Source organism: Algoriphagus boseongensis, assembly GCF_004362805.1.
Classification (GTDB): Bacteria; Bacteroidota; Bacteroidia; order Cytophagales; family Cyclobacteriaceae; genus Algoriphagus; species Algoriphagus boseongensis.
The window spans coordinates 403,701-461,371 of record NZ_SNYF01000007.1; the positions used below are offsets into that span (position 1 = coordinate 403,701).

At 42.1% G+C, this 57,671-nt stretch carries 49 protein-coding genes and 2 tRNA genes (2 of these 51 cut by a window edge); 33 read left to right on the forward strand and 18 right to left on the reverse strand.

The window, feature by feature from the left end:
- The 9 genes from ric to DFQ04_RS13215 form a co-directional block, all read left to right on the forward strand.
- Positions 1–350, forward strand: the 3' portion of a protein-coding gene (gene ric, locus DFQ04_RS13175; protein ID WP_208110536.1) for an iron-sulfur cluster repair di-iron protein. The gene continues 370 nt to the left of window position 1, outside the view; 350 of the gene's 720 nt are visible here — the last part of the coding sequence; the start codon falls outside the window, past its left edge; the stop codon is at positions 348–350.
- Between the two features lie 3 nt (positions 351–353).
- Positions 354–2,156 (forward strand): c-type cytochrome, encoded by a 1,803-nt coding sequence (locus DFQ04_RS18450; protein WP_243739689.1) that lies wholly within the window; start codon positions 354–356, stop codon positions 2,154–2,156.
- 23 nt (positions 2,157–2,179) lie between these two features.
- Positions 2,180–4,138 carry a Sec-dependent nitrous-oxide reductase gene (gene nosZ / locus DFQ04_RS13185; RefSeq protein WP_133556587.1) on the forward strand — a complete coding sequence of 653 codons (1,959 nt, stop codon included), beginning with the start codon at positions 2,180–2,182 and terminating at the stop codon, positions 4,136–4,138.
- 55 nt (positions 4,139–4,193) lie between these two features.
- A complete protein-coding gene (locus DFQ04_RS13190) occupies positions 4,194–4,775 on the forward strand; it encodes a hypothetical protein (RefSeq protein ID WP_133556589.1) in 582 nt (193 codons plus the stop codon).
- A gap of 28 nt (positions 4,776–4,803) precedes the next feature.
- Positions 4,804–5,238, forward strand: a complete 435-nt coding sequence (locus DFQ04_RS13195; RefSeq protein WP_133556590.1) for a nitrous oxide reductase accessory protein NosL — start codon at positions 4,804–4,806, stop codon at positions 5,236–5,238.
- A 14-nt stretch (positions 5,239–5,252) separates the two neighbouring features.
- Entirely contained in the window at positions 5,253–6,491 is a 1,239-nt protein-coding gene (locus tag DFQ04_RS13200; protein WP_133556592.1) for a nitrous oxide reductase family maturation protein NosD, read from the forward strand.
- Positions 6,478–7,221 carry an ABC transporter ATP-binding protein gene (locus DFQ04_RS13205; RefSeq protein ID WP_133556594.1) on the forward strand — a complete coding sequence of 248 codons (744 nt, stop codon included), beginning with the start codon at positions 6,478–6,480 and terminating at the stop codon, positions 7,219–7,221. The genes DFQ04_RS13200 and DFQ04_RS13205 overlap by 14 nt, the downstream gene beginning before the upstream one ends.
- Positions 7,214–7,981: an ABC transporter permease subunit gene (locus tag DFQ04_RS13210; protein ID WP_133556596.1), complete on the forward strand. Its 768-nt coding sequence runs from the start codon at positions 7,214–7,216 to the stop codon at positions 7,979–7,981. Before DFQ04_RS13205 ends, DFQ04_RS13210 begins: the two co-directional genes overlap by 8 nt.
- An 88-nt stretch (positions 7,982–8,069) precedes the next feature.
- Complete coding sequence (locus tag DFQ04_RS13215; RefSeq protein ID WP_133556597.1) at positions 8,070–9,530, forward strand: CotH kinase family protein; 1,461 nt, start codon at positions 8,070–8,072, stop codon at positions 9,528–9,530.
- On the opposite strand, the gene DFQ04_RS13220 is transcribed toward DFQ04_RS13215, so the two are convergent.
- Positions 9,517–10,395, reverse strand: a complete 879-nt coding sequence (locus DFQ04_RS13220) for a PIG-L deacetylase family protein (protein WP_133556599.1) — start codon at positions 10,393–10,395, stop codon at positions 9,517–9,519. The two genes, DFQ04_RS13215 and DFQ04_RS13220, sit on opposite strands and share 14 nt — an antisense overlap.
- Positions 10,396–10,579: 184 nt before the next feature.
- Here DFQ04_RS13220 and DFQ04_RS13225 point away from each other — a divergent pair, with 184 nt between their 5' ends.
- Positions 10,580–12,148 carry an L-serine ammonia-lyase, iron-sulfur-dependent, subunit alpha gene (locus DFQ04_RS13225; protein ID WP_133556601.1) on the forward strand — a complete coding sequence of 523 codons (1,569 nt, stop codon included), beginning with the start codon at positions 10,580–10,582 and terminating at the stop codon, positions 12,146–12,148.
- A 55-nt stretch (positions 12,149–12,203) separates the two neighbouring features.
- Here DFQ04_RS13225 and DFQ04_RS13230 read toward each other — a convergent pair whose 3' ends face one another.
- The gene (locus DFQ04_RS13230) at positions 12,204–14,918 is read right to left on the reverse strand and encodes a DUF6797 domain-containing protein (protein WP_133556603.1); all 2,715 of its coding nucleotides are present in this window, start codon (positions 14,916–14,918) and stop codon (positions 12,204–12,206) included.
- Positions 14,919–15,133: 215 nt separating this feature from the next.
- Between DFQ04_RS13230 and DFQ04_RS13235 the strand changes: the two genes are divergently transcribed.
- A complete protein-coding gene (locus DFQ04_RS13235; RefSeq protein ID WP_133556604.1) occupies positions 15,134–18,409 on the forward strand; it encodes a glycosyl hydrolase in 3,276 nt (1,091 codons plus the stop codon).
- A gap of 39 nt (positions 18,410–18,448) precedes the next feature.
- Here the strand turns inward: DFQ04_RS13235 and DFQ04_RS13240 are convergent, their stop codons facing one another.
- A complete protein-coding gene (locus DFQ04_RS13240) occupies positions 18,449–19,207 on the reverse strand; it encodes a helix-turn-helix domain-containing protein (protein WP_133556606.1) in 759 nt (252 codons plus the stop codon).
- 166 nt (positions 19,208–19,373) lie between these two features.
- Here DFQ04_RS13240 and DFQ04_RS13245 point away from each other — a divergent pair, with 166 nt between their 5' ends.
- Positions 19,374–19,916 (forward strand): SRPBCC family protein, encoded by a 543-nt coding sequence (locus DFQ04_RS13245; RefSeq protein WP_133556608.1) that lies wholly within the window; start codon positions 19,374–19,376, stop codon positions 19,914–19,916.
- Here the strand turns inward: DFQ04_RS13245 and DFQ04_RS13250 are convergent, their stop codons facing one another.
- The 3 genes from DFQ04_RS13250 to DFQ04_RS13260 all read right to left on the reverse strand — a co-directional run bounded on the left by DFQ04_RS13250 (position 19,917) and on the right by DFQ04_RS13260 (position 21,733).
- Positions 19,917–20,765 (reverse strand): N-acetylmuramoyl-L-alanine amidase-like domain-containing protein, encoded by an 849-nt coding sequence (locus tag DFQ04_RS13250; RefSeq protein WP_133556609.1) that lies wholly within the window; start codon positions 20,763–20,765, stop codon positions 19,917–19,919.
- Positions 20,766–20,960: 195 nt separating this feature from the next.
- Entirely contained in the window at positions 20,961–21,401 is a 441-nt protein-coding gene (locus tag DFQ04_RS13255) for a hypothetical protein (RefSeq protein ID WP_133556611.1), read from the reverse strand.
- 258 nt (positions 21,402–21,659) lie between these two features.
- A tRNA-Asn gene (locus DFQ04_RS13260) sits at positions 21,660–21,733 on the reverse strand.
- Between the two features lie 313 nt (positions 21,734–22,046).
- Between DFQ04_RS13260 and DFQ04_RS13265 the strand changes: the two genes are divergently transcribed.
- The gene (locus DFQ04_RS13265; protein ID WP_133556613.1) at positions 22,047–22,505 is read left to right on the forward strand and encodes a (2Fe-2S)-binding protein; all 459 of its coding nucleotides are present in this window, start codon (positions 22,047–22,049) and stop codon (positions 22,503–22,505) included.
- Between the two features lie 11 nt (positions 22,506–22,516).
- Positions 22,517–24,799 (forward strand): xanthine dehydrogenase family protein molybdopterin-binding subunit, encoded by a 2,283-nt coding sequence (locus tag DFQ04_RS13270; protein ID WP_133556615.1) that lies wholly within the window; start codon positions 22,517–22,519, stop codon positions 24,797–24,799.
- A gap of 68 nt (positions 24,800–24,867) precedes the next feature.
- On the opposite strand, the gene DFQ04_RS13275 is transcribed toward DFQ04_RS13270, so the two are convergent.
- The gene (locus tag DFQ04_RS13275) at positions 24,868–25,290 is read right to left on the reverse strand and encodes a hypothetical protein (RefSeq protein ID WP_133556618.1); all 423 of its coding nucleotides are present in this window, start codon (positions 25,288–25,290) and stop codon (positions 24,868–24,870) included.
- A gap of 93 nt (positions 25,291–25,383) precedes the next feature.
- Here DFQ04_RS13275 and DFQ04_RS13280 point away from each other — a divergent pair, with 93 nt between their 5' ends.
- Positions 25,384–26,265 carry a hypothetical protein gene (locus DFQ04_RS13280; RefSeq protein WP_133556620.1) on the forward strand — a complete coding sequence of 294 codons (882 nt, stop codon included), beginning with the start codon at positions 25,384–25,386 and terminating at the stop codon, positions 26,263–26,265.
- A gap of 3 nt (positions 26,266–26,268) precedes the next feature.
- Positions 26,269–27,201 carry a citrulline utilization hydrolase CtlX gene (ctlX, locus tag DFQ04_RS13285; protein WP_166637309.1) on the forward strand — a complete coding sequence of 311 codons (933 nt, stop codon included), beginning with the start codon at positions 26,269–26,271 and terminating at the stop codon, positions 27,199–27,201.
- A 60-nt stretch (positions 27,202–27,261) separates the two neighbouring features.
- On the opposite strand, the gene purB is transcribed toward ctlX, so the two are convergent.
- Positions 27,262–28,605: an adenylosuccinate lyase gene (purB, locus tag DFQ04_RS13290; protein ID WP_133556622.1), complete on the reverse strand. Its 1,344-nt coding sequence runs from the start codon at positions 28,603–28,605 to the stop codon at positions 27,262–27,264.
- Positions 28,606–28,820: 215 nt separating this feature from the next.
- Here purB and DFQ04_RS13295 point away from each other — a divergent pair, with 215 nt between their 5' ends.
- Together DFQ04_RS13295 and DFQ04_RS13300 are read left to right on the forward strand one after the other, a co-directional pair.
- Positions 28,821–29,924, forward strand: coding sequence for a ferredoxin--NADP reductase (locus DFQ04_RS13295; protein WP_133556623.1), 1,104 nt, complete (start codon positions 28,821–28,823; stop codon positions 29,922–29,924).
- 67 nt (positions 29,925–29,991) lie between these two features.
- Positions 29,992–30,423: a hypothetical protein gene (locus DFQ04_RS13300; RefSeq protein WP_133556625.1), complete on the forward strand. Its 432-nt coding sequence runs from the start codon at positions 29,992–29,994 to the stop codon at positions 30,421–30,423.
- 34 nt (positions 30,424–30,457) lie between these two features.
- On the opposite strand, the gene DFQ04_RS13305 is transcribed toward DFQ04_RS13300, so the two are convergent.
- The 7 genes from DFQ04_RS13305 to polX all read right to left on the reverse strand — a co-directional run bounded on the left by DFQ04_RS13305 (position 30,458) and on the right by polX (position 36,865).
- The gene (locus DFQ04_RS13305) at positions 30,458–31,384 is read right to left on the reverse strand and encodes a DUF4097 family beta strand repeat-containing protein (RefSeq protein WP_133556627.1); all 927 of its coding nucleotides are present in this window, start codon (positions 31,382–31,384) and stop codon (positions 30,458–30,460) included.
- Positions 31,385–31,398: 14 nt separating this feature from the next.
- Positions 31,399–32,214, reverse strand: coding sequence for an outer membrane beta-barrel protein (locus DFQ04_RS13310; RefSeq protein WP_133556629.1), 816 nt, complete (start codon positions 32,212–32,214; stop codon positions 31,399–31,401).
- A 52-nt stretch (positions 32,215–32,266) separates the two neighbouring features.
- Positions 32,267–33,313, reverse strand: a complete 1,047-nt coding sequence (locus tag DFQ04_RS13315; RefSeq protein ID WP_133556631.1) for an outer membrane beta-barrel protein — start codon at positions 33,311–33,313, stop codon at positions 32,267–32,269.
- Positions 33,314–33,361: 48 nt separating this feature from the next.
- Positions 33,362–34,153: a hypothetical protein gene (locus DFQ04_RS13320; protein WP_133556633.1), complete on the reverse strand. Its 792-nt coding sequence runs from the start codon at positions 34,151–34,153 to the stop codon at positions 33,362–33,364.
- Positions 34,146–34,715 carry an RNA polymerase sigma factor gene (locus DFQ04_RS13325; RefSeq protein WP_133556635.1) on the reverse strand — a complete coding sequence of 190 codons (570 nt, stop codon included), beginning with the start codon at positions 34,713–34,715 and terminating at the stop codon, positions 34,146–34,148. Before DFQ04_RS13325 ends, DFQ04_RS13320 begins: the two co-directional genes overlap by 8 nt.
- 127 nt (positions 34,716–34,842) lie before the next feature.
- A complete protein-coding gene (locus tag DFQ04_RS13330; RefSeq protein ID WP_133556637.1) occupies positions 34,843–35,130 on the reverse strand; it encodes a hypothetical protein in 288 nt (95 codons plus the stop codon).
- A gap of 79 nt (positions 35,131–35,209) precedes the next feature.
- Positions 35,210–36,865: a DNA polymerase/3'-5' exonuclease PolX gene (gene polX, locus DFQ04_RS13335; protein WP_243739692.1), complete on the reverse strand. Its 1,656-nt coding sequence runs from the start codon at positions 36,863–36,865 to the stop codon at positions 35,210–35,212.
- A 249-nt stretch (positions 36,866–37,114) separates the two neighbouring features.
- Between polX and DFQ04_RS13340 the strand changes: the two genes are divergently transcribed.
- Genes DFQ04_RS13340 through DFQ04_RS13355 form a run of 4 tightly spaced genes read left to right on the forward strand, consistent with a single transcriptional unit; the run spans position 37,115 to position 40,641 of the window.
- Complete coding sequence (locus DFQ04_RS13340; RefSeq protein WP_133556641.1) at positions 37,115–37,513, forward strand: EVE domain-containing protein; 399 nt, start codon at positions 37,115–37,117, stop codon at positions 37,511–37,513.
- Positions 37,510–39,129 (forward strand): transcriptional regulator, encoded by a 1,620-nt coding sequence (locus DFQ04_RS13345; protein ID WP_133556643.1) that lies wholly within the window; start codon positions 37,510–37,512, stop codon positions 39,127–39,129. The genes DFQ04_RS13340 and DFQ04_RS13345 overlap by 4 nt, the downstream gene beginning before the upstream one ends.
- Before the next feature lie 34 nt (positions 39,130–39,163).
- Entirely contained in the window at positions 39,164–39,712 is a 549-nt protein-coding gene (gene pyrR, locus DFQ04_RS13350; protein ID WP_133556645.1) for a bifunctional pyr operon transcriptional regulator/uracil phosphoribosyltransferase PyrR, read from the forward strand.
- Between the two features lie 2 nt (positions 39,713–39,714).
- Positions 39,715–40,641: an aspartate carbamoyltransferase catalytic subunit gene (locus DFQ04_RS13355; RefSeq protein ID WP_133556647.1), complete on the forward strand. Its 927-nt coding sequence runs from the start codon at positions 39,715–39,717 to the stop codon at positions 40,639–40,641.
- A 72-nt stretch (positions 40,642–40,713) separates the two neighbouring features.
- Here the strand turns inward: DFQ04_RS13355 and DFQ04_RS13360 are convergent, their stop codons facing one another.
- Positions 40,714–41,316, reverse strand: a complete 603-nt coding sequence (locus tag DFQ04_RS13360; protein ID WP_133556650.1) for an outer membrane beta-barrel protein — start codon at positions 41,314–41,316, stop codon at positions 40,714–40,716.
- A gap of 182 nt (positions 41,317–41,498) precedes the next feature.
- Here DFQ04_RS13360 and DFQ04_RS13365 point away from each other — a divergent pair, with 182 nt between their 5' ends.
- From DFQ04_RS13365 to DFQ04_RS13380, 4 genes are all read left to right on the forward strand, one after another.
- A complete protein-coding gene (locus DFQ04_RS13365) occupies positions 41,499–42,218 on the forward strand; it encodes an ABC transporter ATP-binding protein (RefSeq protein ID WP_133556652.1) in 720 nt (239 codons plus the stop codon).
- Positions 42,211–43,839: a putative ABC exporter domain-containing protein gene (locus DFQ04_RS13370; protein ID WP_133556654.1), complete on the forward strand. Its 1,629-nt coding sequence runs from the start codon at positions 42,211–42,213 to the stop codon at positions 43,837–43,839. The genes DFQ04_RS13365 and DFQ04_RS13370 overlap by 8 nt, the downstream gene beginning before the upstream one ends.
- Before the next feature lie 132 nt (positions 43,840–43,971).
- Positions 43,972–45,339, forward strand: coding sequence for a cystathionine beta-synthase (locus DFQ04_RS13375; RefSeq protein ID WP_133556656.1), 1,368 nt, complete (start codon positions 43,972–43,974; stop codon positions 45,337–45,339).
- A gap of 6 nt (positions 45,340–45,345) precedes the next feature.
- Positions 45,346–46,002: a hypothetical protein gene (locus tag DFQ04_RS13380; RefSeq protein ID WP_133556658.1), complete on the forward strand. Its 657-nt coding sequence runs from the start codon at positions 45,346–45,348 to the stop codon at positions 46,000–46,002.
- On the opposite strand, the gene DFQ04_RS13385 is transcribed toward DFQ04_RS13380, so the two are convergent.
- The gene (locus DFQ04_RS13385; RefSeq protein WP_317129603.1) at positions 45,980–46,708 is read right to left on the reverse strand and encodes a lysophospholipid acyltransferase family protein; all 729 of its coding nucleotides are present in this window, start codon (positions 46,706–46,708) and stop codon (positions 45,980–45,982) included. The genes DFQ04_RS13380 and DFQ04_RS13385 overlap by 23 nt on opposite strands.
- A gap of 317 nt (positions 46,709–47,025) precedes the next feature.
- Here DFQ04_RS13385 and rpsA point away from each other — a divergent pair, with 317 nt between their 5' ends.
- On the forward strand, positions 47,026–48,795 hold the full coding sequence (gene rpsA / locus DFQ04_RS13390; RefSeq protein WP_133556660.1) for a 30S ribosomal protein S1: 1,770 nt from the start codon (positions 47,026–47,028) through the stop codon (positions 48,793–48,795).
- Between the two features lie 277 nt (positions 48,796–49,072).
- Here rpsA and DFQ04_RS13395 read toward each other — a convergent pair.
- A tRNA-Cys gene (locus DFQ04_RS13395) sits at positions 49,073–49,146 on the reverse strand.
- Positions 49,147–49,511: 365 nt separating this feature from the next.
- Between DFQ04_RS13395 and DFQ04_RS13400 the strand changes: the two genes are divergently transcribed.
- The 6 genes in view from DFQ04_RS13400 to DFQ04_RS13425 are tightly spaced (at most 39 nt apart) and all read left to right on the forward strand, a layout consistent with a single transcriptional unit that may run on beyond the window.
- Positions 49,512–50,774, forward strand: coding sequence for a c-type cytochrome (locus tag DFQ04_RS13400; RefSeq protein WP_133556662.1), 1,263 nt, complete (start codon positions 49,512–49,514; stop codon positions 50,772–50,774).
- Positions 50,775–50,813: 39 nt separating this feature from the next.
- Positions 50,814–53,897, forward strand: a complete 3,084-nt coding sequence (locus DFQ04_RS13405; protein ID WP_133556664.1) for a TAT-variant-translocated molybdopterin oxidoreductase — start codon at positions 50,814–50,816, stop codon at positions 53,895–53,897.
- An 18-nt stretch (positions 53,898–53,915) separates the two neighbouring features.
- Positions 53,916–55,280 (forward strand): NrfD/PsrC family molybdoenzyme membrane anchor subunit, encoded by a 1,365-nt coding sequence (gene nrfD, locus DFQ04_RS13410; protein WP_133556666.1) that lies wholly within the window; start codon positions 53,916–53,918, stop codon positions 55,278–55,280.
- 2 nt (positions 55,281–55,282) lie between these two features.
- Positions 55,283–55,813: a DUF3341 domain-containing protein gene (locus DFQ04_RS13415; protein WP_133556668.1), complete on the forward strand. Its 531-nt coding sequence runs from the start codon at positions 55,283–55,285 to the stop codon at positions 55,811–55,813.
- A gap of 13 nt (positions 55,814–55,826) precedes the next feature.
- Positions 55,827–56,519 (forward strand): c-type cytochrome, encoded by a 693-nt coding sequence (locus DFQ04_RS13420; protein ID WP_133556670.1) that lies wholly within the window; start codon positions 55,827–55,829, stop codon positions 56,517–56,519.
- Between the two features lie 2 nt (positions 56,520–56,521).
- Positions 56,522–57,671 carry the 5' portion of a quinol:cytochrome C oxidoreductase gene (locus tag DFQ04_RS13425; RefSeq protein ID WP_133556671.1) on the forward strand. It continues 146 nt past the right edge of the window, so the window shows 1,150 of its 1,296 coding nt (coding positions 1–1,150); the start codon lies at positions 56,522–56,524; its stop codon lies beyond the right edge, outside the window.

The window sequence follows — 57,671 nt, forward strand, 5'->3', positions numbered from 1 at the left end:
CTGATGCACTGACCTCCCATATGAAAAAGGAGGAGTTTATTCTTTTTCCTTACGTCAAAGCCATGGAGTCAGCGAGGAAAAACCATTTCCCACTTTCTCCTGCGCACTTTGGAAGTATCGAAAATCCAATCGCAATGATGGAAGAGGAGCATGATACCGAGGGTGAGCGCTTCAGAAATATATCCGCACTGAGCAATAATTACACGCCTCCTGCTGATGCTTGTCAGACTTATAAGGTCGCTTTTGCGATGCTTCAGGAATTTGAGAATGACTTACACACTCATATACACCTGGAAAACAACATCCTTTTTCCTGAGGCCAAAGAAGTTTTTAGCAGCCTGAATGCCTGATCCATGATCACTCAAAATCCAATATTGTCCACATTCTCTTTTTCCTCCGTGGTTCAATTCCGCCAGAATTGGATAAGATGGGCGTTTGGATTTTTCTTTCTGGCTGTTTGTCTGGGATTGGTAATGAGGTCATTTCACGTGGTTGAGATTCCTTACTTCGAATACCGAAATATCCTTCACACGCATTCCCATCTCGCTTTGCTGGGTTGGGGACATTTGATGCTTTTAGGAGGGATAGTCTTTGGCTTGGTGAAGGAAAAAGACCAAGTCAAAGATTATAAGTGGCTTTTCTTGGGAACGATTCTATCGCTATTGGGAATGCTGTTTTCTTTCCCTTTCCAGGGATATGGAGTGATCAGCATCAGTTTTTCCACGCTTCATGTGTTGCTTTCCTATGGTTTTGCATACAAGCTTCTAAAGGTAATCAGGTCCATAGAAAAGACCCCTGCCACTCGTCTGATTCGTCTTGCGATTTGGTTTATGGTGATTTCCACATTTGGACTTTGGTCACTAGGGCCAATATCTGCGACGCTCGGCAGGATGCACGAGCTCTACTTCATGACGATTCAGTGGTTTCTTCACTTCCAGCTGAATGGTTGGTTTGTGTTGGGAGTACTCGGATTGATCCTTCTCTTCTTCGAGGAAAAAGGATTTAAAATCACTTGGACGGCCTATCAAGAATGGATCCTTTCGATCTCTGTGATCCTGACATTCATGCTTGCTGTGACTTGGGCCGAACCGAGACCAATCTTCTTTCAAATCAATGGATTAGCTGTGATTATTCAGCTGATCGCCTATTCCTGGATTTTGAAGTCAGTTTTCATATTGCTCAATTCAAATCAACTCAAGGGCTTTGCCCAACTGCTTTTGATTTTGGCTTTGGCAAGTCTGGTTGCGAAAGCGATTCTTCAGGGACTTCTGGTTTTTCCATCCATAGCGGTGATTTCCTATTCGATCCGCATGTATGTGATCGGATTTCTTCACCTGGTTTTATTGGGAGCGATGACCATGGGAGTTTCGGCAGTGGCGATCGCCCGAGGCTGGATCAGTGAACAGCCGATAAGCCGACTTGGGTGGATTCTAATGATTTCAGGCTTTGTGATCACCGAGTTTTTACTCTTTCTGCAGGGTACATTGATTTGGCTGAAGATGGGCTTTTTGCCCGAATACAACTTTTGGCTTTTCCTCGCTTCCTGCCTCTTTCCGCTCAGTCTTGCCTTCCTTTTTGCAGGCTTAAGATCAAATGAATTTTCCAACCAATCTATATCAAATTCTAAAACCCGATTACAAAAACGAATCAATCCTGAGACTATGAGAAAAACTATGATTTGGTCAATGGGTGTCCTGGGGATACTCCTGACTTCATGTGGGGGAGGAAGTGGCGAAAGCTCGAACTCCACTGCTACTGAAATCGCTCCAAAAGAAGAAGTAAAGGCCGATCCCAAAGGAATCGGAGAATTCAAAACAGTCGAAATCGGTGAAGGAATCGACGAAACATTGGCTGCCTCCGGCAAAGCCATTGTGGACATGAAATGTACTGCTTGCCACCAGTTGAATGACAAGAGGCTGGTAGGTCCGGGATTTCAAGGTGTCACCAATAGGAGAAGACCTGAATGGATCATGAACATGATCACCAACGTAGATGTGATGCTTGATCAAGATCCTGCAGCGCAAAAGCTTCTGGAGGAATGTCTCACTCGCATGCCTAATCAGAATATTACTCTAGATGATGCGAGAGGTATTCTGGAATTTATGAGAAAAAATGATGAAGAAAAGGCAGGTCAGCGCGATGCTGCCACCAAATAACCCAGTTTAAACCCCCAAATCTAATGAAAACAAACAATTGGCTACTTGCTGCTGGGCTTTTTGCCGCAGCAATAGCACCTGGATGTAAACCCAAAGGCGCCCAAACCGCCATCACTGGGGATGCCGCATCCAAAGTCTATGTGGCTCCGGGCCAGCATGATGAGTTTTACAACATCGTCTCAGGCGGATTCAACGGACAAATGTCCGTGGTCGGTCTGCCTTCCGGGCGAGTTTTAAAAATCCTCCCAGTCTTCTCGGTAAACCCAGAAAATGGGTATGGATTTTCTGAAGAATCTAAACCTATGCTCAATACCTCAAACGGTTTTGTGCCTTGGGACGATTTGCACCATATCGCAATTTCCACTACCAATGCAGAGCATGATGCTAGATGGGCCTTTGGCAATGCGAACAATACTCCAAGAATTGCCAGGGTAGATTTGAATACCTTCAAAACAGTAGAAATCATCGAAATTCCGAATTCGGCAGGAAACCACTCGTCTCCCTTTATTACTCAAAATACAGAGTACGTGGTAGCAGGTACCCGATTTTCGGTGCCTGTGGGCGAGAATAGAGATGTGCCTATCGATACCTACAAGGATAACTTCAAAGGCCATATTTCTTTCATCGGCGTCAATCCAGAATCTGGAGAAATGGACATATCATTCCAAATCGAAGCTCCGCCATTTAACTTTGACTTAGCCAGAGCTGGGAAAAATAAGTCTCATGGATGGTTCTTCTTTTCTACCTACAATACTGAGATGGCTCATACTCTTTTGGAAGTGAATGCTTCCCAAAAGGATAAGGACTACATCATGGCTATTAACTGGAAGAAGGCAGAGGAATATGTCAAAGCCGGAAAAGGCACCAAAAAGAAAGTGCGCTATGCCCATAACAAATGGAATGAAGAAACCCACTCTGCCACCTCTACGATCAAGGAAGAAGTGCTCGTACTGGATCCCAAAGAGCTCAAGGATATGGTCTACTTTATTCCTTGTCCCAAATCTCCTCACGGTACAGATACAGATCCTACCGGAGAATACATTGTAGGAAGTGGAAAGCTCGCGGCAATAATTCCGGTGTTCTCCTTTACCAAAATGCTCAAAGCCATTGAAAACAAGGATTTTGAAGGAGAATTAAGCGGCATGCCCGTTTTGAAATATGAATCTGTACTCCATGGAGAAGTAGAGAAGCCAGGATTGGGACCTCTGCACACTGAATTTGACGGTAAAGGGTTCGCCTATACTTCCATGTTTGTTTCTTCAGAGGTGGTAAAATGGAATATCGAAACGCTGGAAGTGGTGGATCGTGTTCCGACCTATTATTCTGTTGGGCACTTGAGTATCCCTGGCGGTCCTACAGGCAAGCCTCATGGGAAATACATGATTGCTTACAATAAGATCACCAAAGATCGGTATTTGCCTACCGGCCCTGAGCTGACCCAGTCTGCACAGCTTTACGACATCTCAGGAGACAAAATGCAGCTGCTCCTGGACTTCCCAACTATTGGTGAGCCGCACTATGCAGAAGCCTTCCCTGCCAGTCTGATCAAAGATCGTCAGGTGAAATTCTATCCTTTGGAGAAAAATGCCAGCCCCTATGTCTTGAAAGGAATCAAAGATGCCCGTGTGGAGCGCAAAGGAAACCAAGTCCATGTTTACATGACTTCCATTCGATCCAATTTCAGACCGGACAATATTGAAGGAGTATTTGTAGGAGATGAGGTGTATTTCCACGTGACCAATCTGGAGCAAGACTGGGATGTGCCGCATGGCTTTGCTGTCAAGGGTGCCAATACCGCAGAACTGCTCATCATGCCAGGTGAGACCTCAACCCTGAAGTGGGTTCCTGAGAAAGAAGGAGTTTATCCATTCTATTGTACAGACTTCTGCTCTGCATTGCACCAAGAAATGCAAGGCTACATGCGGGTATCTGCTCGTGGATCCAATGTACCTCTGAAGTACTCTACTGGAGAATCCGATTAATGCCCATCACCGTCGGTCTTGAAGCCAAGGCCGGCGGTACTTATCCCTATTTGCTATGAAAAAGCTCAGTACCCTCAATCGACTATTGATTCTAATCGCCGCATTGACGCTCATTCCAGCCTATTTTACACCGCTCTGGCAAATCAGCCTTTGGGCTCCTCAATATCCCGAAGGGCTGAATATGAAGATCTGGATTGATCACCTCAGTGGCAATGTGGATCAAATCAACGGAGTTAATCATTACATCGGTATGAAACATATCGGAGATGAGATGTTTCCGGAATTTGAGTATTTGGTCTATGTGATTGCTGGGATGATCGCTTTTGGAGTCCTTGCTTTTGGAATTGGAAGACGATGGGCTCTTTATAGTTTCTTCGGCTTGATTACCCTTTTCGGAATGCTAGTATTGGCAGATATGTACCGCTGGGGATATGAATATGGTCACCACCTAGATCCCACTGCGGCCATTAAAGTCGAAGGGATGAGTTACCAGCCTCCCTTAATCGGGTACAAAGAATTACTGAATTTTCTGGCTTATTCGGGACCAGATACTGGAAGCTGGATTTTGATCGGGGGATCAGCCCTGCTGATTTTTGCGATCCTTCGGGACCGAAGGGAAAAACCCACCATGATCTAAATTTCTTCACAGATAACCCAATTATCCTATGAAACGAATCTTTCTCTTGCTCGCTATTCTCAGTGCTGTTGCCTCCTGTACTGTGGAGCCTAGGCCCATTCTCTATGGAGAGGATGGATGTCATCATTGCAAAATGACCTTGGTAGATCCAAAGTATGGAACTGAGCTGGTCACCCAAAAAGGGAAAGTATTGGTCTTTGATGACCTCAATTGCATGCTCAATTACATGAATTCTCCGGAAGGAATGGAGCAGGAATACAAACATTTACTGGTGGTAGATTACCTCCAAGAAGGGGTGCTTCTAGAAGCTAAGGATGCCTTTTATCTCAAATCAGAGGTGTTTAAATCTCCTATGGTCAGCCAGATCGCCGCATTTAAGGATTATGATCAGCTGAAAAAAATTAAGCAAGAATCTGGTGGCATTTACCTCGCTTGGGGTGAGTTGGTCACCCAGTTCAAATGAAACCCAATCCTCTAATGAAAACCCAGCTTTGTATTCTAATTAGTCTTATCGGGATGTTAAGTTCCAATTGGCTATGGGCCAAAGAGGTAGTATTAAACCCAAAAGATCCCATTCAGGCTACTATTGATCGGGCCAAAGATGGTGATACCTTGGTGTTTTTGCCGGGAACTTACAAGCTCAACAGTATAGTCATCCGAAAGCCCCTGACGCTAATTGGGAAGGATTACCCTGTCCTCGACGGAGATGGCAAAGGGAACGTGTTGCTGATCGCAGCGACTCACGTCACCATTCAGGGATTTAAAATTAGAAATACTGGAAAATCCAATATGGATGATTCTGCCGCCATTAAATTTTTCGATTCTAAAAATTGCATCATCCAGGATAATATCCTCTCCGATACGTTTTTTGGCCTTCATTTTTCCAATTCCAGCAATCTGACGATTATCAATAATGTGATCCACGCTGAAGCAATTCGGGAATTTGAGGTAGGCAATGGAATCCATCTCTGGAAATGCAAAAACTCCTTTATAGGAGGCAATCAAGTCTCTGGGCATCGAGATGGAATCTATCTGGAGTTTGTCACAGAGACTCAGGTCAAAGACAATCTTGTTCAAAAAAATATGCGCTATGGGCTTCACTTCATGTTTGCTCATGACAATAGCTATATCCGAAATACCTTCCGAAACAACGGAGCCGGTGTGGCGGTGATGTATACCAAAAATGTATTGATGCAAGAAAACCGGTTTGAAGAAAACTGGGGCTCAAGTGCCTACGGTCTTCTGCTTAAGGATATCCGGGATAGCAAGGTGGTCAACAATTACTTTTTCAAAAACACCATCGGGATCTATATGGAAGGTAGCAGTAGAATTGAATTTGAAAACAATGATTTTAGGCAAAATGGCTGGGCTTTGAAGCTGATGGCCAGTTGCGATCAAAATACGTTTCTGGCCAATAACTTCATTCAAAATACCTTTGATATGAGTTCAAATGGCTCAGTGGTCCTCAATAAGATCACCCAAAATTATTGGGATAAATACGAAGGATATGACCTGGATAGAGACCAAATCGGTGATGTACCCTACCGCCCGATCAACTTATACAGCGTCATCGTGGAGAAGATTCCTTCGGCGGTGATCCTGTGGAGGAGTTTTATGGTCACGCTTTTAGACCGAATGGAAAAAATACTTCCTACGCTTACCCCGGATCAAATGATCGACGAATCCCCAAAAATGAAAGCTTATGATCTCAGTTAATTCGATTTCGAAAAAATTCGGTAAGCAGCAAGTTCTCCATGACTTTGAGCTGCGATTTGAAGCTGGACACAGCTATGCGGTCATGGGACCCAATGGCAGTGGGAAGACCACACTGATCAAGTCCATTCTGGGCATGGTGCTGCCAGATTCAGGTGAGATTCTAGTAGATGGCCAATCTATACAGGGACACACAGCTTACCGACAGCAAATAGGCTATATGCCTCAAATCGGTAGATATCCCTCAAACATGAAAATCGGACAGCTTTTCTCAATGATGAAAGACATGAGGCCAGAGGTGAAGGAATATGATTTGGATCTGGTCAATCAATTTGAATTGGAAATGATCAAGGACAAGGCCATGGGGACTCTTTCTGGGGGCACCCGTCAAAAGGTAAGTGCCGCCTTAGCTTTTCTGTTTCAGCCTAAGGTGCTGATTTTGGATGAACCTACCGCAGGCCTTGACCCCATCGCCGTAGAAATACTTAAAGCTAAAATTCAAAAAGAGCGGAAGGAAGGGAAGCTGATCCTGATCACCTCCCACATTCTCAATGACTTGGAGGAACTGACCGATCAGGCGATTTATTTATTTGAAGGGGAGGTATTCTTCAATGACTCTATCGAAAGCCTCAAGGAAATTACCGGAGAGGGAAGATTTTCCCCAGCCATTGCCAAACTCATGCAGTGGACCCTAAAAAAAAAGACAAGCACTAAATCTCTGACCCATGCTTAAGCTACTCAAATACGCCCTATACGACATTCTGAAGTCAAGATTTGCCTTGATCTACACCTTCTTTCTCTTTCTCATCGCAGTGTCTGTGTACCAGATTTCAGATGATTTGGGGAAAGTATCCCTGAGCCTGATGAATATCCTGATCATGATTGTACCCCTGATCGCCGCGGTATTTGCCACCACGCATTTTTATAACAACCTCGAATTTATAGAACTTATGCTGGCTCAGCCGGTGAAGCGGATTCAGGTATTTCTCAGTCAGCTATTTGCTGTCATATTGATGCTGAGTCTTTCCATTTTGATTGGATTTGGGCTTCCAATGCTAGTTTGGGGGGCAGATTCAGGATTGCTGATTTTGCTGGGAGTGGGGGTAGTACTCAGCGCCGTATTTGCAGGTTTTGCATTTTTGGCAAGTGTGATGACTCGTGACAAAGCTAAAGCCATTGGAGTGAGCCTAGCGCTATGGATATACTTTTCCTTGGTATACGATGGCTTGGTTTTGTACCTCATCTATAGTTTTGCCGATTACCCCTTAGAAAAACCCACTTTGGCCCTGGTCCTCCTGAATCCTGTGGATCTCGGAAGGATCCTCATGTTGATGCAGCTTGACATTTCTGCCTTAATGGGGTATACTGGAGCCTTTTTCCGCCAGTTTTTCTCCAGCAATACGGGATGGTTAATTGCCTCGTCTGCCTTATTGATTTGGATTGTTTTTCCGAATTGGATCGCCCTGAAGGTTTTTGGAAAACGCGATTTCTAATAAAATTGCCATCACTTAATTTGAGAAAATAAAACCTTTGCAAGGTTGAATTGGAGGCAATAAAGTATTTTTCCGGAAATATTATTTCATGAAATACACTAGGTTTTTACTAGTAAGCCTTATTCTTTCCTTCGGCCTTTTCTTTACCTCTTGCCAAGATCCTGCCGAGGTCATTTTACCCAAAGGAGATGACGGGCAGGTTTTTGCAATTGATACCAAGGAAAGCCAGATTCCATATCTGGTGATCGATACTCAGGGAAGAGAGATTCCTTATGAACCTGGGATTCCTGCTCAAATGAAAATCTATGTGGACAAAAAGCTCCAGCAGACCCAAAGGATTGATTTGGAGTTTAGAGGCAAAACTTCCTTTCGGCTTTCAGATAAAAAAGCATTCAATTTTGAGACGATAGACGAATCGGGAGAAGGGATAGACGTGGCTTTTTTTGGATTGCCTGCAGAGGAAGATTGGCGACTAGTCGGTCATGTGGTCAATTTGAAAGATAAATATGCTTGGGATAAATCTTTGATTTTTAACCATGTGGCTTACCGTCTTTCTCTTGAAATGGGGAAATATGCCAGTCGGGGAGTATTTGTGGAGTTGGAAGTGAACGGAGAGTATTTGGGAATTTACTATTTCTGTGAAAAGCTAAAAAGAGACTCCAATCGAATCAATATTAAATCTTTGAATGCTTCATCCACGAATCTCACGGGCGGATATATCCTTAAAATCGATAAAACCGATGCTGGACCTGAGCACGATGGAAAGCCCTTGTCCTATTTTATGAGCAATTGGGATGATGATGCCCGATATACCGAATTCAACAGCTTCAGAAGTCAGTTTGATATTTTTGGAAAGCCCTTGACCTTTGCTCCATTTGCTCCCCCATATCATTCCCAACAATATCTTGAGACTTATTTTACCTATGAGTATCCTAAGGCTGAGGATATTACTCCTGCTCAAAAGACCTACATCCAAGGCTATATGAAGGACTTTGAGGAGGCTTTGCTGAAAGCACCTTCCTCCAGTGAAAATCCAGCCTACTTTAACTTCATGGATGTAGAATCATTTGCTGATTACTTTATCATCAATGAATTGTGCAGAAATGTGGATGCCTATCGACTGAGTACCTATCTAGTGAAAGACCGAGACGGAAAACTCGCCATGGGTCCAGTTTGGGATTTCAACATCGGGTTCAATGAAGGATGGAGAATTCCCGCCACAGATTGGGTGATCAATTACAACGATTATGTAAGCAATGACCCTTGGATGGTTCCTTTTTGGTGGTCCAAGTTAATAGAAGACCCAGCTTTCAAAAAGAAACTTAAAGAGCGTTGGATATTCCTCAGAAAAGGCCCACTTGCCAACTCCAATATTCAGGGAATCGTGGATGATGCCGTCAAGTACCTCCAAGAAAACGGAGCCGTGGAGCGAAACTACCAAAAATGGGATCAGGGCATAGGAGTCAACTACGATCAGGCTGTGCTAGAATTGAAGCAATTCCTTACCGAAAGGGTCAATTGGATGGATTCCCAAATCAATTCATTCTGAGCATCGGGAAAAGTCTGAGGATTTCTTCCTTGCTTGGCTGAGTTCCATATTCACAGATCTCAAAGGCTTCTGCATATTGAACTTGGGCTGCTTTTTCCTGTCCATACCATTTTTCTAGTCCTTTTCTGACAGTAGGATTGGGAGCAAAAGCACGCTTTGATTTTAGCCAGGCAATTCTCTCTTCTTTACCTTCTGGAATTTCGTCAGGATCGTTGCTGACCCATGGAAGCCATTCGTAGAATTGGGAGACATGGGCATCCATGCCGTAGATTTTTTTATCAATCACAGAGCTGATATCAATGGCGATGTCAGGGGAAAAAGGATTTGGCTTTTGGAAATTATCCTGATAATACAAGAAGACAGGGTTTTTTCTCAAAGGTGGAGTGTCAGCAGCAATGTTGGGGACGCCAACCATAAAAGCGGCATCCTGCACCAAAACGCCTGTATATCGATGGTCAGGATGATAATCGTTAGGACGATGAGAGATTACCACATCCGCTCCCCATTCCCGGATTTTCCGAATCACATCCAGCCTGATTTCAAGGGTGGGTAAAAGTTCCCCATCATGGTTGTCTAAAACATCATAAGTGACTCCCAGTCTTCTGGCTACCTCTTGAGTTTCTTCATATCTTCTTTTTGCCAACATTCCTCCTCCCATTTCCATATGTCCTGCATCCCCATTGGTGACAGTAAGGAATTTGACTTCATGCCCCATCTGAACGAATAAAGCCGCGGTTCCTCCGGATTTGATATCGCAGTCATCCGGATGCGCTCCTATCATCAGGATTTTCAGAGGTTTTTCCTGAGAAAAAACAAAGCCAAAGGATAAGAAGAAAAAGGAAAGCGAGAATAGGATTTTTTTCATGGTGGGTGAATTTGAATTAAAAATCTACCCAAAGAAATTGGAAAAGCAAAGGTAAAATGATGCAGTCGGACTGTTCTTCAATTAGTTGTAAGGAATTGGCTATGACAAATTTCCAGAACTTTTAAGGCCGAGGATTCCGATTTCTGCCTAAATTGAATGGCTAGCAAGTTAAAACTTCACTCCAATGAATTATCCAAGCATTTTTAACGACGTGGTCGGTCCAGTTATGAGAGGCCCTTCAAGTTCTCATTGTGCTGCTTCACTCAGAATCGCCAGAATTTGTCATGATTTGATGGGAGGGAGGATTTCTTCTATTGAAATCGATTTTGATCCGGCTGGCTCTTTGGCTACCACGCATAAAGATCAAGGTTCGGATATGGGCTTATTTGGTGGTTTTTTGGGCTGGGAGGCGCACGATGAGCGGTTGGTCGATTCAGAAATGCATCTGCGGGGAGCCGGAATTTCTTACACCATTCGAATAATTGAATTGGAAAACAAACACCCCAATGCTTACCAAATTACCCTTACTAATCCTTGGGAGTCTCATCGCGTGGTAGCTATTTCCACCGGTGGAGGGATGATTGAAGTTGTCGAAATCGATGGGGCTAAAGTTTCCTTGGCAGGAGATCGGTTCATGACCTTAGTCTATGCTGATCTGCCTGATCAGGTGATGAACTATCTGGACCAAGCTGGAGATTGGGATAGTTTGGAAGTGCTTTCAGGGACTTCCAAAATGGTTCTTTTAACTGCTCAAGCGCCAATTGATCCGATTTTACGGGAAGAATTGTCACAAATCGAAGGGGTGAAAATGATCAAGGAAATCCGCCCGGTACTTCCTGTTCTTTCTTCTAAAAATACCCGTGTTCCCTTTATCACAGTGGAGGAAATGTTCGCTTACAATGAGGACAAGAATTTACCTCTTTGGGAATTAGCGGTGAGGTATGAAAGCATGAGGGGGAATATTTCCGAGGAGGAGGTTCTCGCTAAAATGGATGATATCCGGATTATTCTCAAAAACGCGGTGGAGACCGGGCTTAAAGGAACCAAGTTTCAGGATAGAATTTTGGGTCCTCAATCCGTGAAATTCAAGTCCTTGATGGAGGAAAAGAAGTTGGTCAATGGAGACGTCTTGAATCGAATTATCATGTATGTATCTGCCATCATGGAGGTAAAGAGCTCCATGGGTGTGATCGTAGCAGCCCCAACAGCAGGTTCTTGTGGAGCAATGCCAGGAGCGGTTCTTGGGGTTTCTGATTCTTTGGGACTTTCTGATGAGGAGACTGTAAAAGCCTTGATGATCGCAGGGCTAATAGGAGTATTTATTGCTGCCCATTCCACTTTCGCCGCTGAGGTTGGGGGATGCCAGGCAGAATGTGGTTCTGGCGCTACTATGGCCGCTGCCGCAATTGTTCATTTGGCTGGCGGGACGCTTAATCAAAGTATTTCTGCCGCTTCAATGGCTTTACAGAGTTCATTGGGAATGATTTGCGATCCTATTGGAAACCGGGTAGAGGCTCCATGCCTGAACAGAAATGTGATGGCAGCTTCCAATGCGCTTTCCTGCGCAAATATGGCTTTGGCTGACTATGACCATTTGATTCCATTGGATCAGGTAATTGAGACTATGTATGAGGTAGGAAAAAGTATCCCCAATACCTTGAGATGTACTAATCTGGGAGGCTTATCCATTACCAAGGCCGCCAAAGAAATTGAGAAAAAGCTGGAGTCCAAACAGTTTTTCAAAAGTTGCTGATAGGAGAAAGATTCGGAAAAAAATAAGAAAAGTTGTCAATTGACAGCCTTTTTGCTTACCAAGATGAAGCTTCACCCAATTGATGAATGGTGTTTTGCACAAGTCCTTCAACATCTTTCCCCTTGTCATCTTTGAGTTGGTAGTTAATTTCCATTACCCAAGTAGGTTTGATTTCAGGGATACTCAGTTTGATGGTTTTTCCATCTTTGCCTAATTCTGCCTTGGTGACTTTCAAAGTTTGCTCATTGTAATGAGTTGAGCCATATTTTCTGGATCTCAATAGATCCCAAACTTTGATGGTATAATTGTTTAAATCTTGAACGCTTTCCCGGTCAAGTTCATCTGTGAAAATCAGTTTCATTCCATTTTTATTAGCCTGTAGACCAACTAGAATAACCATCGGCTTCTCTACTTTTCTGATCCGGTATAGGCCTCCCAATTGAGGCTGAGTAGAACCCCATGCGGATAGGCCACATAAATAAAGCTGTCCGTCTCCGGGATTAAATCTGCCACGCATTACTCCTGTAGAAAACCTTGGGATAGGCAATTCGAAAATTCCCCCTTGTACCTGATCTCCGATTTTTTCAAATGGAACTACAAAGACTTTTCCGTAGCCATAGGAAAGATTCAAAAGTTTACCATCCAGAGCTCCCCATTTTTTGCTTTCTACCCACAGAAGCTCTGATGGAGATTGATCCCGATCTCTTTCGATCCAAACCAAGGGTTGCTCCATTCCTGAATCTGTACTGTCCGGAGGAGGATTATAGCTAAACATATTCCCGTAAAAACCACCTTTTTTCACCCAGTTGACCCGATTCATGGGATTCCAATGACCTTCTTGGTCCGTTACGATAAAGGTTCCGTCTGGATTAATGCAAACCCCATTTGCAGCCCTGAAGCCTGTCGCTACGATTTCTGTTTTCTGACCATCCTTACTAACTTTGATCAAGGTTCCATGTTGGGGAACCAAGGCTTCCCGAGCATGTCGGGCACTTTTTGCATAATAAAAATTCCCTTCCTTATCCACCTGAAGTCCCATGGCAAATTCATGGAAATGATCCGTCACCTGGTGATCACTATTATAGGCTTCATAAAAATCAGTCTCTCTGTCTCCGTTAAAATCATGGAGCTTCACCAGCTGATCCCGACAAGTCACAAAAATTTCTTCATTAATCACCTTGATTCCTAAGGGTTGAAAAAGGCCTGAAGCGATTCTTTGCCAGGTTAGCTTTCCGCTGTTTTTGGTAAAACCCTCAACCAGCCAAACATCTCCATCTGTTGAGCAGATTACCCCTTTGTTGGGATCTTTGAAAAAGTCCAGTCCGCTTAGTCTAAACTGATTTTTCCAAGGGCTGTCAAATGGAGGATTTAGGATATCCACCTGAAAAGGACCTTCTTGGGTTCCTTGAATCACTTCAGTCGACAATTTTTGAGGATATCTGGAGGGACCGCCTTTGATCATGGATTCCAGAGATTCGGGAGGACTACTGGTTTTGGCGAATTCTTTAAGTTCCTCTGGCTTGGCTTTGCTGATCAGTAATTTGATTTGAAGCCTTTGGGAGGGAGAAACTTCCATTAAAGTAAACCCATCCTGTTTTTTTAAGCTGGCTCCATTTCCTAGTAGCTCAACAGAGACTTGACTAGGAGCTACTCTCATTTTCAGAGGTTTATCGGATGGAGAAATATTCAATGTCCTTGTAAATACAGGCGAGCTATCCAGCATTTCCAGTCCAAAAGTTTCCAGGACTTTTGCATTTCCAACCGTGTAGGAAATAATTACCCGGTTCTCGAATTGATAAAGTCCTTTGTATTGAGCCCATTCCCTGGGAAGGGGACCGAATTTTCTCCCATCTCGAGCTTGGAACCGAGGATCATCAAATTTTCCAGTCATGGGATTTGCCCAGGCAGGTCCCACGGGATTCGAAAAATGAAGGTCTCCGCTTGTTCTTGGCGAAATATTATGCCTACCATTAAAAAGAATAGCTTCCCAATCGATAAAGCCTTCTCCTGTCCAGGCCCCAGCTACTCGCATCAAATCATGATCAAACATCATCCATGCTTTCCCGGCAGCCACTCCTCCTTCCCCTTTATCTATCCTCACCGCGATTCCTTTGTAGGCAAAGTTGGCATTGATGAGGTTTTCGTCAGGAAGGGGCGAGGGACCGGATGATCGCTCCCTTTCTGGGGCATTCAACCCGACAAGCTCATAGGTATTAATCAAAAAGTTGCCGTAGTCCATTTCTGCCCAGGGTTTAAATTCCTTGGGCTCGGGGCCAGAGGAAGTACCTAAAGGAAGACTTGCCAAGTAAATAGAATCGATCTCAAAAAACTGGTTTGGGTTCTTTTCCTTAATAAAAGTTTCTCTCAGGTAATTAATAATGTCATACTTCTCAATTGGTGTGAGACTGACTTGAGGAGGCATGGAGCCGTAGCCTCGGGTAAGCGTTTGGTAAATCGAATAGGGATCCTTTCCTACTTTGAATTCTCCCTCCCAGAATTTAAAAGCATTTGGGATGGAACCGGGAGTTTCTGGATTCCCATGGCAGTTGAAGCAAATATTATTGTAGATATGTTCCCCTGTTCGGATGGATTCATCATTTCGGTCCCCAAGGGCAGTTAGAAGACCTTTATGGTCAATATTCTTTTCATAGTCTGGTAAATCGATTTCTTGAAGAATAAACCCCGTGTCCTGTTTTTTTTCATTGGTATTGCACCCAAAAGCCAAAAGGGAGGTGAAGAAAATTAAGTAAGAACGGAAGATCGTATTCATTTCAAGGCATTTGGGTTGGGACACAAAAAGAAAAGTCAAAAGGAATTTAAGGAAAGTCTGCTTGGGAATCAAAAGAAGAGTGCCTTGAGCTAATTAGCTGGGGTTTTAGCGTTTATTTCAGATCGGCTGGATTTTCCATTTTGAATGTTTTTCCCTACCGCAGGATAGACAAATTGAGAAGAAGTCTTATTTTCCTTCAAATCCCTCCTTTTGATATGAAAAAACTCTTTTTTATCCTTTTGCTCTTAGGAATTTCCCAAGTGCTTTACTCCCAAGATTCTACCCTGGTTCTCAAATTTCAAAATCCTCCTAATGAGGCGAAACCAAGAGTTTGGTGGCATTGGATGAATGGAAATATCACTAAAGATGGAATTCTGAAAGATCTGAATTGGATGGAAAGAACCGGTATTGGGGGATTTCAGAACTTTGATGCCAACCTATTTACTCCTGTAGTAGTGCCTAATAAGTTGGTATTCATGACTCCTGAGTGGAAAGATGCTTTTCAGTTTGCTACAAATTTGGCAGGTCAAAAGGGGCTGGAAATGGCTATTGCAGGTTCACCGGGATGGAGTGTGACAGGTGGACCTTGGGTAGAACCAAAGGATGCAATGAAAAAATATGTTTGGACAGAATATGAGGTAGAAGGAGGTGATACCTTGTCTTGTATTCTTCCTGATCCATCTGGACAAACCGGTAAATTCCAAGATGCTCACTTAGCAGAGGAAGGATTTTCGGGAGCATTTATAGGAGAATTACCTATTTACTATGAGGATGCCATTTTGATTGCAATTCCGGTTTTGGAAAATGAAAAGTCCTTGTTCCAATTAGCTCCAAAAGTAAGCTCGAGTGGGGGGGAATTTTCCCTTTCCCTTTTGGCTGATGAGAGCTTGGCTGAAGAGGCTTTTTTGGCTCCTATGGGAATCGGGGAGGATATGTGGATTCAATATTCTTTTGAACAGGCACAAACTTTTACAGCTCTTGGGATTGCCGGAGCCATGAATGGCCCTTTGGCAGAGTTTAATGGTGGTCCTGAGAATAGAAGTTTAAAAGTAAGTGATGATGGAGTCAATTTTAAGACAATAGCAAAAGTTTCAGGAAGTACAGTTCCTTTTAATACAGTTTCCTTTCCTCCGACCAGGGCTAAGTATTGGAGGATTTGCTACGAAACCTTGGCCCCTCAGCCAAATCTCTTTGCCGCTATGGCAGGAGTTCCACAAACCGACTTGAAACCAGATGGGGTAAATGTGGCTGAATTTCAACTCTATTCTACTTCAAGAATTGATCAAGCTGAAGATAAAGCAGGGTTCTCTCCCTGGTCAGAAGATTACCTTTTGGCAAAAAATCAGGTAGGAGCTGCAAACGATTCCTTTCTTTCCAAGGACCAAATAATTGATTTAAGCGGCAGATTGGATGCCGATGGTACTTTGAATTGGGAAGTTCCAGCAGGTAAATGGAAAATCATCCGTTTTGGATATTCTTTAACTGGTCGCCAAAATCATCCGGCCTCACCAGAAGCTACTGGTTTAGAAGTAGACAAACTAAATGAAGACGCTGTTCGTCGCTATATCAATCATTACCTGGATTTATACCAAAATGCAACTGGGGGGAAATTGGGTCCAGGAGGTCTGGAATACATGATTTTGGATAGCTATGAGGCTGGGCATATGAACTGGACTCAGGATTTTCCTTTGGAATTCCAACAAAGAAGGGGATACAGTTTATTACCCTACTTACCGGTCCTGACAGGGAGATTGGTTGGCAGTAGGGAAGAAAGCGAGAAATTTCTCTGGGATTTCCGAAAGACCATAGGAGAAATGATTTCGGACAATCATTACGATGTGATAGGAGAGGAGCTGAAAAAGCGAAATATGAAGCGCTACACAGAATCCCATGAAAATAAGCGGATTTATTTGGCTGATGGGATGGATGTCAAGCGGCATGCTGATATTCCCATGTCGGCCATGTGGACTCCTGGGAGTCTGGCGAGTGGAGCAGACGAAGAGGTTAGAAGTGAAGCAGATATCCGGGAATCAGCTTCTGTTTCGAATATTTATGGGAAGCCTTTTGTAGCAGCGGAATCCATGACATCGGTCGGTAGACCTTTTCAGGAATATCCTGAGCGCCTTAAACGGACAGCCGATTTAGAGCTCGCCTCCGGCTTGAACAGGTTTGTAATTCATACCTCAGTACATCAACCGCTGGAGGATAAGAAACCGGGATTTTCACTAGGTCCTTTCGGCCAATATTTTACCAGGCAAGAAACATGGGCAGATATGGCCAAGCCTTGGATTGATTATTTAGGCAGAAGTTCATTCTTGCTCCAGCAGGGGAAAAATGTAGCAGATATCCTCTATTTCTATGGAGAAAACACCAATATCACTTGGGTGGCCCGGGAAAAACTTCCTGAAATACCCAAGGGATATGAATTTGATTTTGTGAATTCAACAGCACTTCTGGAAGCAATAGAGGCTGAAAATGGGAAGCTGAAAGCGAAAAGCGGAAACACCTATGAGGTGCTGATGCTGGATCCCAGTGCAAACTTGGTGACCCTGAAGGTGTTGAAAAAACTTCAATCCTTAGCGGATTCTGGAGTGAAAATCATCGGGGAGAAGCCGATCAAATCTCCAAGCCTTTCCGATTCGGATGCAGAGTTTCAGGCCTTGGCTAATCAGATTTGGGCAAAGTCAAATGTTGGTCCGGATGTCAAAATAGGTAGTTCTCCAGACGTCCAGATTTCAGAAACAGCGCACAAGATTTTGTTTAGGCATAGAACATCACCTGAACGGGATATTTATTGGCTAAATAATCGAAGTGTGGAGCCAACCACTGCCAAAGTGAGCTTTAGGATAGCGGGGAAAAAGCCTTTGCTTTGGAATCCGATCAACGGGGAAACCAAAGAGGTTTCATACAAAATTGAAAATGGAAGGACAGAGATTTCGCTGCCTTTTGAATCCTGGGATGCATTCTTCGTGATTTTTGAAGGGGAATCCCCCGTTAATTCCTTCTCAGCTAAAGCCAAAACAGAAAGCGAAATCTTGGTATTGGAGGGAAGTTGGAATGTGATGTTTGGGAACAAGGAAAGTGAATTTCAATCCCTAGGCAGTTGGTCAGAAAATTCTGATCCGGATATCCGCTACTATTCAGGAAATGCCTTTTACCAAAAGGAATTTTTCATCCCGGAAAAAGAAATAGAAACCAGCTACTTTTTGGATTTGGGAGAGGTGAAAAACCTTGCCGAGGTAAGTGTAAATGGTGAAGTTCTTGGTATAGTTTGGAAAACACCTTTTAAGGTTGATATCACCAAGGCCATGAAAGGGGGTAAGAATTTATTGGAAATCCGGGTGGTCAATACCTGGGTCAATCGCCTGATTGGAGATTCTCAGGAAGGTGCAAAAAAGACAACATTTACCACCATGCCATTCTATCAGGCAAATTCTCCTCTAGTTCCCTCTGGATTGCTTGGCCCTGTCCGAATCTTCAAAAGTAAGTAAGAAAAAAGGCCCGGTTTTTTGAAATCGGGCCTTTTGGCTTTAGCTGATTAGATTTCCTTCTTCGTCGATTTGAAAGGTCCAAACATAATCCTTGCATGAATTGGAAACATTTGGCGTGGAGCAAGTTTGTCTGCTGCCTTCTATTTCAAAATTCCCTGAAGAGCTCATTTGAGTAATCTGATAGCCATACTCATTGAAGAACTCGCCATAGGTTTTTTGCCAAAGGACTTCTCCATTAGCATTCACTTTGATCAAAAGGACATCGTAATTTCCCTTTCCGAAGGAACTGGTGGATCCCAGAATCAGGAAACCCCCATCTGCCGTGGAGGCCACTCCTCCGGCCTTATCGTAGCTACTGCCCCCATAGATTTTCTGCCAAAGGATTTCTCCCTGATCATTTTTTAGGGTCAACTGAATGTCACACTCGGTATCGCTTCCACAATTCACCGTCACGATTTCAACGGGTAGGGAAATTTCATTTGAAATGATTGATGATGTGGAAGGAAAAAAGACAGATAGAATCCAAATAATTCCAGCAGCTATGCTGCCGATGCTTAGGATGTGCATAAGTTTTTTAGTTTTTGGTTTAGAATTTTGATTTGGCTGAATAGCTGAATCCAATTGAAATTCTCCCACAAAGACTTCCTGAAACTTTTTCAAAGAATAGGGGCTAGGATTTACCGTTCCTTTTTCAATTCTCTGAATAGTTCTTAAAGTAAGCCCACATTTTTCAGCGAGTTCACTTTGAGTCCAGGCTTTTGCAATTCGGGAGGATTTGATTTGTTCTCCGATATTCATGTTTCAAAATTCTAGGGAGAAGCCTTGCCATCCAAGGTTTCCAATGCGACATCCTTGCGACATTTAAACCCAAATGAGAGGTTTGGGTTGTTAAATTTTTTACAAAATCAAAAAAATGCAATTTAAAAGACATTAAATTAGATAATTAACCACCCCCCAAAGCACTATGAAATTCTTAAAAGTCTCCCTCCTAATCGTCGTCATTGCCATTGTAGGCCTTCTGGTTTATGGCCTATTTATTCCCACCGATCTTCGGGTGGTGGAAAAAATTTCTATAAATAAGCCAATTGCCGAAGTTTATGATTTCACCAAATTGCTCAAGAATCAAAGTTTATACAGCAAGTGGCAATTGATGGACCCTCAAATGGAACACTATTTTGAGGGGGAGGATGGGACAGTTGGTTTTGTGTCTGGTTGGAAAAGTGAAAACCCTGATGTGGGAAGTGGAGAGCAGGAAATAATAGCCATCATGGATGGACAGCGGATCGATTACGAGTTGAGATTTTTTGAGCCATTCGAAAGCAAATCACAAGCTTTTATGGTCTTTACTTCCACTGCTCCTGATCAGACCGAAGTCACCTGGGGATTTGATTCTGAGATGGCCTATCCGATGAATCTGATGATTCCAATGATGGACATGCAAGTAGCCTTGTCTGATGATTTTAGTGTTGGATTGGCAAATCTTAAAGCCTTTCTTGAAAAGAACTGATTACTTTCCGGTGATTCTGGCCACCATGATTCCGGATTGACTCTTATTTCCGGCTAAATACTCATGAAGAGGTAGGGAAGAAATCTCTACCTCTTTGTTTTTTGAACTGGCATGCATGAGGTGAATTCTCCCGTTTTTCTGGAAGGCGAAACCAACATGAACCATATCTAAATTTGAAATCGAAGTAGTAATAGCAATCAAATCTCCTGATTGGATTTGATTCTCTATGTCTTTGATCTTGGCTTTAGGGATATAATAGTATTTCCGCGCACTGATTTCTTTTTCTACTTGCTTCAGTTTTTCCACATTTTTTTGCTCGCTCAGTTGAGGGTAAAACTGAGGGTTTTCGGTCATAAAGCTGGGATGATTTTCATAAACCTCCCCATCGATGGAGGCGGTGATATCTTCTAGGATTCCTTTCTCCTGGTTTTCATAAATCCAATCTGAGAAGTAATGCAATCGACTTTGGTATCCTTCATTTTTTCCCTTTCGATATCTCAGTAGTTCCAGTTCTATTTCGAAATCCTCCATGCTGAATTCTTTCTTCTCAGCCAATCTGGCCAAGGTCACTACAGATTCCAAATAGGTAGTGCAGTCCACCCCTTGAAAATCAATCACCAATTGCTCGGGGCCGGGGATTTCTAAGGTTTTCTCTACATAGGGAGTTTCCAAAAACCACTGTCCAGTCTCTACAATCCATTCGTTTGGACTTTGAGTCTTGTCAGATTCAGACTTGAGCTTTGCCAAGGCATTTTCCAACTTGGCTCTGGATTCAGGGGTGCAAACTGTCTGTGCGGAAAGGGTTCCAAAAAGTAGAAACAAGAGGTAGAAGCCTAAGAATTTTTTCATTTTGGGTAGAGTTTCCTTTTTTCAAAACTATGAAAAACACGGATTAAAGACTCGTGATTTAATTAGTCTTCTCAATTATCCGAGTGGTTAACAAGACAAGGGTTGTTTAAATCCGATGTAAAAAAGCCTTTGGAAATGGATTTGGAGGCTTTTAGAATACCGTAAGCCAGTGCAATATATTTTTAACTATTTACCTCAGTACAAGATGGAATTATACCCCAAAGCCTGGAGCTGTAAAATCCGAATAGTGTAGGTTTCCACTACTTCCAAACCTGAAAAAAGCTCTTCTTTGGTAATTCCCTGCCGTTTCATCGCCACACTGCAAATACTTACCCGGATTTTACCTTTGTATTTTTCAAACTGTTTTTCCAAATCCGATCCCTTTACCATCGTTTTGACGATAGGGCCTTTGACTACGATTTCAAAGTTTTGGAATTGAACCCCATTTTCTACAAAGGTATCAAACAAGGATAAGGCACTCATCAGTCCATCTTCGTCCTTTACTCCAAAGGCGTAGTTTGGCGTTTTGTTAAGGTCGGAAATGGTCTCTTTTTTAAGGATGGTCTGAGCCATACTGATTTCTGATGAATGAAATACAAGAGCAAAGGCAAACAAAAAACCTAGTACTGTTTTCATATTGGAGGCATTTATAATTTGGACTGATTGATTAAAAGTAAGCTTTTTGTCCGATAGGGAAGGGGTTTTGAAAAAATTGGACTTAAGTGCGAAGGCCAAACAAGCTATGATTTCCTTCATTTAGGTATAGAAGGATTTTAACGATTTAGAAAGGGTTGATTTTGATAGTCTCCTTGGTTATTCGCGTAAGTATGAAGACAAGGTTTATGTAGGACCAAAAAACAAAAAGCCCTCAGAAAGAATCTGAAGGCTTTTTTGCTCCCCCTCTAGGGCTTGAACCTAGGACCCCATGATTAACAGTCATGTGCTCTAACCAACTGAGCTAAGGAGGAATTTTATATTTTCCCGATTTACTCTAAGCTCCACTGTAGCTATCGGGATGAGCTAAGGAGGAATTTGTCGTCCCTTTCGGAAAACGTGTTGCAAATGTAGGCGCATAGTAATTTTATTCCAAATCCATTTTTAAAAAAAATGTGCTTTTTGTGCTTTCCGCCTTCCTTCTCTTTCTCTCTCAGGGAATTATTTTTTGGGTTGTACTGATTTAATTTTAATCCCAGACCAGAGATCAAGAATTAAAGTCCCCTCTTACGTCAGGTTTTAAAAAAGAATTCTTGTAGTTTAATAGTATCACCAGACCAAATAACTATGGAAGAATATTCAATCACTGTTAACGGGAAAAAGCTTGATGTACAGGCTTTACCCGATATGCCCTTATTGTGGGTTCTAAGAGACCTCTTGTCCATGAAAGGAACCAAATTTGGATGTGGGCAGGCGCTTTGCGGTGCTTGTACTGTTCACTTGGACGGACAAGCAGTTAGATCCTGCAGTTTACCAATCTCCGAAGTGGGAGACGGAAAAATTACAACCATCGAAGGACTTTCAGAAAAAGGAGATCATCCCTTGCAAGAGGCTTGGGTTGAGCATATTGTTCCTCAATGCGGCTATTGTCAGGGAGGTCAAATCATGACAGCTGCAGCACTTTTGGCTACAAACCCTAAGCCTTCAGAGGAAGAAATTGAACGAGCTATGGAAGGGAATCTTTGTCGTTGCGGTACTTACAACCGGATCAAAGAAGCAATCCAAACCGCATCCCGAAACCTTTAACTCCTTAAGCTATGAAGAATTTTATTCCATTTTTGAAAAATAAGAACCCAGAAGACCAGTCGAAAATCTTCGTGCCTTCTCGAAGGGATTTTCTAAAAATCAGCTCTTTGGCTACCGGAGGATTCCTGCTTGGAGTCAATTTCCAATGTGCAGGTCCAAAGGGAGAACCCATCACCTTTGCTCCGAATGTATATATCTCCTTAAGTTCGGATAATGAAGTCATCCTAGTTGCCCACCGTTCTGAAATGGGTACGGGGATTCGAACTTCCCTGCCAATGATTATGGCGGATGAGCTTGGGGCAGATTGGAAAAAGGTTAAAATCATCCAAGCCGAAGGTGATGAAGATAAGTACGGCAACCAAAATACAGATGGCTCTTTTTCAGTTCGGATGTTTTACGAACCCATGCGAAAAGCAGGAGCTACCGCCCGGCAGATGTTAATTAATGCAGCCGCGAATAAATGGGGGGTTGATCCATCAGAATGTACCACAGAAAATTCCCAGGTTCTCCTCAATGGATCCAGCAAGAAAGTTGATTTTGGGGGTTTGGTTGAAGCACTTCAGACCATGGAATTGCCTGATCCAGCCACTATTAAACTCAAGGAGCTTTCTGAGTATAAATTTATCGGGACTGATGTACCCATCTACGATGCTAAGGCGATCGTCTCAGGACAGGCTACTTTTGGAGCAGACGTGGATTTGCCAAATATGCAAATTGCCGTGATCGCCAGAAGTCCGGTTGTTGGGGCAAAGATTTTATCCTACGATGATGCCGCAGCTTTGGCAATTCCCGGTGTGAGTCAGGTAATAAAAATTGAAGGAGCGGGAATTCCTCCGGGTTTGGATAAGCCTTTGGAAGGTTTGGCTGTTCTGGCTTCCAACACATGGGCTGCAAAAAAAGGACGTGAAGCCTTGGTAATTGAATGGGATTTAGGGCCTAATCAAAGCTATAGTTCAGCCGCTCAACTTCAGGAAATGGCTAAGTCAACCCTTAAAAATGGAAAAGTAAGCCGTGAGCGAGGGAATTTTAATTCCGCTAAATCTTCTGCAACCAAGGTCTTGGATAGAACTTATTTAGCGCCATACTATGCCCACGCGACCATGGAGCCACCCGCTGTAATCGCTGATTATCGTGGAGATGGAAGTGTGGAGATTTGGGCTCCAACCCAGCATCCACAATGGGCTAGAGGAGCCGTTGCAGGTGCATTGGGATTAGAATTACCGAAAGTAAAAGTAAATGTAACCTTGCTAGGTGGAGGATTTGGAAGAAAGTCAAAGCCTGATTTTGTGGTAGAAGCAGCCCTTTTGTCAAAAGCTGCCAAAGCTCCGGTTCGAGTTCAGTGGACACGAGAGGATGATATTCACCACGACTTTTATCATTCACACAGTGCACAAAGAATTGTGGCTACTCTGGATAGTTCAAAGAAATTGACAGGCTGGAATCACCATACCGTTTTTCCCGCGATTGGCGCTACAGGGAATGCCGCCGAACTTCATCCCTCAAGTGGAGAATTGGAGTTGGGCTGTAGGGATTTCCCGTACGATGTACCCAATATCAGAATTGAAACCCATGAATCTGCTGCCCATACTCGAATTGGCTGGCTGCGTTCGGTGAGTAATATTCACCATGCTTTTGCGATTCATACCATGATGGATGAGATTGCTGAGGCTAGGGGATTAGATCCAGTTGAAAATGCTTTGGACTTATTCGGTGAGGATAAGAACCTGACTTTTGAAGGAGAATTGGAGGGAGATTTTGGGAACTATGGGGAAAAGCTGGAAGACTTCCCATGGAATACAGGCAGGATGAAAAAAGTGATCCAGGATGTAGCTGCCAAATCCAACTGGAAAGCTCACAAGGATGCTGGAAAGGCTGTAGGATTTGCAGCTCACAAAAGCTTCCTGACCTATGTGGCCTGTGTGGTCATAGTGGAAAAAGATGCAAACGGGCAATTATCCATTCCTGAAGTACATTATTCAGTGGACTGTGGAGTAGGGGTAAATACCGATCGAATCAAATCCCAATTTGAAGGTGGAGCACAGTTTGCTACTTCTTTGGCGATGACTTCTGCCATCACCTTCGAAAACGGTCAGGTAGTGCAGAATAATTTTGATTCTTACCAAATCATCCGCATGCCTCAATCTCCGAAAAAAATCCATGTGCATATTTTGCCTAGTACGGAAAAACCTACGGGAGTGGGTGAGCCACCTGTACCTCCATACATTCCTGCCTTGGCAAATGCGGTGTATAAATTGACTGGGAAAAGGATTTACGAATTGCCTTTTAAGGTCTAGAATCCAGATTGCAGTGGGCAGGAAGCCGTGGAAAAAAGCTAGTTAAGCCAAAACCCACAGTTTTCTGCCTACTGATTTTTTGTGCTGAAATTTCTGGTTAGGGTTTTGATAAATCGGATATGCCGAAACCTCAGCGCCGACCAATCCTCATCAATGGCTATCTGCCTGACGGTCTCAAAATCAAAATTCCCCACAACTCTCCAGCCCGAATCTCTATTGATTTGGGCTTTATATTTTTTGGAAGTCCCTTTGGGATAGGCCATCCACAAGGGTTCGTCATTGGCGCAAATTTCTGCTAGAACAGGAAAATAGGTTTGAACTTCTTCCTCTGTTTGCACGAAGGCCAAAGTGAAGCTTGGTTTTTCTCCTTCTTGGGCCATTAATCCCATTTTTTTCCAGGAATTGATCAAAGGATCCAGATCTGAAGGAAGGTTCCAAACCTTGATTTTCATTCCTTCTTTGAAATTCATCTTTTTTAAAATGGTATCCATAGCGTTGATTTTGGGAGATTCAAAGTAAATAAAAAGAGGCGGAAAAGTAGGCGAATTGCTGCTTTCCCCAAGTTCTTGCCTTATTTTTAAGCTATGAAATTTTTCCCCAATCTCATCTTTTCCCTTTTTCTGACCGGACTTGTAGTCACTCCCTCTTTTTCCCAACAGAAAGAAAATGTTGATTCTGTTTATCTGGCCGGAATTCCCATCAAATCATTTAAGAGTCAAAAACTGGAGGAAATCAGTGGCATGGCTTTTTCCCATATTCATCCTAACCTCATCTATGTCCATACCGATAGTGGGGGCGAACCAGCGGTTTATTTGCTGGATTCACTTGGAAATGATTTAGGGAAAATTGAGTTGGACAAAGCCAATAACCGGGACTGGGAAGATATTGCAGTGGGGCCAGGTCCCGGTGGAAAATCTTACGTTTATGTGGGTGAAATTGGGGACAATGCCGCGGTTCATTCAGAAATTGTGATTTACAGATTTGAGGAACCTTCCAAAATTCAAGAAGATATGGAAGTCAAACCAGAAAAGGTAAAACTGACTTTTCCCGGAGGCCCAAGAGATGCAGAAACTTTGATGGTGGATCCTAGAAGTGGAGATATTTTTATTGTGTCGAAAAGGGATGAGAAAAACACACTTTATTGTGTTCCAAGAGATGCTTTTTCAAAGGGTACAGCAGTTTTGGAGGAGTTTCATCAATTTACCTTCAGCAGTTCGGTGGCTGGTGATATTTCCCAGGATGGATCCAAGATTTTGATAAAGAATTACTTTGCAGTCTATTATTGGGAAAGGAAATCGGGGGAAACCGTGGATCAGGCTCTAAAAAGAATTCCCAAACGCCTACCGTATGTGCCCGAGCCTCAAGGTGAGGCCATAGGATTTAATCCCACAGGGACTTCCTATTTTACTATCAGTGAAAAGAGGTACAAAATCAATCCTACACTTTATCGCTATCCAAAAAAATAAGCCATGCAAACCACCTCATCCATTCTTATGGTCAGACCAGCTAACTTCGGATTTAATCCTGAGACGGCTGAAAATAACTTCTATCAGCAGAAGGATGAGCGAAGCTTTGAAGAAATTCAGGCCTTGGCAAGAAAGGAATTTGATGGTTTCGTGACCTTACTCCGGGATCAGGGGGTGAATGTTTTAGTCGTGGAGGATACCGAGATGCCTGTTAAAACTGATGCAGTTTTTCCAAACAACTGGTTTTCCACGCATCCCGATGGCAAGGTGATTTTATATCCCATGTATTCTCCGAATCGAAGGTTGGAGAGGCGAAAGGACATCTTGGAAATGCTAATAGTAAAGGGATACAATCTGAATGAAATTATTGATTTAAGCTTTTTTGAAGAAAGTGAGCAGTATTTGGAGGGGACAGGAAGTATGGTTTTGGATCATACTGCAAAGGTGATTTACGCTTGCTTTTCCCAAAGAACTCATCCGATCCCCTTGGATTATTTGGCAAAAATTATTGGGTATCGGGTAGTTGGTTTTGATGCGGTCCAGGAAATCAATGGAGAAACCAGCGCCATTTATCATACCAATGTCATGATGCATGTGGGTTCTGATTTGGCGGTGATATGTCTGGAAAGTATCGCAAAAGCTTCCGAACGGCAGCTTGTCCAAGAAACCCTGACTAAATCCGGGAAAAAAGTGATCCCGATTACGGCCAAGCAAAAGTTCAATTTTGCAGGGAATATGCTTGAAGTGAGCAATGAGGGAGGAGAGAAATTTACCGTCATGTCCCAAGCAGCTTACGATTCCCTCACCGTTGGGCAGATTCAGTCCATTGAAAAATACACCACCATTATAAGCCCTTCCATTCCTACAATAGAAAAGCTAGGTGGAGGATCTGCTCGGTGTATGATGGCGGAGATTTTTTTACTAAAAAGTAAGTGAGCAGTCACAGTGATCAGTCTCAGTTATAGATACTGGTTACTGCGACTGAATACTGATCACTTAAATTCCGGTATAATTAAAGGGACTGATCGCCTTCAATTCTCCTTTTAATTCATCAGAAATAGCTAAGCCATCCACGAAAGTGGCGATAGATGCTTGGGTGATTTTCGAATTGGTTCTGGTCAGGTCCCGAAGTGCTTCGTAAGGCTTAGGGAATCCTTCTCTTCTCAGAATAGTCTGAATGGCCTCGGCTACCACGGCCCAATTTTCTTCCAAATCTCCATTAATTGCAGCTTGGTTCAACTCAAGTTTGTTGAGTCCTTTGATAAGAGATTCCAAAGAAATCAGCATATGGGCCAACGGAACGCCAATTACCCGTAGGACGGTGCTATCCGTAAGGTCTCTTTGTAATCTGGAGATAGGAAGTTTCGCAGCCAAATGCTCGAACAAAGCATTGGCGATTCCGAGATTTCCTTCCGCATTTTCAAAATCAATTGGATTGACTTTATGAGGCATCGCTGATGATCCTACTTCCCCAGCTTTGATTTTTTGCTTGAAGTAGTTCATGGCTACATATTGCCATACGTCTTTGGAAAGGTCAAGTAGGATCGTATTGATACGCTTCAAACCATCGAAAACAGCAGCCAGATTATCGTAATGCTCGATTTGAGTAGTTGGGTAGGAGCGCTCCAATCCTAGGTAATTTTCCACGAAGGTGAAGGCAAATTCATTCCATTCAATTTCGGGATATGCAACCTGATGGGCATTCATATTTCCGGTAGCTCCGCCGAATTTTGCAGAATAAGGCACTTGCTCCAGCAACTCCATTTGCTTTCTTAAGCGAATGACAAACACCTGAATTTCTTTCCCCAATCGGGTAGGAGAGGCAGGTTGTCCATGGGTTTTTGCAAGCATAGGGATGCTTTTCCACTGCTCAGCCAGATCGGCTAATTTTTCCACCACTTCCTCCAATTGAGGCAAAATAACCTCCTGAATGCCTCTTTTGAGCATCAATGGGGTTGCGGTATTATTGATGTCTTGGGAGGTTAAGCCGAAATGGATAAATTCTTTGTACGGCTCAAGACTAAGTTGATCGAATTTTTCTTTAAGGAAATATTCCACCGCCTTGACATCATGATTGGTGGTCTTTTCGGTGTTTTTGATCCACTCTGCGTCCTGAAGACTAAAATGCTTTACCAAATCTCTCAATTTTGGAAAAAGTGAATGATCAAAGTCCTCCAACTGAGGAAGAGGGATTTGGCAGAGGGCAATAAAGTACTCCACTTCCACATGGACTCGATACTTGATTAGGGCAAATTCAGAGAAAAAAGCCCGCAAAGGTGCGGTTTTGCCGGCATAGCGTCCGTCTACTGAAGAGACGGCTGTCAAGGTATTTAATTCCATTTGATTAGGTTTTGCTTCGCAAAGATGATGATCACTCCGGTTTCGGAGCTGACAAAGTTAAGCCTTTGGGCTCAAAATAGGCCCATGCCCAGAAGAATTATCCGGGGAGGACAAACTTACTTTGAACTTTTGGGGTTTATCAGGGAAATAACTCAGGTAATTGCCGGATTTCATTTCGGGGCAGTTATTTTTGCAGCCAAATCACCAGAATTCAGATGTTTAATTTCTTTAAGAAAAAGAAAGAGGAGGTAAAGACCAATTCCTATTTGCCTCTAAAAGTGCGGGAGGTAGTGAGAGAGACACCGGACACGGTCACGATTTACTTTGAGCAACCAGAACCTTTGATGGATTATAAACCGGGTCAGTTTTTGACTTTAGTTATGGAGTTTGATGGAAAAGAACAGCGTCGTTCTTATTCCCTTTGTACTTCTCCCTATGTGGATCCATTTCCAGGAATTTCTGTCAAGCGAGTTCCCAATGGGCTTTTCTCCAATTTTTTGAATGAAAAAATATTCCCTGGAAAAACCATCAATGTGGTGAAACCATTGGGTCATTTTACCACAGATTTCCATTCAAAAAACAGACGTCATTTCTTCCTGATTGCTGGGGGAAGTGGGATTACCCCGATTATGGGGATCCTGAAATCTGTTTTGGTCAACGAGCCTCAGTCCATCATTACTTTGATTTATTCCAGTCGGGATGAGGAAAATATCATTTTCAAAAGGCAACTCGATTTGCTCGAATTGGCAAATCCTGATAGACTCAAAGTCATCCATAATCTAAGTCAGCCTTCTGAAGACTGGTCTGGAAAGAAAGGTAGAATTACTCCTGAAGGCTTGAAGGAGCTATTTGCAAATGCGGAATATGAGCAGCGCTACGAAGAGGTATATTTCCTATGCGGTCCGGATGGCATTATGGATATGACCATGAAGTTGCTGGAAGATCTCGGAGTAGATAAGGAGAGAATCCATAGAGAAAGCTTCTATTCTGCTGCAGCTCACCAAGCTCACGAAGATGCGCTCAAAGGAATTAATAATGGAATCCTTACCCGAGATGTAACCATCGTTTTGGAAGGCGATGAAAATATCATCACGGTAAGTCCTGAAAAGACTGTCCTGGAAGCTGGGTTAGAGTCTGGGTTGAATATGCCTTACAGCTGCCAAAGTGGATTGTGTACGGCTTGCCGAGGTAGAGTCCTAAGCGGTGAGGTGAAAATGGATGAAGATGCCGGCCTGAGTGAAAAAGAATTAGCAGCTGGCTATGTCCTTTGCTGTGTTTCCCGCCCTTTGACCGATGATGTCAAAATCACCATTGAATAATGCTTGAATTTTGGAACTAGAAGAGTTAAAGAAAGTCTACAGGAAAACTGAGCAACTCACAATGATTATGTTGCTCGTTTCCCTGCCGGCTTTTGGGATTGTTTATTTGTACCATAATTCAGGAAATCTGAATTGGGATCTGCCCAAACTTCCGGGGTTCTGGAATGGATTTTTTATCGGAAGTAGTATTGTCCTGTTGATTGGGCAGTATTTTCTCTTTCATCAGGACTTGAAAAAAGTGGGAGTAGATTTTTCGCTTTTTGAAAAAGTAAGGGTTTATTCGAAAGCCACCGTGAAAAGATTTTTTATTCTTTTCTGTATATCTGTCTTGTCTACCATAGGATTATTGTTGAATCAAGGGCCAGTTTATATCGTGGTCTTCGCGGTTTGTTTGGTGTTTTTCTCTTTGGGAAAACCAAGTCCTGATCGACTTTCCAGACTTCTCAAACTTAAAAAAGAAGACCGGGAGCTTCTCAGAGAAGTCACCCGGCCTCAATAAATTTTAAAATGGGTTTTTTAGCCCTGATTTCCGATTAGTTTTCGATCGTAATATTTCCAGAGCTGATATTTCCACGGACAGTCGTAGAAGCTCCATTATCGATTTCCAATGTTTTTCCGGTGTTGATTCCTCCTACTTTAAGGTTTCCTGAAGAGGCTTTCAGGGAAAAATTGAAGCTTTTTAGGTTGGAGTTAGTTTGAACTCGGAAATTCCCGGAGGTTCCATTGAATCTAGTATTTGGACCCAAGCCTGAATTGGTAGCCCGTACATTACCTGAAGTAAACTGCATATTTCCCAATTGACCGGCATTGTTGATTTTAGCATTTCCTGAGGTCAATCTCACATTGACTTCTCCATCCACTCCATCAGCTTCAAGAGATCCGCTGGTGGATTCGTAATTCAGGTTTCCTTTGATATTGAAGAAATTTCCATTTCCTGAAGTCACTCCACCTTCTACATTTCCGGATACCCCATCTGCGGTCAAATTACCCGAGGTCGCCTTAATACTCAAATCTCCATTGACCTTGTATGCCTTTACATTTCCTGAGGAAACTCTAAGCGAGGTTTTGTCATTGGATACATTTTCTATGGTCATATTCCCTGAACTTCCCTTGAAATCAAGCGCGATTCCTTCCGGTCCGGTGATATTGATGTAACCCTTGTTTTTAGTATTCCAGTTGTAGTTGTTTTGCTTGCGGGTATGACTGATTTTCAAAACATCTCCCAAAGTCACAAAGACGATATCCTGATCCGAGTCGTTGGATTCCAAATAGGCTTCCACATTTACTTCGCTGCCGCTTCCACCTTTGTAAGTCACATTTAGCCAGCCGCTTTCCACTTCAATTTTCTTAATTCCCGGATAGGTTTTTTTAGTGTCAACCAAGACATTTTGGGCAAAAACTGCGGTGCTGATAACTAGCAGAGCAATTGCCAAGGCGAATTTTTTGGTATAATTCTTCATGTTTTTGTGGGTTTTTAGTCTACTCGTAGTCCAAAGCTCATGGCCTGCAATTCAGGTCCTTTTGCTTCTTGGAATAGGTTGTTCATGTCGTAATTGAAAAATAAGGTCACGTCTCCGATTCCTATTTCTCCTCGAAGTCCATAGCGGAAATTCTCGATGTACATGTTGGATTTGGTGTAATCTTTTCTCTTGTCTCCATCTACATCGTAGACGAATTTACCTCTTCCTCCAAGTCTATACCCTGCATATCCTCCTGCTCCAAATCTGAAATTCCCATTATTGGTTCTAAGAGTCGGTATAATTGTTAGTGTGGCGTAGGAGGCAGAAATCTTGGATTTGGTAGGATCAGCTCCAGGAACGTCGATGACTTCAGTATAATCGACAAAGTCAATTCCGGCAGGAGTTTTTACCGCCACCAGACTTGGGTCTTCAAACTTAAAATTGTACCAGCTTACTCCAAGCGAAGATCTGAGATGGAAGTTTTTGCTTGCCTTCCAAGTACCCACTGATTGAAGAGCTACATACCAGCTTCCCCAAGGTTTTACTTTTGGAGCTCCTTTGTCTACTGGGTAAATGTTAATTCCGACTTCGGATTCCAGAAAATTGTAATGAAACTTGGATGACTTGGTAGAATGGTAGTTGGTGTAGTCATTTTCATCAATTTCCCATTCGTAAGACTTGGTACCGTCTTCGTATTTGGTCACTGTCCAGGACTTTCCAAACATGGTGTAGGCTTTGGTTTTGCCTTCTTGCTCGGTTTCAGTGGTTTGGGCAAATCCTTTTCCTACTAGGAAGAGTAATGCAATTGCCAGAAAGTTGATTTTTCGCATAGTTGGTTTGTGTTAAAAATTAGGGAAAAGGGGAGGTAGGCTCCCCTTTGGTTTAAAATACAATTCCGAATGTGATAGGATTGAGCTCAGGTCCTTTTCCGTCTTGGAAAAGATTATTCAAGTCATAGGTAGTGAAGAATTTAATTCGTCCAACTCCCAATTCTCCTCGAATACCATAGCGTAGGTTTTCTAAATAAAGACCAGTGTCTTCTTTGTCTTTTCTTCTGCCTGAGCCTTCCAATTCCCGGAAAACATATTTGGATTGTCCGCCAAGTCTATATCCAACATATGGTCCTGCTGCAATTCTCAATCCTCTTCTTCCATTGTCATTCATCTTGCCAAAGTCAAGCTCAAACATGGTCATGGCTGTCAAGTATGAGGAGGAAAGCTTGCTTTTAAATCCATCTACATCAGATCTTTGGATGAAATCAATCATTTCTTCACCTCGGACTGCCTGATAATCCCGGTTCTCAAACTTGAAGTTGTAGAACTGGAATCCAATTCCGAAATCCCAGTAAAACCCTTTGGAAATTCGCTGAGCGGCCATCCAGTTTAGACCTACATTCCAGCTACCCCATCCCTTTACTGAATAGGGTTGATCAGAAGTCGGGAATTTCCCATCTGCATCGAGGAAGTTATTTACCCCTAAATCAATATTGAAAAAGGTTCTGAAAGGAGGATCCTGCTTTTTCTTGGCACCAGTTTCGAATTTCACCCGAGTATTTTCTCCGGATTCATCGACGTATAATCTCATGCCAGCCACATTGACTTCGGTCTGGTTGGTGTCTTCGTAGACTTTTACTACTTCCTTGACAGTCCCGTCTTTTTTGCGGATTTCCACGATGGTAAGTTCACCGGTTTCTTTGTTTTCTTCCAGATCAAGCTCAGAGATGATTTGGTTGATGTTCATCAATTTGAGCTTGTCGAAGTCTTCTTTTGATTCGACGATGATGACGACTTTTCCGGCTTTTCCGAATTCGATCACCACACTGTCCTTCATGACAGCCATTTCGGTTTTTACCGGGAATTCATGGCGGTCTGTAGCAAATGCCACCTGAACCAAAGCCATAAAGCAGATTAATAACAAGTATTTTTTCATGATTTCTTTAATTAAAAAGAGTGAGTTGGTTTAGTTTTCTTTGATGTTTTATTTTTCAGCGCGATCTCTCTTGCTGGTCAATGTTGCAAATAGGTTGTCTTTTCTGTCTTGAATTTCGGCAAAGCCTTCATCCACTTTTCCCAAAAGTCCTTCCACTTGGCCTACAGTTTTTCCCAATTCGGTAATCAAATTCTTTTCCGCTGGTTCGCCTTTTTTGATTCCGTTTGAGTAAATATTCACTCGGTAAAGCGGCTCATCATTGGCTTCGGTTTGGGCGGAAGCAACAGTTTTGGTTAAGTCTGGAGTTTTCAATTCCGGCAAAGTCAAGTCTGGTTCAGCTACTTTCAATTCAGGGATTAGGACTGGTTCTGCTGCCTTTTCTGTACTTGGATTTTCCGCTTGTGCGATGAAAGAATCAGCTTTCTTTTCTGAAGGAATTACTTTTTGGATTGGAGAATTTTTCTTTTGGGTAGAAGAGGTATTTGGTTTAGGTTGGCTCTTTATCTCAGTGTTTTCTTGAATTGAGTTTGCTTCGATTTCTGAAGTTTCATTACCTGTGGTTTTCTCTTCGATACTTGAATTTTCCTCGATTAAAGTTTCCTCTGTTTGAGCAAGCATTTTCTCCTCGTTTGCCTGGTCTGCACTTGGCCAATTTAGGTAAGCAACCATCACCAAGGCACTAAAAGAGGCGGCAATAGCCCACCAAACTCCCCATCCGGATTTGGAAGATTTTGGAAGTTGGCTTTCCAACCTTTCCCATGCCAAAGCACTGGGTTTTTCCTGATGTCCTTCCAGCTTTTCTCTGAAAAACTGATCGAATTCTTGATTTGTCTTAGCCATGGTTAGTCTTGATTTTGGGTTGCAGACTGGCGATTTTTTCTTTTAAAGCGTTTCTGGCGCGATTTAACTGAGATTTGGATGTGCTTTCGGTTATGCCGAGCAAATCCCCGATTTCCTGATGGGAGTATCCTTCGATGGCATACAGGTTGAAAACTGTTCTGTATCCCACAGGTAGGTCTTGAATCAAATCCATCAATTCGGCTGCCTCCATATGGGTCAGTTCGTAATGATGATTGCTGTATTCCAATTCTCCTACCAGATTTACTTCCATCATTAGGTGACGGTTGCTTCTCAACGTCATCAGCGCCTGAGTGACTACGATTCGCTTCATCCATCCTTCAAAGCTTCCTTTGTTTTGAAACTGGGATAACTTTTCGAAGATTTTCATAAAGCTCTCGATCATCACATCCTCGGCATGTTCGCGATCCTTAAGATATCGCATGCAGATGGCCAAAAATTTCCCTGAATAAGTATCGTACAAGTGACGCTGCGCCGATCGGTCTCCCTTCAGGCATCCCTTGATTAGTCCTTCTTCAGTTGAAAAATTGGGTCTGTTAAACATTCCGGTTGGCTTTCATAAGGGTAGATGCACGAAGCTGAAAATTCGTTGCGTGGAGATATAAAAAAAGTTAAAAAATTTTCCATTGGAAAATAAATAAGCTGAAAATCAGTTGGTTTGGATTTTCCTTTTACAAAGAAAAAATAAAGAAGAGTAAGGCTACACCCAGAACCAAGATTAGGACTTGAGACTTTTCCTTGAATTCGTCCGCCAGCTTTCTTTTTCTCAAAACCATAATAGACTGACCTATTCCCATAAACTGAAGGAGAATACTGACCCCATTCAATGGTCCCATGGGCGCATCCAAAAAGCCAAAATGGGTATTGATCAAAGAAAGCGTGCCCAGAATAATTCCTGTGATTCCAAAAAGGAAAGATCGTTGAAGTAATACTTCCTCAGGTAGTTCGGACCATTTCATAGGAATTGGAATAAGTGTAAAGTTTAAAGTGCAAAATTTTAAAGAGGGTTGATGCTGAAGACTGTCTACTGCTAACTGCCTACTGAATCCCCGCTTTTCTGTCTGCAAAGTAAGCAGCAATATCGGTTAAGCTCATTGCATTGAGGGTCATTTCTTTGGTCAGGCCTCCTTTTCTTCCGACCAAAACTCCATATTTCATGTCAGCGTAGCCTTCCATCTCGTGAGCGTCAGGGTTGATAGAAAGCTTAACTCCCTGATCCATAGCATACCTTACCCATCTCCAGTCCAAATCCAATCTCCATGGATTTGCATTGATTTCGATAACCACATTATGAGCTGCACAAGCATCAATGACTACCTTATGGTCAATAGGATATCCTTCTCTTCTGAGTAATAACCTGCCAGTTGGGTGTCCAAGAATTGTCGTGTATGGATTAGCAATAGCTTTGAGCAATCGTTCAGTAGCCCGTTTGATATCCATATTTAGAATGGAGTGAACAGAGGAAACAATAAAATCAAAACTAGCCAGAACTTCATTTGGATAGTCCAAACTTCCATCACCAAGAATGTCCGACTCGATTCCCTTGAATATTCTAAAAGGAGCTAATTCCTTGTTTAGCTCGTCGATTTCCGCATGTTGCTTGATTACTTTTTCGATTTCCAGACCTCCTGCATAGCTGGCTGTTCGGCTGTGATCCGAAATACCGAGGTATTCATAACCTAGGGATTTGCAGTATTCAGCCATTTGCCTCAGGCTATGTTTGCCGTCGCTGTAAGTGGAATGGTTGTGTAGAATTCCCTTAAGGTCTTTTTCTTCGAGAAGCTTGGGTATTTTATTTTCTTTTGCCAAACCAACCTCACCAAATCCCTCCCGCATTTCTGCAGGGATAAATTGGAGTCCATTTTTGGAGAAAAACTCTTCTTCCGAATCGAAATCTTTTTTCTGAATTCTTTCTGCTAGGACTTCGGTTTCTGAAACCGGTGAGATCAAATGTCCTTTCGCAGCGGTAAGGCTTAGTTTTTTCCAAACGAAGTCTTTTACCTCACAAAAATGAATAACCACCTTCAGATCTACCTCCTTCATTTTTCCTCTCCAGGTTTGAGGACCTGAAATGGAGAGATTCCAATCAATTTCTTCGAAAGATTTTAAGCTTTTTTTAAGGGCATTCCAATCATTGGTGCCCACCAGAAATTCCGCTTCAGAAATCACTTCCAATTTTCTGGCAAATTCACCGACCAAAGCAACTTGGTTTTTTGAGCCAAGTTTTTGAAGGTTTTCAAAAAGATTTTGGATGACGGATTCAATGTCTGCGTAGAGCCATTTGCCTGCATTGGATGCTTTAAACTCCAGGTTTTGAATAATGCTCTCTTGAGTTTTTTCTCCGAATCCTTTGGTCTTGGCGACAATCCCGCTTTGACAGGCCTCCATCAATTCGTGGGTCGAAGTGATTCCGAGTTCTTCCCAGAGGGCTTTTACCTTTTTTGGTCCCAGCCCCTTGATCTGGAGAATTTCCAGTACTCCTTCCGGAGTTTTCGCTAATAATTCTTCTAAAGCAGGGTAGGTTTCAGTTTCCTTGAGATTTTTGATCACCTCGATGATCCCTTTTCCTACACCATTGATTTGGCTGAGCTGATCATCTGAAACCTCCATGATGTCAAAATCTCCACGCTCCAAGGCAGTTAGTGCGCTTTGATAGCTTCGGATTTTAAATGGATTTTCATCGTGGAGCTCCATCAGCTGGATTCCCAGCTTTAATTTTTTTAGAAGAGTTTTATGGTCCAAAATTCTGGGGTTTTCGTAACAGGTCTTAGACAAATGTCTCTAATTATTGTTTCAATTTAAAACCCGAAGGACTAACTTATGATTAAAGTAAACTTTAGTCTTTTCAAAAATCAGGAATTGCAAATTGAATGTAGCCTTTGGGTTTAATACTACTAGATTTGAATAAGACATTCTAAAACAACCGATAAACCTAACCACTCTATGAACTATTGGATGGTAAAAACTGAACCAAATTCCTATTCCTGGGATGATTTTGCCCAAAAGGGAGAGGATGTTTGGGACGGAGTTCGAAACTATCAGGCGAGAAATTTCTTGAAAGAAATGAAAAAGGGAGATCCGGTCCTTTTTTATCATAGTGGAAAAGACAAGGCAGTTGTTGGTATCGCACTGGTTTCGGAGGAGGCTTTTCCAGATCCTAAAGATCAAGAATGGGTGGCAGTTAGGATAAAAGTAAAATCAAAGTTGAAGAATCCTGTCTCTCTTGCCGCTATCAAAGCTGAAGATCGCCTTTCTGAAATGTTGATGTTGAAACAAAGCCGACTTTCAGTCATGTCTGTTAGCAAAGAAGAGTTTGATTTGATTTTAAAAATGGGCTCATGAAAAAAGTATTAGTTCTTTTTGTCTTTTTGCTAAGCCAGACTATTGTTTTTGGTCAGGTGAAATTTTTGAATCGTTTTGAAGTTCGCCAAGAGTCCTATGACCCCATTTTTGAAATTATGCGGACAGAGTTGGGCTTGGTTTCATTTCGCACCCTTCAACCCAAAAGCCTTTCAGGTGACCGGGTATTTCAATACTACATTTCTGATGAAAATCTCCAAAGTCCAGGTCTAGTCGAATTGCCTATCCGTAGCAATTATGACATGATCGGATATGATACAGAGGGGGATAGGCTTTATGTTTTGCTTGCCAGAGGTCAGACCGCAAATGCGCCAAAATATATTCTGGAGGTGAATTTAAGAGAGAATAAAGGCTTGGAATTTCAGGCAGAAAATCTCCTTGACCTAAATTTGGTAGAGTTTTTAGTCCAGAACAAAAAGGCCGTATTCATGGGAACTGCTGATGCCAGACCCGTTTTACAAATATTTGATTTGGAAGATAAGAGCATCCATACCGTTCAGGGAGTTTATGGAAATAATACTCAGGTACTTCAAGTAATGAAAGTGCCAGACTTGGAAACTCTGGAAGTAGTGGTGAGTAGGAAAGGGCAATTTCGAAACCGGGAAACATTGATTCTCACCTATGATATGTTTGGTAATCTTGTTCGTGAAGTGAAAGTAGATCAATTTGGAAGCACGGATCAGGAAATTCTCGATGGACTATTATTGGCAGACAAAAATTACCAGCAAGTCATGATTGGTTCTTTTGGACAAAATGCAAGAGGGGCTCATCAAGGCATGTATATCATGGAAATCAATGAATTTGGAGAGTATAAATTCAAGCTTTACACCTTGGAGGACTTTCCGAATTTTTATAATTACCTGAAGGAAAATCAGAAAGAGAAAAAGGATAAACAGGTCGAAAAGGAACTGGAGCAAAATAAAATCCCCACCATCAGAAATACCTATGCCATCCGGGATGTGAGGGAGACCGAAGATGCATTTTATGTTTACTTCGATCAGCTCAATGTCACAATTTCTCGAGGAGGAGGTAGACCAACTGGCTATTCTCCATTCAATACCTATCGCTATGATCGATTAAGTCGGATGGGGTATGCACCCTATTACATGGACCCATTAATCACCAGCAATGTGATGCAAAATCAGCTATACAATTTCACAGAGTATAAATATGTCTCTGCGCATTTTGCCAAAATTGCCAAGCAAGGTCAAGTGATTTGGGATAATTCAGCCACCTATCAAGATTTCACCACAGGTTATCCAGAGCCTTTTGGGGAGATTGCCATTCTGGGTGAGGACCTGTATCATGCCTACCTTGAAGATGACCAAATCATCGCCAGCTTCTTCAGAAATGGGGAAAAAGTCTTTGAAAGACTGTCCTTTGGACTTGAATTAGAGAATGAAAATGAACGGATTCGTTATTCCGATTTGGAGACTTTACGCTTGGTTCATTGGTATGACAATTACTTTTTGATTTCAGGAAGGCAATCCATTCGGTTTTTGAATAGTGAAAATAAGGAGGAGGTTAAAGATGTCTTTTTCATGAACAAAATCGTTCTGGATGGAGATTTGTATCAGCCTGAGGAGAAAGTAGACTAGTTTTATTTTCTATATTTACGCTCAAATCCACCTCATGCAAAAGCGGCTTGTACTCGATCAGCAGCAGATTGCTATCACCCTGAAGCGAATCTGTTACCAACTCATCGAAAATCACGACGATTTCGACAATACCGTGATCCTTGGACTTCAGCCCAGGGGGACTATTTTGATGGAGAAAATCGTGAAACTTTTAGAAGAAATTTCAGGGGACAAAGTTCCTTTCGGAGCATTGGATGCAACTTTTCACCGGGATGATTTCCGTCGCAGGGATTTTCCACTTAAAGCCAATGAAACCAAAATCGATTTCCTGGTAGAAGGGAAAAAAGTCATTTTGATAGATGACGTTTTGTACAAAGGAAGGTCTGTGAGAGCAGCAATGGATGCCATGATCGCCTTCGGAAGACCTCAAAAAGTGGAACTCTTGGTATTAGTGGATAGAAAACTGACTAGAGATTATCCTATTATGCCGGATTATTGTGGTATCCGAGTCAATACCTTGGATAGCCAATATGTGGTAGTAGAGTGGGCTGGAAAAGGCCAGGAACAGGATGCAATTTGGATCACAGAGAAAGTTAAAAATTAATTATGTCGCAACTCAGCACCAGACACTTGCTTGGAATTAAGGATGTCACCGAATCCGATATCAGACTTATTCTGGAAACTGCGGCAAATTTTAAAGAGGTCATCAATCGCCCGATCAAGAAAGTACCTTCGCTCAGAGATATCACTATCGCGAATATTTTCTTTGAAAACTCGACCCGAACCCGACTTTCCTTTGAACTAGCTGAAAAAAGACTCAGCGCTGATGTGGTCAATTTCTCATCTTCCAACTCTTCAGTGAAGAAAGGTGAGACCCTCGTCGATACGGTGAATAATATCCTGGCGATGAAAGTGGACATGGTGGTCATGAGACATGCCAGCCCCGGAGCTCCACATTTTCTCTCCAGAAATGTAAAAGCAAACATTGTAAATGCCGGTGATGGAACGCATGAGCATCCTACTCAGGCTTTGCTGGATTCCTTTTCCATGCAGGAAAAACTTGGGGATTTAGCGGGGAAAAAAGTGGCTATCATTGGCGATATTCTCCATTCTAGAGTTGCTCTTTCCAATATTTTCTGCCTTCAAAAGCTAGGGGCTGAGGTTATGGTTTGTGGACCGATTACACTTTTACCGAAGTACATCAGCAGCTTGGGAGTTAAGGTTGAATTAGATGTCAAAAAAGCACTTGAATGGTGTGATGTTGCCAATGTCTTGAGAATTCAATTAGAGCGTCAACAGATCAAGTATTTTCCAAGCCTAAGGGAATATTCCTTGTACTATGGAATCAATAAGAAAATGCTGGATTCTCTTAACAAGGAAATTGTTTTGATGCACCCAGGGCCAATTAACAGAGGGGTTGAATTGAGTTCGGATGCAGCCGATTCTGCCCATTCCATCATTCTGGATCAGGTAGAAAATGGGGTGGCAGTTCGTATGGCTGTTCTTTACCTTTTGGCTGGGGCGAGGAATTGAAATAAATTGATAAAAATAAAAATGGCGGTAGATGAATTTCTGCCGCCATTTTTTATTTCTAAATCCGAGATTTTATTTCCCCCATTTTCCACCACCAATGGTGAAGCCTAGAGTAAATCCAAAATACTGGTTGATAGCCTCTCCAACCACATTTCCATTAGTATCCTGTAAATCGCTAGTAGGTAAGAAATTGTATTCAGCCCCAAGTCTGAATTTTGCCAATTCAATCCCTGCCCTAATCATAGGTGACCAAACGTAATTGGCTGCTAATTCCCCAACTGGCTGATCAGGATCAAAGGTTTCAAAATCAATATTTGCTAATCCATAATACCCAAATCCAGCTCCGATGTAAGGGGCCACTCTGCTATTTCCATTATTGAAATAATAATTAGCAGTAGCCACAATGGAGGTGTTGGCAGAGACTTCTCCATCAAATTCGTCAATTGAGCTGTAGTAGGTAACATCTTTTGCTAAAGCAGCTACCCCAAGACGAAGGCCGACTGCTAGGTTGTCTTTCACCAAAATTTGCGGCTCAAGATTAAAAAGAAATCCTGCTCCTCCATTTTTAGGAATTGCAGCTCCCAGGTCTACACCAAATCGAAAAGCTCCTGCCCTTTGGGCATAAGCACCTTGAATTAAAAGCAAGGCAAACAGTACTCCGAAAATTCTTTTCATAGGTTTTGTTATTATTTATCACTGGAATTATACAAAAAAGATTCCAAGTTGAATGAACTTTGACTTTCTGGAGGAGTTTACTAGAAAACTTTATTCCTCATTTGTCATTAGAATTTAGCTTTGGACTCGATTTGACTAGGAAGACCAAGTTTATTCATTGAATTTTCTGAAAAATATTTTTCATGCTCACTGTTACCAATCTGACCAAGAAATACGGCAAGCAAAATGCCGTTGACGATATTAGTTTTCACCTCGATGGTGGAGAAGTTGTAGGACTTTTGGGCCCTAATGGTGCCGGAAAAAGCACCACTATGAAATGTATTGTGGGCTTACTCCGGAAGACTACCGGTGAAATCACGATTGGGGGATTTGACCATTTGAGCGTGGAGGCAAAGCGATTTTTTAGCTACATTCCAGAGACTCCCTATGTTTATGATTTGTTGACTGTTTGGGAGCATATGCAGTTTGTGGCTCAAGCTTATGGAGTTAAAGATTGGAAAGAAAAGGCAAGCCAATTGATTGAACTCTATGAATTGGAAGATAAAAAATCCAAGCTGGGAAGAGATCTTTCCAAAGGAATGAGACAAAAGGTTTCCATCTGCTGTGCGCTTTTGCCTGATCCTCAGCTTTTATTTTTTGATGAACCTATGATTGGTTTGGATCCAAAAGCCATCAAAAACACTAAACAAGTTTTTAAAAATCTGAAAGAAGCCGGGAAGACAATCCTCGTTTCCACCCATTTGATTGATAGTGTAGAGTCAATAGCCGATCGAATCATGATCATGAAAGATGGGCAGATCATTGGTAACGATAGCATTGAAAACTTGAAGCAACAAGCAGCTGCTGGAGGAGAGGGCTTAAGCTTAGAAGACTTATTCTTAGAGTTGACAAAAGATGAATGAGATCAAGCTTTTGTTAAAAAAGGATCTTTGGATTTTAAAGAATAACCTCTTACTAATCCTAAAGAATCCTCTTCGCCTTTTGCCTTATGGGATATTGGCGGCCTATTTTTTCTTTGTCTATTCCCAAAGAATGAAGAAAAGATCAGCCGAATCACTTTCTGATGTAAATCTGGATGCTGTTCCTGAAGTTGATTTTGGAGTTCAGAATTTGGTTGGGGGAATTACGATTTTGGCTTTGGCTTTTTTGGTTTTTCAGCTCTATCGGGCAACCAAGAAAAATGTCTCTTTTTTCAAAATGGCAGACGTCAATTTGCTATTTACAGCTCCGGTAAAGCCTGAGAATCTACTCCTTTATTATATGGTGAGGTCTTTTATCCCCTCCTTGGGTGGTTCCTTGCTTTTCATAGTTTATGGAGGGAGTCAAATGGCAGATGTACTTGAATTGACCCCTGTAAATACCATTTTTATGATGTTTGGGTTTGCTTTGTTCTTTTTCCTCGTGTTCCCCATTCGATTTTTGATTTATACTCTTCACACCAAATTCGGGATCATGGAATACATCCGTGGAGGAATTATTGGTTTGGGTTTGATTCTGGGTTTGATGATTCTCATTCCAGGATTAGGAGCTGAAAAGTTCTGGCAGGGGATGTTTTCTTGGATAGCCTCACCTTGGTTTGATCTTTTTCCTTTGGTGGGATGGAGTAGGGGAATCATGTCCTTTGCAGTTCACCAAAACTGGGTAATTTCTCTTGGGTTTATTGGTTTGTATGGCTTAACGATTTTCACAGTAATCAAATTGGTAATTCAATATTCCGGGTATTACTATGAAGATGTCTTGGAAGTGACCAAGTCCAATGAGGAAAAGCTGGAAAAAGCCCGAGGGAAAAAGGAAATCGGAGAGGATAATTACAGCATCAATACCAAAAAACAGCTCGCTTTGCCGGATTTTGGGGTAGGAGCGAAAGCTTTTTACTGGAGAAATTATGTGAATAGCAGCAGGCTTGATCTTCACCCTTTGTTCGGGGTTTATTCTTTGGGGATGGCATTGGTAGGAATTGTATTCGCAGGCTTATCCAATTTTGACTGGTTTTCTCACAAAGTATTTTATGGATATCTCTTGATCCTTCTTTCTTTTTATTTCATGGCGGGAATTGGTCGGGCCAATTTGGGAGATTTGAAAAAGCCTTGGTTTATCTTGGTTCCGGCCTCTTGGTCAGCTAAATTCTGGAACACGATCAAATTGGATTTGCTCCAAATACTGATTTTCACTTCTATTCTTATCATTCCTTCAGTTTTCCTTGCCCATATCAGTTTGGGATTGATCCCTCTATTTATTCTAGGAATGATATTTATTTACCTGATCGGTTTTGCCATCAACCTGATTCCTCAAATAGCCCTTGAAGAAAGCTGGGATAGATTTCTGATCAAGCCGGTGATGATAGGAGGGATTTTTCTTTTCGGGATTATTCCTGCTGTGATTAGCAGTATTCTGGTTTTTGCCCTGACCAAGCAGTTTGTTTGGACCTTGTTTACCTTTGTTTTGGGCTCGGCTTTTATTGCGGCAATTTTAATGCATGTTACTTTGGACGTGCTGAAGCGTCTAGAATTTAAAGAAGTATAATTCGGGGTTGAGAAAGGATCTTCTTCCTTCCGATTCAAAAAGTTTCACAAAATAATATTTGGTAATCTTTCCGGGAATATCTGCTGTCCTAGAAAATTCCTCTAATTTTGCCTTATCCAAATATAACGCATCATGATTTACAACTCCATCATCGAAACTATCGGAAACACCCCAATGATCCGGCTGAATAAATTGGCTAAAGGAATCAAAGGAGAGGTTTTAGTAAAGGTAGAATACTTCAATCCGGGTAACTCCATGAAAGATCGAATGGCAATCAAGATGGTGGAGGATGCAGAAAAAGCCGGGATATTGAAGCCAGGGGGAACTATCATTGAAGGGACTTCTGGAAACACCGGGATGGGCTTGGCTTTGGCAGCAGTTGCTAAAGGCTACAAGTGTATTTTTACTATGGCGGACAAGCAGTCTAAAGAGAAGATTGATATTTTGAAAGCCGTGGGAGCGGAAGTGGTGGTTTGTCCAACCAATGTGACCCCGGATGATCCCAGATCTTATTATTCAGTGGCAAGAAAGCTGAATGCAGATATTCCAAACTCTTTTTACCCTAACCAATACGATAACCTTTCCAATGCCTTGGCTCATTATGAGACTACTGGGCCGGAAATTTGGAAGGATACCGAAGGAAAAATCACCCACTATGCGGCTGGAGTAGGTACAGGTGGTTCCATGTGTGGGACTGCTAAATACCTTAAAGAGCAAAATCCAGATGTGGTAACTGTTGGGATTGATACCTATGGTTCTGTTTTCAAAAAATACAAAGAGACTGGGATTTTTGACGAAAAAGAAATTTACCCTTATCTAACCGAAGGGATTGGAGAGGATATTTTGCCTAAAAATGTCGATTTCAGCTTGATTGACCACTTCATCAAAGTAACCGATAAAGATGCTGCAGTAATGACCAGAAGGTTGGCTAGAGAAGAGGGCTTGTTTGTGGGATGGTCTTGTGGATCTGCCGTCCATGGTGCTTTGGAATATGCAAAAGAGAACCTCAAAGAAGGGGATGTGATGGTGATCATTCTTCCTGACCACGGCACCCGTTATTTAGGCAAAGTCTACAACGATGAGTGGATGAGAAACCACGGATTCCTTGAAGACAAAACATACTCCACTGCAAGGGATATTATCTCTCAGCGAAATGGAAATTATCACTTGCTTTCGGTGAAAAAGTCTGATTCAGTTAAGGAGGCAATTGCTTTAATGAATGGTAGAAGCATTTCCCAAATTCCGGTTTTGGATGGTGAGGAAGTAGTAGGAAGCTTGACTGATAATAAGCTTTTATCTAAAATCATCGAAAACCCTCAGCTTAAGGATGCATCAGTAGCTGAAGTGATGGAAGGATCCATGAAGTTTGTGGCTTTGGATTCCACTTTGGATGTACTTTCTTCAATGGTAGAAAAGGAAAAGGCAGTTTTGGTAAGAGATACTTTGGATAATATTCACATAATCACTAAGCATGATATCTTGGAGGCATTTACAAACTAAATGCAAATGACTCAAGAGCAGATTCAAAAACTCTTCCGTTATTTTCCTGAATTCAGTATTCAAGAGGCCTTAAAGAATGGCTGGGAATTGTTCAAAGCCCAGCCTCTTAATACCTCTATTTTTTCTTTACTGATTTTGAGTTTGCAAGGCTTGTCCACCTTTTATTTGGAAGATTTCAGTTTGCTGATCAGTATTTTGATTTCCCCACCATTGACCAGCGGATTGTTTCTCATTGCCAACCGAATCAGTAGGGGAGTTTCAGTGGAGTTCTCGGATTATTTCGAAGGATTTTCCTACTGGGGAGTGGTGATTGTGACTTCGCTGGTTTCTGGAATTTTGACTTTCTTCGGGATTTTGGCCTTGATTATTCCCGGGATTTATTTGGCAGTAGCTTTTGCTTTTGGAATTCCATTCGTCTTGTTTTCTGGAATGGATTTTTGGAATTCCCTTGAGCTCAGCAGAAGACTTATCACCCGAAACTGGTGGAAGTTTTTTGGCTTTTTTATCGTACTTCTGCTATTCAATATTTTAGGTTTGCTCTTTTTTTTGATAGGAATTGTGGTGACTATTCCGGTTAGTTATTTCGCCATTTATTCGGTTTTTGAGGAGTTGACGAGTGAGGCTTTAGCAGAGCCAGAGCCTACTCATGAGTCAGAATCATAGCCTCTAGGCGATTTCTGCATTTTTCAGCAAAATCATTTATTGCAGTTTCTGACTGGGTCGGTGGATTTAAAGGTTCAGAGAAATAAATTCTGATTTTTCCTGGGGAAAGAAGAATTGATCCTCTTTTCATAATTCGGTCAGCACCGATTACAGCAATCGGAAGAATGGGAATTTCGGTTTCCACAGCTAGACGAAAAGCCCCTTTCTGGAAAGGTAACAAAACTGCAGAAGTATCATTTCTTGTCCCCTCGGGAGCGACTACTACAGATTTCCCTCTGGAAAGAATACTGATCAGTTTACCAACGCTTGCTCTTCTTGATTCTACTGAGGATCGGTCTACCCAAATAGCGAATTTCCCGACTACCCAGCCAAAGAAGGGGATTCTGGAAAGTTCTTTTTTCCCCAAGGCCCGAAGCTCCTGGGGAATTGCTATTGGGATCAGGGGAGCGTCAATAAAAGAGCGGTGGTTGAAAATATAGATGTAGGTTTTGCTGCGATCTAAATGCTCCAAACCGTGAATTTCGTAGCGAATCCCAGAGAGAAAAGACCAAATTCCAGCCCAAGCTCGGATAAAAAAGAAAGAGATTTTGTCGGCCTTTTCGCTGATTAAAATCGGGATGACTATGAGTAATCCAAAAATCAGCATCAATAGGATAAATAGGAGCCCTGAATAAATGGTGTAAATCCATTGAAAGAACTTGATCATAAGGAGATTTAGCTATATTTGGGTTCGTAATTAACCTTTAACTCTTTGCTTGCAGGTCCCGCTTTTGCGGGACTTTTTTTGTTTGGCAAGTCAATTTTAAATGGAAACCCACATATTTCCAATTTGGCAACCATTTCCCAAGTTTCTTCGATCAGGAATTTTCTAGGCTATTTTCCAGAAATAGAAGAAAATCAATACCTTTGCAGTCCGTTCGGGTGAGCGGGGTGTTTTGGAAGTCCAAAACATTGATTACTAACCTAAAACCTCTGATCTCATGACTCTAGGATCTGCTGGCTTATCAGAGTCATTATTTATTTATGTCTAGTTCAAAAGAATTTAACTGGGAAAACTTCGAAGTGAAAGGCTTTGGAGAAGGCTATTCCAAAGAGCAAAGAGCTCAAATGGAAGCCATGTATGCTGGCACTTTGAATGAAATCACTGAGAAAGAAGTGATCAAAGGAGTGGTAGTAGGTGTCAACGATAAGGATGTGATCATCAACATCGGATTCAAATCTGATGGCTTGGTGCCAGTTTCCGAATTCCGTGACCTTGCCAGCGTAAAGCCGGGCGACGAGGTGGAAGTATTCATCGAGGAGCAGGAAAATGCTTTGGGTCAGTTGATCCTTTCCCGTAAGAAAGCCAAAATCGTAAGAGCTTGGCAAGACATCGAGAGCGCTTTGGAAAACGACAGCGTAATCGAAGGTCTAGTAAAGAGAAGAACCAAAGGTGGTTTGATCGTAGATATCTACGGTGTAGAAGCCTTCTTGCCAGGTTCTCAAATCGACGTGAAGCCTATCAGAGATTTCGATATCTATGTAGGTAAGAAGATGGAAGTGAAAGTGGTGAAAATCAACCACGCTAACGATAACGTAGTCGTTTCTCACAAAGTGTTGATCGAGAAAGATCTCGAAAAGCAAAAAGCAGAAATCCTAAACAACCTAGAAAAAGGTCAGGTTTTGGAAGGTGTGATCAAGAACATGACCAACTTCGGTGTATTCATCGACTTGGGTGGTGTAGATGGTCTACTTCACATTACCGATATTTCTTGGGGCAGAATCAATCATCCGGAAGAAGTATTGCAGCTTGATCAGAAAGTTCAGATTGTTGTCCTTGATTTCGATGATGACAAGAAGAGAATTTCTTTAGGTATGAAGCAGTTGACTTCTCATCCTTGGGATTCTTTGGCTGCAAGCCTAGAAGTAGGATCTAGAGTACAGGGTAAGATTGTAAACGTAGCTGACTACGGTGCATTCTTAGAATTGGCTCCAGGTGTAGAAGGTTTGATCCACGTATCTGAAATGAGCTGGTCTCAGCATTTGAGAAACCCTGCTGACTTCGTTAAAGTAGGTGACGAAATCGAAGCAGTAGTGTTGACTTTGGACAAGGACGAGAGAAAAATGTCTTTGGGCATCAAGCAACTGACTGAAGATCCTTGGACTAAGGATGATATGGCTACCAAATATGCTGTAGGCACTAAGCACAAAGGAGTAGTAAGAAACTTGACCAACTTCGGTCTTTTCCTTGAATTGGAAGAGGGTATCGACGGTTTGGTTCACGTATCTGACCTTTCTTGGACTAAGAAAATCAAGCATCCATCTGAATTCGTAAAAGTTGGAGACGAGCTAGAAGTAGCTGTTTTGGAACTTGACGTTGAAAACAGAAGACTTGCTCTTGGTCATAAGCAGTTGGAAGAGAATCCTTGGGATACTTTCGAAACTGTATTCCCTGCGGGATCTGTACATAAGTGTACTGTAGTTTCCAAAAACGACAAAGGAGCTGTTCTTGAGCTTCCTTACGGATTGGAAGGATTCGCTACTGTGAAGAACCTTGAAAAAGAAGACGGTTCTCAGGTTGAAGTTGGTGAAGCTTTGGATTTCAAAGTGACTGAATTCTCCAAGGATGATAAGAGAATTGTACTTTCTCATACTGCTACTTTCAAAGAAGAAGCAAAAGCTGCTAAGAAAGCTGCCACTGGTAAGAAGAAAAGCGATGAAGCGGTAGAAATGCCTGCTCAAGCTGAAAAGTCTACCCTTGGCGATATCGATGCACTTGCTGAATTGAAAGAGAAGATGGAAGGCAAAAAATAAGTCTTGAGACATTAGACTTAAGACCTAATACTAAGAAACGCCGGCTGAAAAGTCGGCGTTTTTTTTTATGCTTTATTTAGGGGAAGGAAGGAGTATTACAGTTGGATTTGCATTTGAAAGGGATTATTATGAAAAAAGCACCCCGTTTTAGGATGCTTTTCACTGGAGGTCGCGAGCGGACCTGCCTGTCGTCAGACAGGTTCTAACTGCTGTACAAGGTTTTGATTTTGGAAAGGAGTTAAATAGAAAAAGCACCCATTTTTAGGATGCTTTTCACTGGAGGTCGCGAGCGGATTCGAACCGCTGTACAAGGTTTTGCAGACCTCTGCCTAGCCACTCGGCCACGCGACCATGATTTTCGGAATGCAAATCTAGGATTATTCTTTGCGACTCCAAATAGGCACTCTGGAAAAATAAATCAGGTCTTGGACATTTTTTAGAGGCAAACCCTAATTTTTAAACTATTTGTCTTTTGAAATACTGATTATCAGGCCTGTACGAAAATGACGCAAAAAATACATTATTTATAATGGTTCTAAATTAATTTTCACTCAAAATTATATTTATAATCAACTGAAAATCAATGAAATATTAGCTCAAATATTGACTATTAGGAATATTTTGGTGTCGTATACGCATATTTGAAAAATTGGGTTCGGATAGTACCTTTGCAGGGGTTAAAAGAGAACCTTTAAAACTATTTAATTAGCTATAATATGTTATCCAAACGCTCGTTAGTAGGGATTCGATTGAATTTCCAGACACTGGCAGTGCTGTTTTTCATGCTGATTGGAGTTTCGGCTTACGCTGTGGATCCGGCTGTGGCAAACAGTGATGAGGCTATCTCAGCAGGTAAGACCGTCTTCAACGCGAACTGTAAGCAGTGCCATAAGTTGGATCAAAAAAGTGTGGGACCGGCTCTTAGAGGCATCTCAGACCGCAGACCAATTGAGTGGGCAAAAAGCTTTATCAAAAACTCCCAGGCAGTAATTGCCTCTGGAGATGCGTATGCTACTGCTCTTTACAAAGAGTACAACAACACCGTCATGCCATCCCATGAGTTTTTGACCGATGATGATCTTGGTAATTTGTTAGCCTACATCGAGTATGGAGACAAAGTGGATCCGAATGCTGCCGTAGCAGGTGCTGAAGGCGCTGCCACTGGTACAGGTGCTGGAGGTGGAATTCCTACTGAGTACCTGACTGTAATTCTTGGCGTATTGGTATTGGTTTTATTGTTGATTTTGGTGGTTTTGGGATTGATTATCTCAGTTTTGACCAAGTACCTCAATAAGCAGCCGCTTGCTGAAGATGACCAAGAATTTATCAGTCAGAAGACAGATATCGGTAAAATCTTCAAGTCCGACGCTTTTATTATAGTAGTTACTGCTCTTGTTGTAGCGTTAGTTGCTAAGACAGCTCTTGACGGACTATATTCAGTTGGTGTGCAGCAAGGTTATGCTCCTGCTCAGCCAATTGCCTTTTCACATGCTTTGCACGCTGGACAGTATGAAATTGCTTGTCAGTATTGTCATACAGGAGTAGAAATTGGTAAGTCTGCCAATATTCCTTCACCAAATATTTGTATGAACTGCCACATGCACATTCAAAATGTGGGTGGTAAAGAAGGAATCTCTCCAGAAATCCAAAAGATTTACGATGCAGTAGATAATAATCAGCCTATTGAATGGGTGAGAGTTCATAACCTTCCAGATTTGGCTTATTTCAATCACTCTCAGCACGTAGCTGTTGGTGGTATTGAATGTCAGACTTGTCACGGTCCAATTCAAGAAATGGAAGTGGTAGCTCAGCACAGCTCATTAACCATGGGTTGGTGTATTGATTGCCACAGACAGACTGAAATTGCTGCAGAAGGCAATGCCTATTATGATAAGTTGGTGCAATTGCACTCTGATTCCAAAGATGCGCTTAAAGTAAAAGACATCGGTGGTCTAGAGTGTGCCAAGTGTCATTATTAATTCCTTATCCTTTTTGCTAATTCATTCCTAGAAATAAAAATGAAGGAAAATAAAAAAACCTACTGGAAAGGGCTCGAGCAACTCAGCAACGATCCGGAGTTTGTAAAGCATGCCGACAGGGAGTTTCCTGAACTTCCTAGCAATCTTTCAGAAGAAGGCAATGCTTCAAGAAGAGATTTTCTCAAACTGATGGGTTTCAGCTTAGCAGCAGCTTCTTTGGCTGCTTGTGAGACTCCTGTGAGAAAGGCTATTCCTTATGTGAACAAGCCGGTTGATATCAACCCTTCTATTCCAAATTATTACGCTTCAACTTTTGCCTCAGGTGGTGATTATGCTGCTGTTGTGGTAAAAACTAGAGAAGGTCGTCCAATCAAAATTGATGGTAACGAGCTTTCTCCTATTAATAAAGGTAAAGTAAATGCCATCGTGGAGGCATCGGTTCTTTCTCTGTACGATAAGCAGAGATTGGCTGGTCCTATGATTGCTGGCGAAAAATCTGACTGGAAAACAGTAGACGAGCAGGTTAAATCTAAATTAGCTTCTGCTGGTACTGTAAAGGTGGTCACTAATACTATCCTTTCTCCATCTACAGAAAAGGCTATCCAGGAAATGGGAGCTGCCTTCGGTGGTGTAGAGGTAATTACTTACGATCCAATTTCAAATTATGGAATTGTAAAGGCTAATGAAACCTATTATGGTCAAGGGGTAATTCCTTCTTATCATTTCGATAAGGCTAAGACCATCGTTTCATTTGGTGCAGACTTTTTGGGAACATGGATTTCTCCAATTGAATTTGCTGGTGCTTACGCTAAGACCAGAAAAATCTCCAAGGAGAAGCCTGAGATGTCTCGTCATTACCAGTTTGAGTCAAATATGTCCATGACTGGTGCCAATGCAGACTACAGAACTCCAATCAAAGCTTCTCAAAGCGGTTTGGCTGTTCTTGCTTTGTATAATGCAATTGCATCCAAGGCAGGTGCTGCTACAGTTTCTGCTCCAAAAGTAGAAATCGCTAATATCGATAAGGCTGCTAATGATCTTTGGGCAGCTAAAGGTGCATCTCTAGTAGTTTCTGGCTCTAATGATCCTAATGTTCAGGTTGTAATCAATGCAATCAATGAACTTCTAGGTAACAATGGTTCTACCATCGATTTCACTACTCCTGTTCATTTCAGAAAAGGAAATGACGCGAGAATGAATCAATTCATCGGAGAACTTAAAGGTGGACAAGTTGGAGCAGTTATTTTCTATAACTGTAATCCAGTTTACGATCACCCAAGAGGAGCTGAAGTTGCTGAAGGAATTGCAAAAGCTAAAGTAAGTGTTGCTACAAACGGAACTATGGATGAGACTTCTTCCTTGGTTCAAATTGTAGCTCCAGATCATCATTTCTTGGAATCTTGGAATGACTTCGAACCTAAGTTCGGTCATTATTCGCTTTCCCAGCCTACCATTTCTCCATTGTTTGACACCCGTCAGGCTCAGGATTCATTCTTGACTTGGGGAGGTTCTTCTTCAAACTATTATGATTTCTTGAGAATGAACTGGGAATCTTCTGTATTCACTCAGGTTGAAACTGGTGGTGAATTCCAGGAGTTCTGGGACAAGGCTCTTTATAATGGTGTAATTTCTGCCAATAAAATCACTGCTGCTTTAGCTCCGGTTGGAGATGTTTCAGCTGCAGCTTCTGAAGTTGCAAAGGCTTACAAAGCTGACAATGCCGGTGCAGAATTGGTTATCTATACTAAAGTCGGAATCGGTAATGGTACTTTTGCCAACAACCCTTGGCTTCAGGAAATGCCAGATCCAATCACCAAAGCGACTTGGGATAACTATTTGACTGTTTCCCAAAGCTGGGCAGTTGAGAATGGAGTTACTATGGTAGAAGAAAATACCAGAAAGGCTCAAATTACTGTAAATGGCAAGTCTTTGATCGTTCCTATTCTTGTTCAACCAGGACAGGCAAAAGGAACCTTTGGTCTTGCACTTGGATATGGTAGAACCAAAGCAGGTAGAGTTGCAGATGGAGTAGGGGTTAATGCTTATGATCTCCTTGAAGCTTCTAAAGGCTTTGTCAATTTTGATATTACTTCCGGTGTAGAGATCGCAGTAACTGCGGATACTTATAAAATCGCTCGTACTCAGACTCACCAGACTTTCATGGGACGTGAAAACGTAATCCAGGAAGCGACTTTAGCAGATTATAAGCAAGATGCTTCTGCTGGAAGATACAAGCCTGAAATCTACAAGGACGGTGAGTTTGTAAAGCCTTCTAAAATTTCACTTTGGAAAGGTCATCAATATAGCCAGCACCACTGGGGTCTAGCAATCGACATGAACTCATGTATTGGTTGCGGAGCTTGTACGGTAGCTTGTCAAGTTGAAAATAACGTAGCCGTAGTAGGTAAGCAAGAAGTTCTCAATAGAAGAGAAATGGCTTGGATCCGAATTGACCGTTACTATTCTTCTGATGCTGCAGCTGATGATTTGACAGGTTTGGAAATGGCTTCTGAAAATCCTGAAGTTACCTTCCAGCCGATGATGTGTCAGCAGTGTAACAATGCACCTTGCGAAACGGTGTGTCCAGTAGCTGCTACTACTCACTCTTCTGAAGGTCTTAACCAAATGACTTACAACAGATGTATCGGTACTAGATATTGTGCCAACAACTGTCCATATAAAGTACGTCGATTCAACTGGTTTAAGTACCATGACAACAAGGACTTCGCAGGAGTTAACATTGCTCAGAACGATGATTTGGGTAAGATGGTATTGAATCCTGATGTGACTGTCCGAGTAAGAGGGGTAATGGAAAAATGCTCCATGTGCGTGCAGCGAATTCAGGCTGGTAAGCTTACCGCTAAGCGTGAAAAGAGAAAGGTTCAGGATGGAGAAATCAATGTGGCTTGTGCCGTGGCTTGTCCTACTGATGCTTTGGTATTCGGAGATATGAATGATCCAAACAGCAAAGTTTCTCAGTTGCTCAAAATTGAAGAGAATTCTACTTCAGCTTTGAAAGAGGTAGCCGAGGAAAGAGCTTACCATGTATTGGAAGAGATCAACGTTAGCCCTAACGTTTGGTACTTTACCAAAATCAGAAATAAAGAGAAAAACGAAGCGTAATCATAATTTAATTAAACTATGCAGGTTACTTCATCCGTACGCCAACCGTTAGTTACTGGAGGTAAAACCTACCATGACGTGACACATGACATTTCACGTCAGGTAGAAGGAAAGCCTTCCTTGCTTTGGTTCCTGGCTTTTTTAACAGCAGCTGGAGTTTTGGCACTGGGAGCAATTGCTCTGGTAGCTACCCTCTGGGAAGGGATCGGTATGTGGGGTCTAAACAAAACAGTAGGTTGGGCTTGGGATATCACCAACTTCGTGTGGTGGGTTGGTATCGGTCACGCTGGTACGCTTATTTCCGCGGTATTGTTGTTGTTCAGACAAAAGTGGAGAACATCCATTAACAGAGCTGCCGAGGCGATGACCATCTTTGCCGTAATTTGTGCCGCTCAGTTTCCAATCATCCACATGGGTCGTCCATGGTTGGGTGCTTATTGGGCGCTTCCATTACCAAATACTTTCGGTTCTCTTTGGGTTAACTTCAACTCCCCGCTTTTGTGGGACGTATTTGCGATCTCGACTTATTTCTCAGTATCCTTGGTTTTCTGGTACATTGGTTTGATTCCTGATTTTGCTACTATCCGAGATAGAGCAACAGGTTTGAGAAAAACCATTTACGGAGCTCTTTCTTTTGGATGGGATGGAGCAGCTAAAACTTGGATGAGATATGAGTCAGTTTCCTTGATTCTTGCAGGTTTAGCAACACCATTGGTACTTTCAGTTCACACGATCGTATCCTTTGACTTTGCTACTTCTGTAATCCCAGGATGGCACACTACTATCTTCCCTCCATACTTCGTTGCAGGTGCGATTTTCTCCGGATTTGCGATGGTATTGACCTTGATGATCATCACCAGAAAAGTGTTCAAGTTGGAAGATTACATTACCATAGGACACATTGAATTGATGAACATTGTAATCATCATTACCGGTTCTATCGTAGGTATCGCATATATCACAGAATTCTTCATCGCATGGTATTCTGGTGTCGAAGCTGAGCAATATGCCTTTATCAACCGTGCTACTGGACCTTACTGGTGGGCTTACTGGTCAATGATGACTTGTAACGTAATTTCTCCTCAGCTATTCTGGTTCAAGAAAATTAGAACTTCTATTGTTGCTACCTTCTTACTTTCATTAGTAGTAAACATCGGAATGTGGTTTGAAAGATTTGTAATTATTGTAACCTCTCTTCACAGAGATTACTTGCCTTCTTCTTGGGCAATGTTCTACCCAACTTGGGCTGATGTAGGAGTTTACTTGTTCACTTTCGGCTTGTTCTTTTCCTTGTTCTTCCTTTTTGCGAAGTTCTTCCCGGTGATCAACATGGCTGAAGTAAAATCTGTATTGAAGTCTTCATCTGAAAAAGTGGTAAAATAATCATGGAAAAAGACACTCATTTTATTCTTGGAGTTTACGACGATGAGGACGTATTGCTCCATGCAGTGGAGAAAGTAAGAGGTAGTGGAGTAAAAATTCACGAAGTATATTCTCCGTATCCAGTTCATGGATTAGAGCATGTTTTGGGATATAAAAGATCCAGGCTTCCTATTGCGGCATTCCTTTTCGGATTGTTGGGAACAAGTTTGGCTTTGACCATGCAGTTTTACATGATGCGCTTTGACTGGCCGATGATTATCGGTGGTAAAGACTACGCTGCATTCCCGGACTTTATTCCGGTTTCCTTTGAGATGACCGTTCTTCTTGCTGCATTTGGAATGGTTGGAGTTTTTATGGTGAGCTCAAATCTTAAGCCTTGGGCTCAGCCTAGAATCTTCGACTTGAGAAGCACAGATGACAAGCACATCATGGCAATTGACATTGCTAATAACAGTGCGATGGATGTTGAGAAAATCAAGGAAATCCTTGCTTCCTCAGGTGCCACAGAAGTGAATAAGAAAAGTTTTGAATAGAAATACCGGATATATGAAAATTGCTAACGCATTAGTATTCGCAGGTTCTACATTAGCCATTTCTCTTTTGGCTGGATGTAAAGCAGGTGGTGATAATCCGGGGCTGGAATATTCCCCCCAGATGTATCATTCGGTTGCTTATGAGCCTTTGACTCAAATTAAAGACGAATCTCAAGGATCTTGGCTTTCTACCAGAGAGGATGGAAAAGGAGAATTTTTCAATTCCAACGTTTACAATCCTCATGGAATGAACATGAGAGAACCGGTAGAAAATACTGTTCCTAGAAATAAAAACGGATACCTTCCTTATAGATTAAAAGCATTTGAACTGGAGCAAGCGGCATTGACTAAAAATCCTGTTCCTTCATCTGATCAAGTTTTGGCTGATGGAGAGCGTCTTTATCTTCAATATTGCAATGCCTGCCACGGAACCAAAGGAATGGGTGATGGTAAAGCAGGTGAAGTTGTAGGTGGTGTGGCCAACCTTACCGGTGGAGCTTACATCAATCTTCCAGAAGGTCATATTTTCCATGTTATCACGAAAGGAAAGGGTAGAATGGGAGCTCATGGTTCTCAAATCCCTGAGGAAAGCAGATGGAAAATCGTTCATTATGTCAAGCAAGTAATCCAAGGTCAAACTGCTGCGGCTGCTCCTGCACCTGCTGCTGAAGCTACTGCGGAATCAACTGAAACCCCAGCTAATTAATCATGGCTCATCACGGCGAACATCATTATAATCTAGAGCAGCGATTTGACTTTACAGCTGCTACCAAAAAGTCGATCATGACTGTTTTGGTAATCGGTGCGATTCTTTTGGGTATTGGTATTGTCCTAGCCATGACTGGTGGACATCATGAAGAAGCTGGAGAAGCTGGTGGACACGCATTCCACTGGTACGAGCGACTTTATGCAAACCTTTGGATCAACAACGTCTTCTTTACCGGTATCGCAATTGTAGGCGTTTTCTTCTTTGCAATTCAGTTTGCAGCGCAGGCAGGTTGGTCTACTCCGCTTTTAAGAGTTATGCTTTCATTTGGTAACTGGCTTCCAATTGCTGGTTTGCTGATGATTGCTACTTTCTTCCTTGCAAATCATGATTTGTTCCACTGGACTCACGCTTATCTTTTTGATCAGAATGATCCTCAGTATGACAAAATCATCGATGGAAAAGGAGCGTTCTTCTATTGGCCAATGGAAAAGGGGACTTTCCCAGTATTCTATATCGCCAGAATGGTTCTTTTCTTTGGATTCTGGGTTCTATTCTTCAATAAATTCAAGAAAATCTCAGATCAGGAAGATCAATTAGGTGGTACTTCCCATTGGTTCAAAATGAGAAGCTGGTCAGCTTACTTCTTGGTATTCTTTGCAGTTTCTTCTTCTATTTCTGCCTGGGACTGGGTGATGTCTATTGACACACACTGGTTCTCTACACTATTCGGTTGGTATGTATTTGCTTCCTGGTTTGTATCCGGTCTTTCAGCAATTACGCTTCTAACAATTTTCCTTAAGGGAAGAGGATATTTGGAAATGGTTAACGAAAACCATGTGCATGACTTAGGTAAGTTCGTTTTCGGATTTTCTATCTTCTGGACTTACTTGTGGTTCTCTCAGTTTCTTTTGATTTACTATGCAAACATTCCTGAGGAATCTGTGTATTTCATCGAAAGATTATCCAGCGATGTTTATGGAGGATTTATTTTTGTTAACCTTGGTCTTAACTTTTTCCTTCCTTTCTTAGTTTTAATGACAAGAGATTCTAAGAGACATGGAGTTTTCCTAAAGTTAGTTTGTACAATCTTGTTGGTTGGTCACTGGGTAGATTTCTTCTTGATGATTCAGCCAGGTACTTTGGGTCACA

Excerpts from the sequence above, each read along its gene's own strand:
- DFQ04_RS18450 (WP_243739689.1), top strand. The coding sequence starts at position 354 with ATGATCACTCAAAATCCAATATTGTCCACATTCTCTTTTTCCTCCGTG.
- nosZ (WP_133556587.1), top strand. The coding sequence starts at position 2,180 with ATGAAAACAAACAATTGGCTACTTGCTGCTGGGCTTTTTGCCGCAGCA.
- DFQ04_RS13190 (WP_133556589.1), top strand. The coding sequence starts at position 4,194 with ATGAAAAAGCTCAGTACCCTCAATCGACTATTGATTCTAATCGCCGCA.
- DFQ04_RS13195 (WP_133556590.1), top strand. The coding sequence starts at position 4,804 with ATGAAACGAATCTTTCTCTTGCTCGCTATTCTCAGTGCTGTTGCCTCC.
- DFQ04_RS13200 (WP_133556592.1), top strand. The coding sequence starts at position 5,253 with ATGAAAACCCAGCTTTGTATTCTAATTAGTCTTATCGGGATGTTAAGT.
- DFQ04_RS13205 (WP_133556594.1), top strand. The coding sequence starts at position 6,478 with ATGATCTCAGTTAATTCGATTTCGAAAAAATTCGGTAAGCAGCAAGTT.
- DFQ04_RS13210 (WP_133556596.1), top strand. The coding sequence starts at position 7,214 with ATGCTTAAGCTACTCAAATACGCCCTATACGACATTCTGAAGTCAAGA.
- DFQ04_RS13215 (WP_133556597.1), top strand. The coding sequence starts at position 8,070 with ATGAAATACACTAGGTTTTTACTAGTAAGCCTTATTCTTTCCTTCGGC.
- DFQ04_RS13220 (WP_133556599.1), bottom strand. The coding sequence starts at position 10,395 with ATGAAAAAAATCCTATTCTCGCTTTCCTTTTTCTTCTTATCCTTTGGC.
- DFQ04_RS13225 (WP_133556601.1), top strand. The coding sequence starts at position 10,580 with ATGAATTATCCAAGCATTTTTAACGACGTGGTCGGTCCAGTTATGAGA.
- DFQ04_RS13230 (WP_133556603.1), bottom strand. The coding sequence starts at position 14,918 with ATGAATACGATCTTCCGTTCTTACTTAATTTTCTTCACCTCCCTTTTG.
- DFQ04_RS13235 (WP_133556604.1), top strand. The coding sequence starts at position 15,134 with ATGAAAAAACTCTTTTTTATCCTTTTGCTCTTAGGAATTTCCCAAGTG.
- DFQ04_RS13240 (WP_133556606.1), bottom strand. The coding sequence starts at position 19,207 with ATGAATATCGGAGAACAAATCAAATCCTCCCGAATTGCAAAAGCCTGG.
- DFQ04_RS13245 (WP_133556608.1), top strand. The coding sequence starts at position 19,374 with ATGAAATTCTTAAAAGTCTCCCTCCTAATCGTCGTCATTGCCATTGTA.
- DFQ04_RS13250 (WP_133556609.1), bottom strand. The coding sequence starts at position 20,765 with ATGAAAAAATTCTTAGGCTTCTACCTCTTGTTTCTACTTTTTGGAACC.
- DFQ04_RS13255 (WP_133556611.1), bottom strand. The coding sequence starts at position 21,401 with ATGAAAACAGTACTAGGTTTTTTGTTTGCCTTTGCTCTTGTATTTCAT.
- DFQ04_RS13265 (WP_133556613.1), top strand. The coding sequence starts at position 22,047 with ATGGAAGAATATTCAATCACTGTTAACGGGAAAAAGCTTGATGTACAG.
- DFQ04_RS13270 (WP_133556615.1), top strand. The coding sequence starts at position 22,517 with ATGAAGAATTTTATTCCATTTTTGAAAAATAAGAACCCAGAAGACCAG.
- DFQ04_RS13275 (WP_133556618.1), bottom strand. The coding sequence starts at position 25,290 with ATGGATACCATTTTAAAAAAGATGAATTTCAAAGAAGGAATGAAAATC.
- DFQ04_RS13280 (WP_133556620.1), top strand. The coding sequence starts at position 25,384 with ATGAAATTTTTCCCCAATCTCATCTTTTCCCTTTTTCTGACCGGACTT.
- ctlX (WP_166637309.1), top strand. The coding sequence starts at position 26,269 with ATGCAAACCACCTCATCCATTCTTATGGTCAGACCAGCTAACTTCGGA.
- purB (WP_133556622.1), bottom strand. The coding sequence starts at position 28,605 with ATGGAATTAAATACCTTGACAGCCGTCTCTTCAGTAGACGGACGCTAT.
- DFQ04_RS13295 (WP_133556623.1), top strand. The coding sequence starts at position 28,821 with ATGTTTAATTTCTTTAAGAAAAAGAAAGAGGAGGTAAAGACCAATTCC.
- DFQ04_RS13300 (WP_133556625.1), top strand. The coding sequence starts at position 29,992 with ATGTTGCTCGTTTCCCTGCCGGCTTTTGGGATTGTTTATTTGTACCAT.
- DFQ04_RS13305 (WP_133556627.1), bottom strand. The coding sequence starts at position 31,384 with ATGAAGAATTATACCAAAAAATTCGCCTTGGCAATTGCTCTGCTAGTT.
- DFQ04_RS13310 (WP_133556629.1), bottom strand. The coding sequence starts at position 32,214 with ATGCGAAAAATCAACTTTCTGGCAATTGCATTACTCTTCCTAGTAGGA.
- DFQ04_RS13315 (WP_133556631.1), bottom strand. The coding sequence starts at position 33,313 with ATGAAAAAATACTTGTTATTAATCTGCTTTATGGCTTTGGTTCAGGTG.
- DFQ04_RS13320 (WP_133556633.1), bottom strand. The coding sequence starts at position 34,153 with ATGGCTAAGACAAATCAAGAATTCGATCAGTTTTTCAGAGAAAAGCTG.
- DFQ04_RS13325 (WP_133556635.1), bottom strand. The coding sequence starts at position 34,715 with ATGTTTAACAGACCCAATTTTTCAACTGAAGAAGGACTAATCAAGGGA.
- DFQ04_RS13330 (WP_133556637.1), bottom strand. The coding sequence starts at position 35,130 with ATGAAATGGTCCGAACTACCTGAGGAAGTATTACTTCAACGATCTTTC.
- polX (WP_243739692.1), bottom strand. The coding sequence starts at position 36,865 with ATGGAGCTCCACGATGAAAATCCATTTAAAATCCGAAGCTATCAAAGC.
- DFQ04_RS13340 (WP_133556641.1), top strand. The coding sequence starts at position 37,115 with ATGAACTATTGGATGGTAAAAACTGAACCAAATTCCTATTCCTGGGAT.
- DFQ04_RS13345 (WP_133556643.1), top strand. The coding sequence starts at position 37,510 with ATGAAAAAAGTATTAGTTCTTTTTGTCTTTTTGCTAAGCCAGACTATT.
- pyrR (WP_133556645.1), top strand. The coding sequence starts at position 39,164 with ATGCAAAAGCGGCTTGTACTCGATCAGCAGCAGATTGCTATCACCCTG.
- DFQ04_RS13355 (WP_133556647.1), top strand. The coding sequence starts at position 39,715 with ATGTCGCAACTCAGCACCAGACACTTGCTTGGAATTAAGGATGTCACC.
- DFQ04_RS13360 (WP_133556650.1), bottom strand. The coding sequence starts at position 41,316 with ATGAAAAGAATTTTCGGAGTACTGTTTGCCTTGCTTTTAATTCAAGGT.
- DFQ04_RS13365 (WP_133556652.1), top strand. The coding sequence starts at position 41,499 with ATGCTCACTGTTACCAATCTGACCAAGAAATACGGCAAGCAAAATGCC.
- DFQ04_RS13370 (WP_133556654.1), top strand. The coding sequence starts at position 42,211 with ATGAATGAGATCAAGCTTTTGTTAAAAAAGGATCTTTGGATTTTAAAG.
- DFQ04_RS13375 (WP_133556656.1), top strand. The coding sequence starts at position 43,972 with ATGATTTACAACTCCATCATCGAAACTATCGGAAACACCCCAATGATC.
- DFQ04_RS13380 (WP_133556658.1), top strand. The coding sequence starts at position 45,346 with ATGACTCAAGAGCAGATTCAAAAACTCTTCCGTTATTTTCCTGAATTC.
- DFQ04_RS13385 (WP_317129603.1), bottom strand. The coding sequence starts at position 46,708 with ATGATCAAGTTCTTTCAATGGATTTACACCATTTATTCAGGGCTCCTA.
- rpsA (WP_133556660.1), top strand. The coding sequence starts at position 47,026 with ATGTCTAGTTCAAAAGAATTTAACTGGGAAAACTTCGAAGTGAAAGGC.
- DFQ04_RS13400 (WP_133556662.1), top strand. The coding sequence starts at position 49,512 with ATGTTATCCAAACGCTCGTTAGTAGGGATTCGATTGAATTTCCAGACA.
- DFQ04_RS13405 (WP_133556664.1), top strand. The coding sequence starts at position 50,814 with ATGAAGGAAAATAAAAAAACCTACTGGAAAGGGCTCGAGCAACTCAGC.
- nrfD (WP_133556666.1), top strand. The coding sequence starts at position 53,916 with ATGCAGGTTACTTCATCCGTACGCCAACCGTTAGTTACTGGAGGTAAA.
- DFQ04_RS13415 (WP_133556668.1), top strand. The coding sequence starts at position 55,283 with ATGGAAAAAGACACTCATTTTATTCTTGGAGTTTACGACGATGAGGAC.
- DFQ04_RS13420 (WP_133556670.1), top strand. The coding sequence starts at position 55,827 with ATGAAAATTGCTAACGCATTAGTATTCGCAGGTTCTACATTAGCCATT.